Source organism: Dechloromonas denitrificans, assembly GCF_020510685.1.
GTDB classification, from domain to species: domain Bacteria; phylum Pseudomonadota; class Gammaproteobacteria; order Burkholderiales; family Rhodocyclaceae; genus Azonexus; species Azonexus denitrificans_A.
Genome location: NZ_CP075185.1, coordinates 3,575,163 through 3,631,406, shown reverse-complemented (window position 1 = coordinate 3,631,406; position 56,244 = coordinate 3,575,163). Strand labels below are relative to the sequence as shown.

The 56,244-nt window shown below is 60.1% G+C and carries 57 protein-coding genes and 1 tRNA gene (2 of these 58 running past the window's edge); 39 read left to right on the top strand and 19 right to left on the bottom strand.

Features of this window, described 5'->3' with window-relative positions; translation table 11 throughout:
* On the bottom strand, positions 1-107 hold the 5' end (the start) of the coding sequence (gene hrcA / locus KI611_RS17380) for a heat-inducible transcriptional repressor HrcA (RefSeq protein WP_226416908.1). 919 nt of this gene lie to the left of the window's left edge; 107 of the gene's 1,026 nt are visible here — the first part of the coding sequence; it begins with the start codon at positions 105-107; its stop codon lies beyond the left edge, outside the window.
* Between the two features lie 66 nt (positions 108-173).
* On the opposite strand from hrcA, the gene KI611_RS17375 reads away from it, so the two are divergent.
* Together KI611_RS17375 and recN are read left to right on the top strand one after the other, a co-directional pair.
* The gene (locus KI611_RS17375; RefSeq protein ID WP_226416907.1) at positions 174-1,085 is read left to right on the top strand and encodes an NAD kinase; all 912 of its coding nucleotides are present in this window, start codon (positions 174-176) and stop codon (positions 1,083-1,085) included.
* Positions 1,085-2,803, top strand: coding sequence for a DNA repair protein RecN (recN, locus tag KI611_RS17370; protein WP_226416906.1), 1,719 nt, complete (start codon positions 1,085-1,087; stop codon positions 2,801-2,803). Before KI611_RS17375 ends, recN begins: the two co-directional genes overlap by 1 nt.
* 39 nt (positions 2,804-2,842) lie before the next feature.
* Here recN and KI611_RS17365 read toward each other — a convergent pair whose 3' ends face one another.
* Positions 2,843-3,439, bottom strand: a complete 597-nt coding sequence (locus tag KI611_RS17365; protein WP_226416905.1) for a TMEM165/GDT1 family protein — start codon at positions 3,437-3,439, stop codon at positions 2,843-2,845.
* A gap of 14 nt (positions 3,440-3,453) precedes the next feature.
* Positions 3,454-3,897 (bottom strand): ferric iron uptake transcriptional regulator, encoded by a 444-nt coding sequence (gene fur / locus KI611_RS17360; protein ID WP_226416904.1) that lies wholly within the window; start codon positions 3,895-3,897, stop codon positions 3,454-3,456.
* 94 nt (positions 3,898-3,991) lie between these two features.
* Between fur and KI611_RS17355 the strand changes: the two genes are divergently transcribed.
* The 7 genes from KI611_RS17355 to KI611_RS17325 all read left to right on the top strand — a co-directional run bounded on the left by KI611_RS17355 (position 3,992) and on the right by KI611_RS17325 (position 13,338).
* Entirely contained in the window at positions 3,992-4,474 is a 483-nt protein-coding gene (locus KI611_RS17355) for an outer membrane protein assembly factor BamE (RefSeq protein ID WP_226416903.1), read from the top strand.
* A 3-nt stretch (positions 4,475-4,477) separates the two neighbouring features.
* Positions 4,478-5,284 (top strand): 4-hydroxy-tetrahydrodipicolinate reductase, encoded by an 807-nt coding sequence (gene dapB, locus KI611_RS17350; protein ID WP_226416902.1) that lies wholly within the window; start codon positions 4,478-4,480, stop codon positions 5,282-5,284.
* A 5-nt stretch (positions 5,285-5,289) separates the two neighbouring features.
* Positions 5,290-7,836, top strand: coding sequence for a response regulator (locus KI611_RS17345; protein ID WP_226416901.1), 2,547 nt, complete (start codon positions 5,290-5,292; stop codon positions 7,834-7,836).
* Between the two features lie 124 nt (positions 7,837-7,960).
* Entirely contained in the window at positions 7,961-9,109 is a 1,149-nt protein-coding gene (gene carA, locus KI611_RS17340; RefSeq protein WP_226419942.1) for a glutamine-hydrolyzing carbamoyl-phosphate synthase small subunit, read from the top strand.
* 12 nt (positions 9,110-9,121) lie between these two features.
* Entirely contained in the window at positions 9,122-12,328 is a 3,207-nt protein-coding gene (carB, locus tag KI611_RS17335) for a carbamoyl-phosphate synthase large subunit (protein ID WP_226416900.1), read from the top strand.
* Positions 12,329-12,393: 65 nt separating this feature from the next.
* A complete protein-coding gene (greA, locus tag KI611_RS17330) occupies positions 12,394-12,870 on the top strand; it encodes a transcription elongation factor GreA (RefSeq protein WP_226416899.1) in 477 nt (158 codons plus the stop codon).
* Positions 12,871-12,876: 6 nt separating this feature from the next.
* Positions 12,877-13,338 (top strand): DUF4149 domain-containing protein, encoded by a 462-nt coding sequence (locus KI611_RS17325; RefSeq protein ID WP_226416898.1) that lies wholly within the window; start codon positions 12,877-12,879, stop codon positions 13,336-13,338.
* On the opposite strand, the gene yhbY is transcribed toward KI611_RS17325, so the two are convergent.
* Positions 13,339-13,695, bottom strand: coding sequence for a ribosome assembly RNA-binding protein YhbY (gene yhbY, locus KI611_RS17320; RefSeq protein WP_226416897.1), 357 nt, complete (start codon positions 13,693-13,695; stop codon positions 13,339-13,341).
* Positions 13,696-13,726: 31 nt separating this feature from the next.
* Between yhbY and rlmE the strand changes: the two genes are divergently transcribed.
* The 22 genes from rlmE to KI611_RS17210 all read left to right on the top strand — a co-directional run bounded on the left by rlmE (position 13,727) and on the right by KI611_RS17210 (position 34,979).
* Positions 13,727-14,344: a 23S rRNA (uridine(2552)-2'-O)-methyltransferase RlmE gene (gene rlmE, locus KI611_RS17315; RefSeq protein WP_226416896.1), complete on the top strand. Its 618-nt coding sequence runs from the start codon at positions 13,727-13,729 to the stop codon at positions 14,342-14,344.
* 55 nt (positions 14,345-14,399) lie between these two features.
* Positions 14,400-16,280 carry an ATP-dependent zinc metalloprotease FtsH gene (gene ftsH / locus KI611_RS17310; protein WP_319002307.1) on the top strand — a complete coding sequence of 627 codons (1,881 nt, stop codon included), beginning with the start codon at positions 14,400-14,402 and terminating at the stop codon, positions 16,278-16,280.
* Positions 16,281-16,334: 54 nt separating this feature from the next.
* A complete protein-coding gene (folP, locus tag KI611_RS17305; protein WP_226416895.1) occupies positions 16,335-17,171 on the top strand; it encodes a dihydropteroate synthase in 837 nt (278 codons plus the stop codon).
* Positions 17,168-18,520 (top strand): phosphoglucosamine mutase, encoded by a 1,353-nt coding sequence (gene glmM / locus KI611_RS17300; RefSeq protein ID WP_226416894.1) that lies wholly within the window; start codon positions 17,168-17,170, stop codon positions 18,518-18,520. The genes folP and glmM overlap by 4 nt, the downstream gene beginning before the upstream one ends.
* A gap of 85 nt (positions 18,521-18,605) precedes the next feature.
* Positions 18,606-19,355 carry a triose-phosphate isomerase gene (gene tpiA / locus KI611_RS17295; RefSeq protein ID WP_226416893.1) on the top strand — a complete coding sequence of 250 codons (750 nt, stop codon included), beginning with the start codon at positions 18,606-18,608 and terminating at the stop codon, positions 19,353-19,355.
* Positions 19,321-19,740, top strand: coding sequence for a preprotein translocase subunit SecG (gene secG / locus KI611_RS17290; protein ID WP_226416892.1), 420 nt, complete (start codon positions 19,321-19,323; stop codon positions 19,738-19,740). Before tpiA ends, secG begins: the two co-directional genes overlap by 35 nt.
* 52 nt (positions 19,741-19,792) lie before the next feature.
* Positions 19,793-19,877, top strand: a tRNA-Leu gene (locus KI611_RS17285).
* Between the two features lie 62 nt (positions 19,878-19,939).
* Positions 19,940-20,314: an NADH-quinone oxidoreductase subunit A gene (gene ndhC / locus KI611_RS17280; protein WP_226419940.1), complete on the top strand. Its 375-nt coding sequence runs from the start codon at positions 19,940-19,942 to the stop codon at positions 20,312-20,314.
* Positions 20,315-20,317: 3 nt separating this feature from the next.
* On the top strand, positions 20,318-20,794 hold the full coding sequence (locus tag KI611_RS17275) for a NuoB/complex I 20 kDa subunit family protein (protein WP_226416891.1): 477 nt from the start codon (positions 20,318-20,320) through the stop codon (positions 20,792-20,794).
* Between the two features lie 19 nt (positions 20,795-20,813).
* Positions 20,814-21,419, top strand: a complete 606-nt coding sequence (locus tag KI611_RS17270) for an NADH-quinone oxidoreductase subunit C (protein WP_226416890.1) — start codon at positions 20,814-20,816, stop codon at positions 21,417-21,419.
* Positions 21,412-22,665: an NADH-quinone oxidoreductase subunit D gene (locus tag KI611_RS17265; protein ID WP_226416889.1), complete on the top strand. Its 1,254-nt coding sequence runs from the start codon at positions 21,412-21,414 to the stop codon at positions 22,663-22,665. The genes KI611_RS17270 and KI611_RS17265 overlap by 8 nt, the downstream gene beginning before the upstream one ends.
* On the top strand, positions 22,665-23,138 hold the full coding sequence (gene nuoE, locus KI611_RS17260; protein WP_226416888.1) for an NADH-quinone oxidoreductase subunit NuoE: 474 nt from the start codon (positions 22,665-22,667) through the stop codon (positions 23,136-23,138). The genes KI611_RS17265 and nuoE overlap by 1 nt, the downstream gene beginning before the upstream one ends.
* Positions 23,138-24,466, top strand: a complete 1,329-nt coding sequence (nuoF, locus tag KI611_RS17255) for an NADH-quinone oxidoreductase subunit NuoF (RefSeq protein ID WP_226416887.1) — start codon at positions 23,138-23,140, stop codon at positions 24,464-24,466. The genes nuoE and nuoF overlap by 1 nt, the downstream gene beginning before the upstream one ends.
* Before the next feature lie 51 nt (positions 24,467-24,517).
* Complete coding sequence (gene nuoG / locus KI611_RS17250) at positions 24,518-26,848, top strand: NADH-quinone oxidoreductase subunit NuoG (RefSeq protein ID WP_226416886.1); 2,331 nt, start codon at positions 24,518-24,520, stop codon at positions 26,846-26,848.
* The gene (nuoH, locus tag KI611_RS17245; RefSeq protein ID WP_226416885.1) at positions 26,849-27,898 is read left to right on the top strand and encodes an NADH-quinone oxidoreductase subunit NuoH; all 1,050 of its coding nucleotides are present in this window, start codon (positions 26,849-26,851) and stop codon (positions 27,896-27,898) included.
* 10 nt (positions 27,899-27,908) lie between these two features.
* Positions 27,909-28,397 (top strand): NADH-quinone oxidoreductase subunit NuoI, encoded by a 489-nt coding sequence (gene nuoI, locus KI611_RS17240; RefSeq protein ID WP_226416884.1) that lies wholly within the window; start codon positions 27,909-27,911, stop codon positions 28,395-28,397.
* 12 nt (positions 28,398-28,409) lie between these two features.
* Entirely contained in the window at positions 28,410-29,006 is a 597-nt protein-coding gene (locus KI611_RS17235; protein ID WP_226416883.1) for an NADH-quinone oxidoreductase subunit J, read from the top strand.
* 14 nt (positions 29,007-29,020) lie between these two features.
* Entirely contained in the window at positions 29,021-29,332 is a 312-nt protein-coding gene (gene nuoK, locus KI611_RS17230; protein WP_226416882.1) for an NADH-quinone oxidoreductase subunit NuoK, read from the top strand.
* A 2-nt stretch (positions 29,333-29,334) separates the two neighbouring features.
* Positions 29,335-31,362, top strand: a complete 2,028-nt coding sequence (gene nuoL, locus KI611_RS17225; RefSeq protein ID WP_226416881.1) for an NADH-quinone oxidoreductase subunit L — start codon at positions 29,335-29,337, stop codon at positions 31,360-31,362.
* Between the two features lie 32 nt (positions 31,363-31,394).
* Positions 31,395-32,879, top strand: a complete 1,485-nt coding sequence (locus KI611_RS17220; protein WP_226416880.1) for an NADH-quinone oxidoreductase subunit M — start codon at positions 31,395-31,397, stop codon at positions 32,877-32,879.
* Positions 32,880-32,891: 12 nt separating this feature from the next.
* Positions 32,892-34,370 carry an NADH-quinone oxidoreductase subunit NuoN gene (gene nuoN / locus KI611_RS17215; protein ID WP_226416879.1) on the top strand — a complete coding sequence of 493 codons (1,479 nt, stop codon included), beginning with the start codon at positions 32,892-32,894 and terminating at the stop codon, positions 34,368-34,370.
* Between the two features lie 66 nt (positions 34,371-34,436).
* A complete protein-coding gene (locus KI611_RS17210; RefSeq protein WP_226416878.1) occupies positions 34,437-34,979 on the top strand; it encodes an NUDIX domain-containing protein in 543 nt (180 codons plus the stop codon).
* Positions 34,980-35,009: 30 nt separating this feature from the next.
* Here KI611_RS17210 and KI611_RS17205 read toward each other — a convergent pair whose 3' ends face one another.
* The 6 genes from KI611_RS17205 to KI611_RS17180 form a co-directional block, all read right to left on the bottom strand.
* Entirely contained in the window at positions 35,010-36,296 is a 1,287-nt protein-coding gene (locus tag KI611_RS17205) for a hemolysin family protein (protein WP_226416877.1), read from the bottom strand.
* Between the two features lie 92 nt (positions 36,297-36,388).
* Complete coding sequence (locus tag KI611_RS17200) at positions 36,389-37,561, bottom strand: vWA domain-containing protein (protein ID WP_226416876.1); 1,173 nt, start codon at positions 37,559-37,561, stop codon at positions 36,389-36,391.
* Entirely contained in the window at positions 37,562-38,404 is an 843-nt protein-coding gene (locus KI611_RS17195; protein ID WP_226416875.1) for an AAA family ATPase, read from the bottom strand.
* A 93-nt stretch (positions 38,405-38,497) separates the two neighbouring features.
* The gene (locus tag KI611_RS17190) at positions 38,498-38,860 is read right to left on the bottom strand and encodes an SDR family NAD(P)-dependent oxidoreductase (protein WP_226416874.1); all 363 of its coding nucleotides are present in this window, start codon (positions 38,858-38,860) and stop codon (positions 38,498-38,500) included.
* 60 nt (positions 38,861-38,920) lie between these two features.
* Complete coding sequence (locus KI611_RS17185) at positions 38,921-39,499, bottom strand: TMEM175 family protein (protein WP_264180074.1); 579 nt, start codon at positions 39,497-39,499, stop codon at positions 38,921-38,923.
* Positions 39,500-39,603: 104 nt separating this feature from the next.
* Positions 39,604-39,966, bottom strand: a complete 363-nt coding sequence (locus KI611_RS17180) for a winged helix-turn-helix transcriptional regulator (RefSeq protein WP_226416872.1) — start codon at positions 39,964-39,966, stop codon at positions 39,604-39,606.
* A gap of 109 nt (positions 39,967-40,075) precedes the next feature.
* On the opposite strand from KI611_RS17180, the gene KI611_RS17175 reads away from it, so the two are divergent.
* The 6 genes from KI611_RS17175 to KI611_RS17150 all read left to right on the top strand — a co-directional run bounded on the left by KI611_RS17175 (position 40,076) and on the right by KI611_RS17150 (position 45,374).
* Positions 40,076-40,729, top strand: a complete 654-nt coding sequence (locus KI611_RS17175) for a hydrolase (RefSeq protein ID WP_226416871.1) — start codon at positions 40,076-40,078, stop codon at positions 40,727-40,729.
* A gap of 57 nt (positions 40,730-40,786) precedes the next feature.
* Complete coding sequence (locus KI611_RS17170; RefSeq protein WP_226416870.1) at positions 40,787-41,494, top strand: pirin family protein; 708 nt, start codon at positions 40,787-40,789, stop codon at positions 41,492-41,494.
* Between the two features lie 36 nt (positions 41,495-41,530).
* On the top strand, positions 41,531-43,363 hold the full coding sequence (locus tag KI611_RS17165; RefSeq protein ID WP_226416869.1) for an amidohydrolase: 1,833 nt from the start codon (positions 41,531-41,533) through the stop codon (positions 43,361-43,363).
* A gap of 20 nt (positions 43,364-43,383) precedes the next feature.
* Complete coding sequence (locus KI611_RS17160; RefSeq protein WP_226416868.1) at positions 43,384-43,974, top strand: antibiotic biosynthesis monooxygenase; 591 nt, start codon at positions 43,384-43,386, stop codon at positions 43,972-43,974.
* Between the two features lie 192 nt (positions 43,975-44,166).
* Positions 44,167-44,913 (top strand): hypothetical protein, encoded by a 747-nt coding sequence (locus KI611_RS17155; protein ID WP_226416867.1) that lies wholly within the window; start codon positions 44,167-44,169, stop codon positions 44,911-44,913.
* A gap of 146 nt (positions 44,914-45,059) precedes the next feature.
* A complete protein-coding gene (locus KI611_RS17150) occupies positions 45,060-45,374 on the top strand; it encodes an antibiotic biosynthesis monooxygenase family protein (protein WP_226416866.1) in 315 nt (104 codons plus the stop codon).
* 69 nt (positions 45,375-45,443) lie between these two features.
* Here the strand turns inward: KI611_RS17150 and KI611_RS17145 are convergent, their stop codons facing one another.
* The 5 genes from KI611_RS17145 to KI611_RS17125 all read right to left on the bottom strand — a co-directional run bounded on the left by KI611_RS17145 (position 45,444) and on the right by KI611_RS17125 (position 51,509).
* The gene (locus KI611_RS17145; RefSeq protein WP_226416865.1) at positions 45,444-48,509 is read right to left on the bottom strand and encodes an efflux RND transporter permease subunit; all 3,066 of its coding nucleotides are present in this window, start codon (positions 48,507-48,509) and stop codon (positions 45,444-45,446) included.
* The gene (locus KI611_RS17140; RefSeq protein ID WP_226416864.1) at positions 48,506-49,681 is read right to left on the bottom strand and encodes an efflux RND transporter periplasmic adaptor subunit; all 1,176 of its coding nucleotides are present in this window, start codon (positions 49,679-49,681) and stop codon (positions 48,506-48,508) included. The genes KI611_RS17145 and KI611_RS17140 overlap by 4 nt, the downstream gene beginning before the upstream one ends.
* Before the next feature lie 138 nt (positions 49,682-49,819).
* On the bottom strand, positions 49,820-50,395 hold the full coding sequence (locus KI611_RS17135) for a DNA-3-methyladenine glycosylase I (RefSeq protein ID WP_226416863.1): 576 nt from the start codon (positions 50,393-50,395) through the stop codon (positions 49,820-49,822).
* Between the two features lie 118 nt (positions 50,396-50,513).
* On the bottom strand, positions 50,514-51,167 hold the full coding sequence (nfsB, locus tag KI611_RS17130; RefSeq protein WP_226416862.1) for an oxygen-insensitive NAD(P)H nitroreductase: 654 nt from the start codon (positions 51,165-51,167) through the stop codon (positions 50,514-50,516).
* Positions 51,168-51,221: 54 nt separating this feature from the next.
* A complete protein-coding gene (locus KI611_RS17125; protein ID WP_226416861.1) occupies positions 51,222-51,509 on the bottom strand; it encodes a putative quinol monooxygenase in 288 nt (95 codons plus the stop codon).
* A 129-nt stretch (positions 51,510-51,638) separates the two neighbouring features.
* Here KI611_RS17125 and KI611_RS17120 point away from each other — a divergent pair, with 129 nt between their 5' ends.
* A complete protein-coding gene (locus tag KI611_RS17120) occupies positions 51,639-52,550 on the top strand; it encodes a LysR family transcriptional regulator (protein ID WP_226416860.1) in 912 nt (303 codons plus the stop codon).
* Between the two features lie 3 nt (positions 52,551-52,553).
* On the opposite strand, the gene KI611_RS17115 is transcribed toward KI611_RS17120, so the two are convergent.
* The 4 genes from KI611_RS17115 to hpaI all read right to left on the bottom strand — a co-directional run bounded on the left by KI611_RS17115 (position 52,554) and on the right by hpaI (position 55,632).
* Positions 52,554-52,982, bottom strand: coding sequence for a tautomerase family protein (locus KI611_RS17115; protein ID WP_226416859.1), 429 nt, complete (start codon positions 52,980-52,982; stop codon positions 52,554-52,556).
* A 15-nt stretch (positions 52,983-52,997) separates the two neighbouring features.
* Positions 52,998-53,762, bottom strand: coding sequence for an SDR family NAD(P)-dependent oxidoreductase (locus KI611_RS17110; protein ID WP_226416858.1), 765 nt, complete (start codon positions 53,760-53,762; stop codon positions 52,998-53,000).
* Positions 53,763-53,827: 65 nt separating this feature from the next.
* Complete coding sequence (locus tag KI611_RS17105) at positions 53,828-54,763, bottom strand: catechol 2,3-dioxygenase (RefSeq protein ID WP_226416857.1); 936 nt, start codon at positions 54,761-54,763, stop codon at positions 53,828-53,830.
* A gap of 68 nt (positions 54,764-54,831) precedes the next feature.
* Positions 54,832-55,632, bottom strand: a complete 801-nt coding sequence (gene hpaI, locus KI611_RS17100) for a 4-hydroxy-2-oxoheptanedioate aldolase (protein ID WP_226416856.1) — start codon at positions 55,630-55,632, stop codon at positions 54,832-54,834.
* A 322-nt stretch (positions 55,633-55,954) separates the two neighbouring features.
* On the opposite strand from hpaI, the gene KI611_RS17095 reads away from it, so the two are divergent.
* Positions 55,955-56,244, top strand: partial view of a hypothetical protein gene (locus tag KI611_RS17095; protein WP_226416855.1) — the 5' portion only. The gene runs 199 nt beyond the window's last position; the window shows 290 of its 489 coding nt (coding positions 1-290); the start codon lies at positions 55,955-55,957; the stop codon falls past the right edge of the window.

Genomic DNA, 56,244 nt, shown 5'->3' with positions numbered 1-56,244 from the left:
TCGAGGCCGGAAAACTTTGACAGGGCACGCGAACCGACCGGTTGACCATCCGCGATGTAATGTTCAACCAGCGCTTTGAGAAGGGTGCGTGAGCGTTCATCCAGCATGGCAGGGCATTGTACAAAAATCCACGGGCGGCGCGACAACGCATTTTTTATGCAAGAATTCAGGCCATGAAAAGAGGCTTCGCTTCCTACCGCTCGCCGCGGACCATTGCGCTGGTCGGCAAATACCATAGTCCGGAAATCGCCGAGTCGCTGCGCCGACTGGCCGAGTATCTGCATGAGCGCGGTATTTCGGTCTTCATCGAGCGGGAGACGGCGGAACATATCGGTCGTATCGTCGATCTGGCGCGCTGGGTGACCTGCGGCTTCAACGACATCGGCGCCCACGCCGATCTGGCCATCGTGCTCGGCGGCGACGGCACGATGCTCAACGCGGCGCGCCGTCTGGCCCGCTATTGCGTGCCGCTGGTCGGGGTCAATCAGGGGCGTCTGGGGTTCATGACCGATATTGCCCGCGACGACATGCTGACCTGCATGAACGATCTGCTCGACGGTCGCTTCAAGCCGGAAAATCGCATGCTGCTGGCCGCCGAGGTGATTCGCGACGGCAAGGAAATCGCCTCGAACATGGCGCTCAACGACGTGGTTGTCGACAAGGGCGCGATCGGCCGGATGATCGAATTCGAACTGTTCATCGACGGCGAGTTCATCTACAACCTGCGCTCGGACGGCCTGATCGTCTCGACACCGACCGGCTCGACCGCCTATTCGCTGTCCTCGGGCGGGCCGATCCTGCACCCGACGCTGACCGGCATCGCGCTGGTGCCGCTCTGCCCGCATGCCCTGAGCAACCGGCCGATCATCGTCAATGACAGCGCCGACATCGAACTGCGCATCGCCAATGCCGACGACCCACGGGTGCACTTCGACGGCCAGGTAACGCTCGATCTGGCGCGTGACGACTGCGTCCGCCTGCGGCGTTCCGAATACGCCATCTGTTTCCTGCACCCGCCCGGGTACAGTTATTTCACCATGTTGCGCCAGAAACTGCACTGGAGCGAACGGCCCAAAGGTCCCTGATGCTGCGCCACCTGACTATTCGCGATTTCGTCATTGTCGACCGCCTGGAACTCGAGTTTTCGGCGGGTTTTGGTGCCTTGACCGGAGAGACCGGGGCCGGCAAGTCGATCCTGATCGATGCGCTAGCCCTGACCCTCGGCGAGCGAGCCGACGCCGGCGTCGTCCGTTCCGGCTGCGACAAGGCGGAAGTCGCCGCGACCTTCGAAGTGACCGGCCTGCCGGAGGTCAAGGCATGGCTGTCGGCCAACGATATCGATGCTGATGATGAACTGCTGTTGCGCCGGGTCGTCGATGCCGGCGGACGCTCGCGGGCCTATATCAACGGGTCGCCGGCAACGGTTCAGCAATTGCGCGAGGTCGGCGAATGGCTGGTCGATATTCATGGCCAGCACGCCCATCAGTCGCTGCTCCGGGCCGATGCCCAGCGCACCTTGCTCGACGCCCACGCCGGGCTGACCGGGCAGGCCCGCGAGGTGGGCGTGGCTTTTCGCGCCTGGCGCGACGCCGAGCAATTGCTGCGGGCGGCCAGAGAAGGGGCCGATGCGCTGCTCCGCGAGCGCGAACAGCTCGAATGGCAGGTGCGCGAACTCGATAGCCTGGCTTTCTCGAGCGACGAGTGGGCAGGGTTGGAACTTGAGCATCGTCGCCTCGGGCATGCCGCCAGCCTGATCGATGGGGCGCAATTCGCCCTGGCCGTTCTGGCCGATAACGAGGCGGCCTGCGAGCGGCAGATCGATAGCGTTGCCTCACGGCTGGCATCGCTGGCCGAATACGATCCGGCCCTGCAGGAAGTGGCCGGACTGGTCCAGTCGGTGCAGGCCGAGTTGTCGGAGGCGGTATCGACACTGCGCCGCTACGCCGATCGTGCCGATCTCGATCCGTCACGTTTGCTTGAAATCGAGCGCCGGATCGAAGACGTGCTCGGTGCGGCGCGCAAGTTCAGGGTTCAGCCGGAAGCCTTGCCCGGTTTGCTGGAAAGCTGGCAGCAACGGCTCGCCGCACTGGACGCCTCGACCGATCTGGCGGCGCTTGACCTCCGGGTGGGGGCGGCACGTGAGGATTTTCTGGCGAAGGCCGCCGTGTTGTCGGCCGGGCGCCGGCAGACTGCCGCAGCGATGGGCGCTGCGGTCAGTGAGCTGATGCATCAGCTGGCGCTGTCGGCCGGGCGCTTCGAGGTGGCGCTGGTGCCAGTCGACAGCGGCGCCATCTACGGCATGGAGCAGGTCGAGTTCCGCATCGGCGGGCTGGCCGGAAATGAAGCCAAGCCGCTGGCCAAGGTTGCTTCGGGCGGCGAGTTGTCGCGGATCAGCCTGGCGATCCAGGTGCTGACCTCGCGTTCGGCCAGCGTGCCGACGCTGATTTTCGATGAGGTTGATGTCGGCATCGGCGGCGGCGTCGCCGAAATCGTCGGGCGTTTGTTGAACGAGCTGGGGTGCGAGCGCCAGGTGCTGTGCGTCACCCATCTGCCGCAGGTGGCGGCCCAGGCCGACTGGCAGTGGCAGGTCAGCAAGGCGACGCGCGATGGCGTGACGCTGAGTGCCATCCAGCCTCTTGACGACGATGGCCGGGTTCAGGAAATCGCGCGCATGCTGGGTGGCGTCGATATCACCGAGATTACGCTGCAGCACGCCAGCGAGTTGCTGCGCTCGAAGCATGCTTCAGTCGACGGGACGGCGCCGGGCAAAAAAGGCAAAAAGCCGGCGCTGCAGGCACGCTAGGTAAAGTCGACGGTTCAGGAGCGGCTCGGCCGCTCCTCTCTAAAACAGTCGGGAAATGGCGTAGATGGCGAGCGCCAGGAAAAACACGCCGCTGATGCGGTGGATCCAGACCAGCGGCAGCTTGTGCAGGAATTTCCGGCCGGCCAGAACACCGAGGATCGAGGTGCAGGCCAGGGCCAGCGTCGCGCCGGTCCACACCGCGTTGGCTTCGCTGGTGCTGCCCAGGCCGGCGACGGCGATTTGTGTCTTGTCGCCGAACTCGGCCAGGAAAATGAGCAGGAAAGTGGTGGCGAACACGCCGTGCCCGGGCTTTTCCTCGACATCCTCGTCTTCATCCTCGTCCCGGTAGCGCAGCGCGCTGATCCCGAAAACGGTGAACAGTACGGCGACAGCGACCGTTACCACCCATTCGGGCAGCCAGGCGGCAACCGCTGCGCCGAACAGCACGGCGAGCGCATTCAAAAAGGCAAAAGCGGCCACGGCGCCGAGTATCACCGGCAGACCGCGATGGCGGGCGGCCAGTGTCATGCAGACCAGCTGGCTCTTGTCGCCAAATTCGGCGAGCGCGATCAGCAAAAAAGTGGTACCAGCCGAGGATAGCCAAGCCCCCAGCGCGGCAGACGAAAACGTAGTCATCGGGAATCAGCGCTTCAGATTTTGTCGACCGGCTTGCTGCGGTGCGGGCATTCGGTCTTGATGCAATGGGCGTAGAGGTAGAGCGCGTGGTCCTGGATGGCGAAGCCGCGCGTTTCGGCAACGGCGTTCTGGCGCTTCTCGATTTCCGGATCGTAAAACTCCTCGACCCGCCCGCAATCGACACAGACGATGTGATCGTGATGCTTGCCGTGATTGATTTCGAAGACCGCCTTGCCCGATTCGAAGAAGTGACGTTCGAGCAGGCCGGCCTGCTCGAACTGGGTCAGCACCCGATAGACCGTGGCCAAGCCGATATCCATGTTTTCCGCGATGAGCATGCGATAGACGTCTTCAGCCGTCATGTGCCGAAGGGTGCTTTTCTCGAAAAGCTCAAGAATTTTCAGGCGCGGAAAGGTGGCTTTCAGGCCCATATTCTTGAGACTTTGGGGGTCGCTCATCGTGATAATTCCATGGGTGTGTGGCGCAGGCCGATTGGGGATTTCGGGTATGATATACCGCTTCAAAGTCGTTTGAGAAACTCCGGAATCCCGCATGCCCCGTACCCGCCTATTGTTTTGTGCCGCGTTTTGCGCCTTGCTGGCTGCTTGTTCCTACAAGCCGAGCTTCATTAACGAGTACAAGATCGACGTCCAGCAGGGCAACGTTCTGAATCAGGAAATGGTCGCCCAGCTCAAGCCCGGCCAGACGCGCGACCAGGTGCGATTTGTGCTCGGCACGCCGCTGATTACCGATATTTTTCACCAGCAGCGCTGGGACTATGTTTATCGCTATCGGGACGGTCGGACCGGCAACGTCGAATCCCGCAAGTTTGCCGTTTTCTTCGATGCCGACGGGCGTCTGGAACGGGTCGGCGGCGATGTCGCGGTGGCCGATGTGGCCGATTTGACGACCCCCGCAGTGACGAGCCGGCTGGTCGATCTTGGGTCAATGACCGGAGAAGCCGCCGACAAGCCGTTGCCGCCGCGTGAAGAGCCGAGTTATTTCCGCCGTTTGATGGATAGTCTGGGGTTTTAAGCAATGAGTGCAACGCGTATTGGCATTGTCGGAGCCGGTGGCCGGATGGGCCGCATGTTGATCGAAGCAACCCTGAAGGATGAGCAGGTCGTGCTCGGTGCGGTATTCGATCAGCCGGGCAGCCCGATGGTCGGCCGGAGTGCCGGCGAACTGGTCGGGATGGACTGCAATGTCCTGGTTACCGACGATGTGGCGGCCGGCCTGAAGGAAGTCGACTGTCTGATCGACTTTACGCGGCCGCAAGGTACGCTGGTGCATCTCGAACTTTGCCGTCAGGCGGGGGTCGGCATCATTATCGGGACGACCGGCTTCGAGCCTGAAGGCAAGGAAGCGATCGCTGCGGCGGCCCGGGAAATTCCCGTCGTTTTCGCCCCGAATATGGCGGTTGGCGTCAATCTGGTATTCAAGCTGCTCGATACGGCGGCCCGCATCCTCAACCAGGGGTACGACATCGAAATCGTCGAGGCGCACCATCGAATGAAGATCGATGCGCCGTCGGGGACCGCCTTGCGCATGGGCGAAGTGCTGGCCAGTGCGCTGGAGCGCGATCTGAAGGATTGTGCCGTCTACGGTCGTGAAGGGGTGACTGGCGAGCGCGATCCCTCGACCATCGGCTTCGCCACGGTGCGTGGCGGCGATATCGTCGGTGACCATACGGTGATGTTCTGCGGTCTCGGCGAACGTGTCGAAGTAACCCACAAGGCCAGCAGCCGCCTGCCCTATGCCCAAGGCAGCCTGCGGGCCGCCCGTTTCATCGCCGGTCGTCAGAGCGGTCTGTTCGACATGCAGGATGTTCTCGGCTTGCGCTAGAGGCCATGAAATCACGGCTGTTGGCTCGTCAGCTTCAGGAAATCTTCGGTGGTGAGGGCGAGCCGCAGCTAAGGCAGTTGATCGAGGGGGCGCGTGCCGCCCAGCAGCACGGGTTGGCCCAAGGGCTGAGCAAATTGCTCGAGCAGGTCGACTCGGCATATGGCGCTTACGCCGGGCTGAGCAACTGGCAAGGCATGCTTTCCGGCGACGCATTGACCGACTGGAATCTGCGCAGCGGCAATATAGAGTCGGGGCGCCAGTGGAAAGGCATGCTCGGTTATGGTGCCGATGAGCTCGACAACTCGATTGCTCAATGGCAGCGCCTGATCCATCCCGATGACCTGCGTCCGTTGCAGGCCAGAATGACCGCCCAGGCGCAGAGCCAGGAACGCTATTTTCAGGCCGAGTGCCGCTTGAAGGCGCGCGACGGTCAGTGGCGCTGGTTCATGTTGCGCGGGGCGGTCGCGGCCCGTGATGCCGATGGTGAGCCGGCGCGGATGCTGGTCTTGCAGCGCGACATCAGCGATGTCAAAGCGGCCGAAGCGGCGCTCATTGCCGCCAAGGAGTCGGCCGAAGCCGCCAATACGGCGCGCGGTGCTTTTCTGGCCAATATGAGCCATGAAATACGGACGCCGATGAACGGCATCATCGGCATGACCGAGCTGGCCCTGGATACGCAGCTTGACGCCGAGCAGCGGCATTATCTGAAGACCGTCAAGTCCTCGGCCGAAGCGCTGCTGACCATCGTCAATGACATTCTCGACTTTTCCAAGATCGAGGCCGGCAAGGTGCGGTTCGAGTCGCTCGCCTTTTCGATTCACGATACGGTCCTCGAAGCCTTGCGGGTGCTCGCCGTCAGCGCACACAAGAAGGGGCTGGAACTGATCGCCGACGTGCGGCCGGATGTGCCGGGCCGGGTAGTCGGCGATCCGACGCGCCTGCGTCAGGTGATCATCAATCTGGTCGGCAATGCCATCAAGTTTACCGAGCACGGCGAGGTGGCGCTGGTGGTGAGCATCGATCAGGCGACCGAGGGGTCCCTTTTTCTGCGCTTCGCGATCCGCGATACCGGGATCGGCGTGCCGCTGGATAAGCAACAGGCTATTTTCGAGGCTTTTTCCCAGGCCGATGTGTCTACCACGCGCCGTTTCGGCGGCACCGGCCTTGGTTTGGCAATCTGTGCCCGCCTGGTTCAGCTGATGGATGGTCGTATCTGGCTCGAAAGCACGCCTGGCGTCGGCTCGACCTTTTCCTTCACGGTCCGTTTCAGTGCCGATGCCGAGACGCGACCGCCGGCGGTGTTGCCGTCCGCCTATCAGGGCCGGCGCGCCGTGGTCGTCGATGACAACGCGGCGGCCGGACGCTGTCTTGTCGAACAGCTTGAGCGCCTGGGCGTGCAGGTGTCGCTGGTGGCCGACGGTGCTGCGGCGATCGCGGCGATCGAGCGAACCCGTGTCGTCGACTTTCCGTACGACTATATTTTTGCCGACGCCAATATGGATGCGCCGGCCGGTTTCGCGCTGGTCGAGCACTGGCGAAATGCCGGACGGAGCGAGCGCTTGCTGGTCATGCTGACGACGGAAAATCAGCGTCTTGATCTGGCACGTCTGCGCCAGCTCGAAGTCTCGGCGCATCTCGTCAAACCGATCGGGGCGGGCGATCTGGCTGATGCCATGGCCTTGGCCGAGGGCCGCGGCCAGCTCACCCTGGATGAGGTTTCCCTCGATCTGGGCCTGATTTCAGCGGGCTCGGCGCCGATTCTCGAGATCCTGCTGGTCGAGGATAATCCGGTCAATCAGGAGCTTGCCCTGCGTTTGCTAGAGCGCCAGTCGCACAATGTCGTGCTCGCCAACAACGGGGCGGAAGCGCTGGAGCTGTTCGACAGCAAGCATTTCGATGTCATCCTGATGGATATGCAGATGCCGGTGATGGGCGGCATTGAAGCAACCGAAGCAATCCGCTCGCGGGAAATGCGACGCAGTTGGGTCTCTTCCCATGAGTATCGCCCGGCCTACATCGTCGCGATGACGGCCAATGTCATGGCCAGTGACCGGGACCGCTGCCTGGAAGCCGGGATGAATGATTTCGTCGCCAAGCCGTTGCGCGCGGGCGAACTCGTTGCGGCGCTGGCCCGGGCGAGCGGTCAGTCGGTAGCTGGCGAACGTCCGGAATACGTCGCTGCGCCGGCGAGAGCGGCGGTGCATCTTGATCTGAAGGCAGCGCTTCACGATATCGGCGATCTCGATCTGTTCTCGACGATGGCCGGTATGTTGCTCGCCGAGTGGGACGAACACCTGGGGCAGGTGGACACGGCGCTGCAGGCTGGCGATCCGCAAGAGCTGCGGATGCACGCGCATACGCTGAAGAGCCTGCTGGCGATGTTTCATGCCGAGTACGCCAGGCGCCAGGCGATGGAAATCGAACAGGCCGCGATGTCCCTGGAGAGTGTCGACTGGGCGCGTTGTCGGCGAATCTATGGCGAACTTGTCGCGGAGATGAATCAGATTCGCCCGGCGCTCGAACACTTTGTCGAGACTCGTCTAGTCCCTTGAATTTGCCTGAAAAGGCTATTTTCGGCTAAAATAGAAAGGTTAAAAAGCACAAGCGGGGGGGCGCAAGCCTCCCCGCTTGGCACATGAATAATTAGAAATTTTAGGAGAGCCGGTCGTGTCGTTGCTGCCCTCATTTACACCCGCCATTCTCGCCCTCGCCGACGGAACGCTATTCAAGGGTGAATCAATCGGCGCAGATGGTGTTACCAGCGGCGAGGTGGTTTTCAATACTGCCATGTCCGGTTATCAGGAAATTCTCACCGATCCTTCCTATTGCCGCCAGATCGTCACGCTGACTTACCCGCATATCGGCAACACCGGTTGCAATGCGGAAGACTTTGAATCCACTGCCAATCACGCTGCCGGACTGGTGATTCGCGACCTGCCGCCGCGGGCTTCCAACTGGCGCATGCAGGACGATCTGTCGTCCTATCTCAAAAAGCACGGCATCGTGGCCATTGCCGGCATCGATACGCGCAAATTGACCCGTATCCTGCGGGAAAAAGGCGCCCAGGCGGGCTGTGTGCTGGCCGGCGAAGTCGATGAGGCCAAGGCGCTGGCTGCGGCCAGGGCTTTTCCTGGGTTGGCCGGTATGGATCTGGCCAAGGTGGTTTCCGCCAAGGATGGCTACCCGTGGCGCGAAGGCGAGTGGACGCTGAACGGCTACCAGGCCGGACCGGAAGCCCGCTTCCACGTCGTCGCCTACGATTTTGGCGTCAAGACCAACATCCTGCGCATGCTCGCCCAGCGCGGCTGCAAGCTGACCGTCGTCCCGGCGCAAACGCCGGCGGCCGACGTGCTCGCGCTGAAGCCGGATGGCGTCTTCCTGTCCAACGGCCCCGGCGATCCGGAACCATGCGACTACGCTATCGCGGCGATTCGCGAATTCCTTGAGCGGGGCGTGCCGACCTTCGGTATCTGCCTCGGTCACCAGTTGCTGGCACTGGCCTCCGGCGCCAAGACGCTGAAAATGAAATTCGGTCACCACGGGGCCAATCATCCGGTCAAGGATCTGGATAGCGGGCAGGTTTTGATTACCAGCCAGAACCACGGTTTTGCCGTCGATAAGGATACGCTGCCGAACAATCTGCGGGTCACTCATGTCTCGTTGTTCGATGGCTCGCTGCAGGGCATTGCCCGCACCGACGTCCCGGCCTTCTCCTTCCAGGGGCACCCGGAAGGCAGTCCCGGTCCGCACGATGTGGCCTACCTGTTCGACCGCTTCCTTGATCTCATGACGCGTGGCGTGGCTGCGCTGCAACCGGCGAAATAAGCGAGAAACAATATGCCGAAACGTACAGATATAAAGAGTGTTTTGATTATTGGCGCCGGCCCGATCATCATCGGTCAGGCCTGCGAATTCGACTACTCCGGCGCCCAGGCCTGCAAGGCCCTGCGCGAAGAGGGTTACAAGGTCATCCTGGTTAACTCCAACCCGGCGACCATCATGACCGACCCGGAAATGGCCGATGTCACCTACATCGAGCCGATCACCTGGCAGGTCGTCGCCAAGATCATCGAAAAGGAACGTCCGGACGCGCTGCTGCCGACCATGGGTGGGCAGACGGCACTGAACTGCGCGCTCGATCTTGACCGCGAAGGCGTACTCGAAAAATTCGGCGTCGAACTGATTGGCGCTTCCAAGGACGCGATTGACAAGGCCGAGGATCGCCAGAAGTTCAAGGATGCGATGACCAAGATTGGTCTTGGTTCCGCGCGTTCGGCGACGGCGCACAGCATGGAAGAGGCTTATCAGGTGCAGGCGGCCATCGGCTTCCCGACCATCATTCGTCCGTCCTTCACGCTGGGTGGGACCGGGGGCGGCATCGCCTATAACACCGAAGAGTTCGAGACCATCTGCAAGCGCGGCCTCGAAGCCTCGCCGACGCACGAGCTGCTGATCGAAGAGTCGCTGCTTGGCTGGAAGGAATACGAGATGGAAGTGGTCCGCGACAAGGCGGACAACTGCATCATCATCTGTTCCATCGAAAACCTCGATCCGATGGGTGTGCACACCGGCGACTCGATCACCGTCGCGCCGGCCCAGACGCTGACCGACAAGGAATACCAGATCCTGCGCAATGCCTCGATCGCTGTGCTGCGCGAGATTGGCGTCGATACCGGCGGTTCCAACGTGCAGTTCTCGATCAACCCGGTTGATGGCCGGATGATCGTCATCGAGATGAACCCGCGCGTCTCGCGCTCTTCGGCGCTGGCCTCCAAGGCGACCGGCTTCCCGATCGCCAAGATCGCCGCCAAGCTGGCCATCGGCTACACGCTCGACGAACTGGCCAACGAGATTACCGGCGGCAAGACGCCGGCCTCGTTCGAGCCGTCGATCGATTACGTCGTCACCAAGGTGCCGCGTTTCGCCTTCGAGAAATTCCCGCAGGCTGATTCGACGCTGACCACGCAGATGAAGTCGGTCGGCGAAGTGATGGCCATCGGCCGCACTTTCCAGGAATCGCTGCAAAAAGCCTTGCGTGGCCTGGAAGTCGGGGTGGACGGTTTCAATCTGAAATCGGTCGATCCGGAAACCATCGACGAGCAGTTGGCCCGGCCGACGCCGGATCGCCTGTGGTACGTCGCCGATGCTTTCGGTGTCGGGATGTCGGTCGAGAAGGTTTTCGACCTGACCAAGATCGACCCGTGGTTCCTGGTGCAGATCAAGGAACTCGTTGATCTCGAGCTGGAAATCGAAAAACGCGAATTTTCGTCCCTGACCGCCGAAGAGCTGCGCTACCTGAAGCGCAAGGGCTTTGCCGACCGCCGTCTGGCGCATTTGACCAAGACCAGCGAAACGGCCGTGCGTGAGCGCCGTCATGCGCTGGGTGTCCGTCCGGTGTACAAGCGGGTCGATACCTGCGCCGCCGAATTCGCCACCGGTACCGCCTACATGTATTCGACCTACGAGGACGAGTGCGAGGCCTATCCGACCGACAAGAAGAAGATTATGGTGCTGGGCGGCGGTCCGAACCGCATCGGCCAAGGCATCGAGTTCGACTATTGCTGCGTGCATGCCGCGATGGCGATGCGCGAAGACGGTTACGAGACCATCATGGTCAACTGCAATCCGGAAACCGTTTCGACCGATTACGATACCTCCGACCGCCTCTACTTCGAGCCACTGACACTGGAAGACGTGCTGGAAATCGTCGCCATCGAAAAACCGGTCGGCGTCATCGTCCAGTACGGCGGTCAGACGCCGCTCAAGCTCGCGCTGGCGCTCGAAGCCAATGGCGTGCCGATCATCGGTACTTCGCCCGAATCGATTGACGTTGCCGAAGATCGCGAACGTTTCCAGAAGCTGCTGCACGAACTCGGTCTGAAGCAGCCGCCCAATCGCACCGCGCGTACCGAAGAAGATGCGCTGCGTCTGGCGGTCGAGATCGGTTACCCGCTGGTCGTCCGCCCCTCTTACGTGCTGGGCGGCCGGGCCATGGAAATCGTTCATGAGCAGAAGGATCTTGAGCGCTACATGCGTGAAGCGGTCAAGGTTTCTCACGATTCGCCGGTGCTGCTCGACCGCTTCCTGAATGATGCTGTCGAATGTGACGTCGATGCCTTGTCGGACGGTGACGAAGTCATCATCGGCGGCGTCATGGAGCACATCGAACAGGCCGGTGTGCATTCCGGCGACTCGGCTTGCTCGCTGCCGCCGTATTCGCTGGGCGCCGACGTCCAGGCTGAATTGCGCCGGCAGACCAAGTTGATGGCCAAGGCGCTGAATGTCTGTGGCCTGATGAACGTCCAGTTCGCCATCAAGGATGAAACGGTCTATGTGCTGGAAGTCAATCCGCGGGCTTCGCGGACGGTGCCGTTCGTCTCCAAGGCAACCGGCCTGCAGCTGGCCAAGATTGCCGCGCGCTGTATGGCCGGGCGCAGTCTGAAGGACCAGGGCATCACCAAGGAAGTCATTCCGCCGTATTTCTCGGTCAAGGAAGCGGTCTTCCCCTTCGTCAAGTTCCCGGGCGTCGATACCATTCTCGGGCCGGAAATGAAGTCGACCGGGGAAGTCATGGGGGTCGGCACCACTTTCGCCGAAGCTTTCGTCAAGTCGCAACTGGCGGCCAGCGTCAAGCTGCCGTCATCCGGCCGGGCTTTCCTGTCGGTCAAGGACAGCGACAAGGTCAAGGCGGTCGAGGTTGCGCGGCATCTGCACGAAGCCGGATTCCATCTGGTGGCGACGCGCGGTACGGCGCAGGCCATCGCCGCTGCCGGCCTGCCGGTGCAGCCGGTAAACAAGGTGACCGAAGGTCGTCCGCATATCGTCGACATGATCAAGAACAATGAAATTTCCCTGATCATCAACACGGTGGAAGAAAAGCGTCTGGCCATCAACGATTCGCGCTCCATCCGCACCTCCGGCCTGCAGGCCAGGGTGACGATGTATACGACGATTTGGGGAGCCGAAGCCGCTGCTGAAGGTATCCGTAATCGGGGCGAGTTGCTGGTATATTCGATTCAGTCGCTGCACGAGCAACTTCACTAAATACAACCTGAGCCGCCGGGCTGCCCTGCATGGGCGCCGGCGGTTTGCTTTTGCTGGAAGAAAAGATGAGTAAAGTTCCGCTGACCGTAGCCGGTGCCGAGAAACTTCGGGAAGAACTGCATCGCCTGAAAACGGTAGAACGTCCGAGCGTCATTGCCGCGATTGCCGAGGCGCGCTCCCATGGTGACCTTTCGGAAAATGCCGAGTATGACGCGGCCAAGGAGCGTCAGGGCTTCGTCGAAGGACGCATTCAGGAGGTCGAAGGCAAGTTGTCGAATGCCCAGATCATTGATCCCAAGCTCCTTGATGCCGACGGTCGTTGTGTCTTCGCGGCCACTGTCGACATCGAAGACCAGGATACTGGTGATGCCGTGACCTATCAGATCGTCGGTGAAGACGAGGCCAATATCAAGAACGGCAAGCTGTCGATCGCCTCGCCGATGGCCCGGGCGTTGATTGGCAAGTACGTCGGCGATATCGCCCAGGTGCAGGCGCCAGGCGGCATCCGCGAATTTGAAATCATCGATATTCGCTACGAATAAAGGTCAATGCGCCAACTATCCGATGCTCTCTACCTGACTGCCATAACCCTTTGGGTTGGCGGCCTGTGGGCGATCGGTTACATGGCTGCGCCGGTCCTCTTCGTCAGCCTCGGTGATCGTCAACTGGCCGGGATGGTTGCCGGCAAGTTGTTTGCGCTGATCGCCTGGGGCGGGCTTGGCAGTGCTGCCTATTTGCTGGTTTTTCTGCTGCTCCGTTGGGGCAGCGGGTTCTTCAGGCGCTCGGTGTTTTGGTTGGTGTTACTTATGGCTCTGCTTGCTGCCGCCAGCCTGTTTGGCATTCAACCGTTGATGGCGCAATTGAAGGCCGATGCGCTGCCTCGGGAGGTGATGGAAAGCGTCCTGCGCGATCGTTTTGCAACGTGGCATGGCGTTTCCAGCATTCTCTATATGGTGCAGAGTCTGCTGGGCTTGTGGCTGGTCATTTGGGCCAATAGAGGGCTGAAGTAATCAGCCCTGGTAGCTGCGCTTCGATTTGCGCGGTTCGCTAGCCGGCCGGCGACGTGGTTGTGGCGCTTTGGCCGGAGCAGCTGCGGTTGCTGTCGGGCGGTAAACGACGAGAAGTTTGCCGATCTGTTGCACGGGGGCCGCACCGGTTTCAGCACAGATTTTTTCAAGATAGGTCGCGCGATTTTCACGGCTGTCGCCATAAACGCGGATCTTGATCAGGCCGTGAGCGGTAAGGTTGACTTCGATTTCCTTCAGAACGCCTTCGGTGAGGCCGTTCTCGGCAATTGAGACAACAGGATTCAAATTGTGGGCGCGGGCGCGTAGTTCGCGGCGCTCGTCGGACGATAATTGCAGCATAGTAAACCTTTCAAAAACGGCATTTTACCGAATGAAGAGAACCAGAACCAGTAAAGCTTGGATGCGGGAACATGTAAATGATCCGTATGTGCAGCTCGCCAAGAAAGATGGCTGGCGTTCGCGCGCCGCTTTCAAACTGATGGAGATCGACGACAAGGACAAACTGCTCCGCCGTGGCGAGGTTGTCGTCGACCTTGGTGCAACGCCCGGTGGCTGGTCGCAGATCGCGGCCAAGCGGGTCGGCGACGGTGGCATGGTGATTGCGCTCGATCTGCTTGAGATGGATCCGATCCATAACGTCGACTTTATTCAGGGCGATTTTCGCGAAGACGATGTTCTGAAAAAGCTGGAAGAAAAACTCAACGGGCGGCATGTCGGTCTTGTAATGTCGGACATGGCCCCCAATATGTCAGGGGTGCCACTTGTTGATCAGGCCCGCATCATGTATCTGGCGGAACTGGGGCTGGAATTTTCCAAGGCGCATCTGAAACCGGAAGGTGCTTTTCTGGTCAAAGTATTTCAGGGAGCGGATTACGAGACTTTTCTCCGCTCGATGCGCGAGGTGTTCAAGACAGTCGTCGTGCGCAAGCCGGATGCCTCCCGGGATCGCAGCGCCGAGCTTTATTTGCTCGGTCGCGTGTTACGTTGATAGTTGTGTATAAAATGGCGTTTTTATCGCTCGACGCCGTAGAAGGAGAGCAAGCTTGAACAACATGTTCAAAAACCTCGCAATCTGGCTGGTCATTGGTCTTGTGCTGATGACGGTTTTCAATCAATTCAATACCCGTCAGGTCGCGCAAGGCTCGGTCGAGTACTCCCAGTTCCTCGAAGAGGTGACCCAGGGGCGTATCACCAAAGTAGTGATGGAAGGTCGCACGCTGAAAGCGACGACCACCGATGGCAAGCGCATCACCTCCTATGCTCCGCCCGATCTCTGGCTGGTCTCCGACTTGTTGAAGTATGGCGTGAAGGTCGAGGCGAAGCCGGAAGAGGAGCAATCCTTCCTGATGAGCATCTTTGTCAGCTGGTTCCCGATGTTGTTGTTGATCGGGGTCTGGGTTTTCTTCATGCGCCAGATGCAGGGTGGCGGCAAGGGCGGGGCGTTCTCCTTCGGCAAATCGCGCGCCCGGATGACCGATGAGGCGCAAAATGTTGTGACCTTCGCCGATGTCGCCGGTTGCGACGAAGCCAAGGAAGAAGTTCAGGAAATCGTCGATTTCCTGCGCGATCCCTCCAAGTTTCAGAAGCTCGGCGGCCGCATCCCGAAGGGCGTGCTGATGGTTGGCAACCCGGGAACCGGCAAGACCTTGCTCGCCAAGGCCATTGCCGGCGAAGCCAAGGTGCCGTTCTTCAGCATTTCCGGTTCCGACTTCGTCGAAATGTTTGTTGGCGTCGGCGCTGCCCGTGTTCGCGACATGTTCGAGAACGCCAAGAAGCACGCTCCGTGCATCATCTTCATCGACGAAATCGATGCCGTCGGTCGCCATCGTGGTGCCGGTTTGGGGGGGGGCAACGACGAGCGTGAACAGACGCTGAACCAGTTGTTGGTCGAAATGGATGGCTTCGAAGGTCATACCGGCATCATCGTGATTGCCGCGACCAATCGTCCGGATATCCTCGATCCGGCGCTGCTCCGTCCGGGCCGCTTCGACCGTCAGGTGGTCGTGCCGCTGCCTGATATCCGTGGCCGCGAAGAAATCCTCAAGGTGCATATGCGCAAGGTGCCGATCTCCGGTGACGTCAAGGCGGACATCATTGCGCGCGGAACTCCCGGGTTTTCCGGTGCCGATCTGGCCAATCTGGTCAACGAGGCGGCTTTGTTCGCGGCCCGTGGCAACAAGCGTCTGGTTGATATGGACGACTTCGAGAAGGCCAAGGACAAAATCATGATGGGGGCCGAACGCCGCAGCATGGTGATGACCGAAGAAGAGAAGATGAATACGGCCTATCACGAGTCGGGCCATGCCGTCGTCGCCAAGCTGATGCCCAAATCCGACCCGGTGCACAAGGTCACGATCATTCCGCGCGGCCGCGCTTTGGGTTTGACCATGCAACTGCCGGAGCAGGATCGTTATGCCTATGACCGGCAGTACCTGATGAGCCGCATTGCCGTATTGTTTGGTGGCCGGATCGCCGAAGAACTATTCATGAACCAGATGACGACCGGTGCGTCGAACGACTTCGAGCGGGCCACCCAGATGGCGCGTGAGATGGTGACGCGTTATGGCATGTCCGATCTTGGCGTCATGGTTTATGGCGAGAACGATGGCGAGGTTTTCCTAGGCCGTTCGGTGACGCAGCACAAGAATGTTTCCGAAGCGACGATGCAGAAGGTTGATGCCGAGATTCGCCGCATCATTGACGAGCAATATGGGCTCGCCCGCAAGTTGCTGGAAGAGAATCGCGACAAGGTCGAAGCGATGACCAAAGCCTTGCTCGAATGGGAAACCATCGACGCCGAGCAGATCGACGACATCATGGACGGCAAGCCACCGCGTCCGCCCAAACCGTCGCAAAGCAAGCCGCGCGCTGCGGCACCGAGCGACACGCCGGGCGCCGAGCCAACCGCGGCCGCGACGGCCTGACTTTTGTAATCAATATCCAAGCCGGGAGTTTTCTCCCGGCTTTTTCTTTTAGCCATGACAAACCTTCGCTGCGGCCAGTTTTTATTATCTCTTGATCGTCCATTGCTGATGGGCATCGTCAATCTGACACCCGATTCCTTTTCCGGTGACGGCCTTGTCGGCGATGTTGAGCGGGCCGTTCGGCATGCCCGGGAACAGTTGGAGGCTGGGTCGGACATTCTCGATATTGGTGCCGAGTCATCGCGCCCGGGGGCTATCCCGACGCCGGAGGATGAGGAGCTTCGGCGCCTGGTCCCGGTGCTCAGGGAAGTGACGACCTGGGGCGTACCGGTTTCAGTCGATACCTACAAGCCGGCGGTCATGCGCGCGGCCTTGGCGGCGGGGGCGACGATGATCAACGATATTTCCGGAATGATCCATCCGGAAGCCATCTCGGCCGTGGCGGCGAGCGATTGCGCCGTTTGCGTCATGCACATGCAGGGTGAGCCGGGAACGATGCAGAGCGCGCCGGAATATCAGGACGTCGTTGCCGAAGTGCGCGGCTTTCTCCTGGCGGCAGTCGATCGCTGTCGGCAGGCCGGTGTTGCGGATCAGCGAATCGTGCTGGATCCCGGTTTTGGCTTCGGCAAGGCGCTTGAGCACAATTTGGCGCTTTTCCGAGAGCTGGCGGCGACAGGTTTTGATGATCTGCCCTTGCTGGTTGGGGTGTCGCGGAAAACGATGCTCGGGGCGATTACCGGGCGGCCGGTCGAGCAGCGCACAGCGGCTAGTGTCGCGGCAGCGCTGATCGCGGCGCAGAGAGGTGCGAAAATACTACGTGTGCATGATGTCGCGGCAACCAGGGATGCCTTGGCTGTCTGGGCGGCAATCGAACAGGGAGATAAAAGATGAGCAGAAAATATTTTGGAACCGATGGTGTGCGCGGTCGTGTCGGTCAATCGCCGATCACGCCGGATTTCGTGATGCGGCTCGGCTACGCCGCTGGCAAAGTGTTGACGAGCCAGAGTCACATGCCTGCGGGAGAGCGTCCTGAGGTGCTGATCGGTAAGGATACCCGGCTCTCCGGTTATATGCTGGAATCGGCGCTGGAAGCAGGCTTCTCGGCGGCTGGCGTCGATGTCTGCCTGGTCGGCCCCTTGCCGACGCCGGCGGTCGCCTATCTCACCCGGGCCTTGCGCCTGCAGTCGGGTATCGTTATTTCTGCTTCCCATAATCCCTACTACGATAACGGCATAAAGTTCTTTTCGGCGCAGGGCACGAAGTTGCCGGACGATGTCGAGCGTGCCATCGAGGCAGCTATCGATCAGCCGATGGTTTGCGTTCCGGCGGCCGACCTGGGGCGGGTCAAGCGGATCGAAGATGCGCGCGGTCGCTACATCGAATTCTGTAAAAGTACATTTCCCAACGATCTTGACCTGCGCGGTCTGAAAATCGTCGTCGATTGCGCGCATGGTGCGGCTTATCACACAGCCCCCAGCGTGTTTCACGAGCTCGGCGCAGATGTCGTTACCATTGGCGTCCAGCCAAACGGTTTGAACATCAATGACGGTTTTGGCGCTACGGCACCCAAAGCGCTTTGTGAAGCCGTTCTTGCGCACCGTGCGGACCTTGGCGTGGCGCTGGATGGCGATGCAGACCGGATCCAGATGGTCGATGCCGAGGGTAATCTTTACGATGGCGACCAGTTGCTTTACGCCATTGTCCGTAGTCGAGCGCGTGCCGGTGCGGTAAAGGGGGTCGTCGGTACCCTGATGACCAATCTGGCGCTTGAGCATGCCCTCGGAAAAATTGGCGTCGATTTTGCTCGTGCCGCGGTCGGAGATCGTTACGTTGTCGAGATGCTGAACGAAAAAGGGTGGCTCTACGGCGGCGAAAACTCCGGTCACATTCTCGCTCTCGATCGACATACGACGGGCGACGGCACGGTTGCCGCGCTGCAGGTTCTTGCCGCCTTGAAAGAGAATGGTGGTGATCTCAAGGGGTTGCTGGGCAGCCTGTCGTTGTACCCGCAGAAGCTGATCAATGTGCCGATCGCCAAAGGCTTTCCGTGGAAAGATGATCCGGCTATTACCAAGGCCCTTGCTGCCGTTGAGACGCGCATGGCAGGTCGGGGGCGGGTGCTGCTGCGTGCTTCGGGTACCGAGCCGTTGCTGCGGGTCATGGTCGAGGGTGAGGAGGCGACTCTCGTTGTCGAAGCGGCTGAACAATTGGCCCAGGTGGTGCGCGAAGCGGCTCAGTAGATTGCGAGCCGTGCGCGATTATTGACCAAGGAAGGCCTCGGTCGCTATAATCAGCAAGTTTTTCGCCATCGGAAACGGTATGCCCATGCGTAAAAAGTTCGTCGCAGGAAACTGGAAGATGCACGGCAATCTCCAGCAGAATGCCGCCCTACTTGAGCGCATCAAGGCTGGTGTCTCCGGGTTGAAGTGCGATGTTGCCGTTTTTGCGCCCTTTCCTTATCTTGGTCAGTTGCAGTCCGTGCTTTCCGGGGCGGCGGTTGCCTGGGGGGCGCAGTCGGTAAGTGAGCACGCAATCGGCGCCTTTACCGGCGAAGTCTCGGCCTCGATGTTGGTTGAGTTCGGTTGCCGGTATGTTCTGATTGGTCACTCCGAGCGGCGTAGCCTGTTTGGGGAAACGGATCAGGTTGTGGCGGCCAAGTTCGAGGCGGCACAAAAGGCGGGCTTGATTCCGGTTTTGTGCATCGGCGAAACGCTTGCTGAACGCAATGACGGAGCTACGTTTTTGGTGGTTTCCCGGCAGTTGGCAGCGGTGCTGGATCGTGTCGGGGTGGCCGCAATGGCGTCTTCTTTGCTGGCCTATGAGCCGGTCTGGGCCATTGGTACGGGCGTGACGGCGTCGCCGGCACAGGCGCAAGAGGTGCATGCCGCGATCCGGTGCCAAGTGGCAGCGCTCGATGCAGGAGTGGCAAGTGCTTTGCGGGTTCTGTATGGCGGTAGTGTCAAGGCTCAGAACGCGGTGGAATTGTTTGCGCAGGCTGATATCGATGGTGGTTTGATCGGTGGGGCTGCGCTGGTTGCAGATGATTTTCTGGCAATTTGCCAAGCGGCAAGTTGATAGGCGAATAAATATGAATTGGCTTTTTTCTGTTGTTTTGACGGTGCATATCCTGGTTGCGCTGGCGATTATCGGTTTGGTTTTGATGCAGCACGGCAAGGGTGCCGACATGGGGGCTGCTTTTGGTAGTGGCGCCTCCGGTAGCTTGTTTGGCGCCACCGGTTCGGCCAATTTCCTGAGTCGGACAACCGGCGTTCTTGCAGCGGTGTTTTTTGCAACAAGCCTTACTCTGGCCTACGTTGCTTCAAATCAGCCAAAAACGACTGGCAGTGTGATGCAGGAAACGGTACAATTGCCGCCGGTTTCGCAGCCTGCAGTGGCTGGCGGAGATGCGCCGACGAGCCCTGCTGGTGCGGGTTCCAAGGCCAAAGATATTCCGAAGTGACGTAAGTGGCTCGTTTGGCAAAGTCCCTCGCCAAGTGAGTCAAAAAGGTAGTGCCGACGTGGTGAAATTGGTAGACACGCTATCTTGAGGGGGTAGTGGCGCAAGCTGTGCGAGTTCGAGTCTCGCCGTCGGCACCAATAACTGTGGCAGTGGCCGTAAGGTCTGCTGTTTCGTACAAGAAACTGAATATTGGCGGCGGATCATGGAAAACTACTTTCCTATCCTGATGTTCGTCCTGGTGGGGGTCGCGGTTGGCGTTCTGCCTGTTGCGATGGGCTTTCTGCTTGCTCCCAATCGGCCGGATGCAGAAAAGCTATCTCCTTACGAGTGCGGCTTTGAGGCTTTCGAAGATGCGCGCATGAAATTCGATGTGCGCTATTACCTGATTGCCATTCTTTTTATTCTGTTTGACCTCGAAATCGCCTTCCTCTTTCCGTGGGCGACAATTTTCAAAGACATCGTCGCGACCGAGTCAATTAAGATGTTTGGTTTTGTCGAGATGCTGGTCTTTGTCGCCATCCTGGTTGTCGGGTATGTCTATGCCTGGGCCAAGGGTGCGCTTGAGTGGGAGTGAAGCATGGCTATTGAAGGCGTCCTCCAGGAAGGTTTTGTCACCACTACTGCTGACAAACTGATCAATTACATGCGTACCGGCTCAATGTGGCCGATGACTTTTGGTCTCGCCTGTTGTGCGGTTGAGATGATCCATGCGGGTTGTGCTCGTTACGATCTTGATCGTTTTGGGGTTGTTTTCCGCGGCAGTCCCCGGCAGTCCGATGTGATGATTGTCGCTGGTACGCTGACCAACAAAATGGCGCCCGCCTTACGCAAGGTTTATGACCAGATGGCTGAGCCGCGTTGGGTGATTTCGATGGGCTCGTGTGCCAACGGCGGCGGTTATTACCATTACTCCTATTCGGTGGTGCGTGGTTGTGACCGTATCGTGCCAGTCGATATCTATGTTCCGGGTTGTCCGCCGACGGCTGAAGCCTTGCTCTACGGCATCATCCAGCTGCAAAACAAAATTCGTCGCACCAATACCATTGCTCGTTAATTGCCGAGGCTGATTAGATATGTCTGCCAAGCTGGAAACGCTTAGCCAAAACCTGCAGAAGCATTTTGGCGACAAGCTCAAGTCGCTCAAGCTTGCTCTGGGTGAAATTACGATTGAGGTCGGTGCTGCTGACTATCTCGCGGTGATGACCGCATTGCGCGATGAGGCTGATCTCCAGTTTGAAGAGTTGATCGACCTGTGCGGCGTTGATTATTCAACTTACGGCGATGGTCTCTGGCAAGGGCGTCGTTTTGCCGCTGTCTCCCATCTGCTGTCGATTGCTCATAACTGGCGCCTGCGGGTCCGGGTCTTTGCCGAAGATGACGACTTCCCCTCGGTCGATTCAATCACCGGTGTCTGGAAGAGCGTCAACTGGTTTGAGCGTGAGGCTTTTGATCTTTATGGAATCGCCTTTGTCGGCCATGACGATCTTCGTCGAATCCTGACCGATTACGGTTTCATCGGACACCCATTCCGCAAGGACTTCCCGATTTCCGGGCACGTCGAAATGCGGTATGACCCTGATCAGGCTCGCGTCATTTACCAGCCGGTAACCATCGAGCCTCGAGAGAATACCCCGCGCATCGTGCGCGAAGACACCTACGGGGATCCGGCACATGGCTGATATCCGCAATTTCACACTCAACTTCGGTCCGCAGCATCCGGCAGCGCACGGCGTCCTGCGACTGGTGCTCGAACTGGATGGCGAAGTCGTTCAGCGCGCCGATCCGCATATTGGTCTGCTGCATCGGGCAACGGAAAAGCTCGCCGAAACAAGGACATGGGTTCAGTCTGTTCCATACATGGATCGACTGGACTATGTGTCCATGATGTGTAACGAACATGCCTATTGCTTGGCTACGGAAAAGTTGCTGGGAATCGAAGTTCCTGAGCGCGGCAAGTACATCCGTACGATGTTCGACGAGATTACGCGTCTGCTCAATCACCTGTTGTGGATTGGCTGTCACGCGCTCGACGTCGGGGCGATGACGATGGCGCTCTACACATTTCGCGAGCGCGAAGACTTGATGGATGCTTACGAGGCGGTTTCCGGCGCCCGTATGCACGCGGCCTATTACCGTCCGGGTGGCGTATATCGTGATCTGCCGGATCGTATGCCGCAGTATCAGGAGTCGACCTGGACTAGCGCCAAGAAGGCCAAGGAGATTAACGGTAATCGTGGTGGATCCTTGCTGGATTTCCTTGAGGATTTCACCAATCGTTTTCCGACCTATCACGCTGAATATCACACGCTACTGACCGATAACCGTATCTGGAAGCAGCGCTTGGTTAACGTCGGCGTCGTTACGCCGGAGCGGGCGCTCCAAATGGGCTTTACCGGTGCCATGTTGCGCGGTTCGGGCATTGCCTGGGACCTGCGCAAGAAGCAGCCCTACGCAGCTTACGACAAGGTCGATTTCGATGTGCCGGTTGGGGTAAATGGCGACAGTTACGATCGTTATCTGGTTCGCATGGAAGAGATGCTCCAATCGAACCGGATCATCAAGCAGTGTATTGCCTGGCTGCGCAAGAATCCTGGTCCGGTAATCACCGAAAACAACAAGGTGGCACCGCCGTCGCGCGAAAACATGAAGACCAACATGGAAGAGCTAATTCATCATTTCAAGCTCTTTACCGAGGGGATTCACGTGCCGCCGGGCGAGGCGTATTCCGCCATCGAACACCCGAAGGGCGAATTCGGTATCTATTTCATATCCGACGGGGCAAACAAGCCTTATCGCATGAAGATTCGCGCTCCTGGCTATGTGCACCTGGCTGGCATGGACGAAATGTCCAGAGGCCATATGATCGCCGACGTCGTTACGATTATCGGTTCCCAAGATATTGTTTTTGGCGAGATCGACCGCTGATGTTTTCCGCTGAAACCCTACAGAAATTCGCCCGCGAAGTGGCCAAGTATCCTGCCGAGCAGAAACAATCGGCGGTAATGGCCTGTCTGGCCCATGCTCAGGAAGAAAAGGGCTGGTTGCCTCCTGAGGCGATCGAAGCCGTTGCCAACTATCTCGACATGGCGCCTATCGCAGCCTACGAGGTGGCTTCCTTTTACAACATGTACGACCTGAAGCCGGTCGGCAAATTCAAGATTACGGTTTGCACCAATCTTCCCTGTGCGCTCTCGGGTGGCTATCACGCCGGTGAGTACGTACAGAAAAAGTTGGGCATCGGTTATGGCGAAACGACGGCCGATGGCAAGTTCACCTTGAAAGAGGGGGAGTGCATGGGAGCTTGTGGCGACGCACCAGTGTTCATCGTCAATAATCGGGCGATGTGCAGTCATATGCACCCGGAACAGATCGACAAGCTCCTTGAGGAGTGCAAATAATGGCCATGCTTGGTTCGATCAACGGCGTCCTGATGGAAGGCCTTGACGGCGACAATACCTGGGGCCTGAAGGATTATGTCGCCCGCGGCGGTTACGCCCAGCTGAAGCGCATCCTGGAAAGCAAGATGTCCCAGGAAGAAGTGATCAGCGAAGTCAAGAAATCGGTTCTCCGTGGCCGTGGCGGCGCAGGCTTTCCAACCGGTTTGAAGTGGTCTTTCATGCCGCGCTCTTTTCCCGGTGACAAATATGTTGTTTGCAACACCGACGAGGGTGAGCCGGGGACCTTCAAAGATCGCGACATCATGCGTTACAACCCGCATGCGGTGATCGAAGGGATGGCGATCGCCGCCTATGCCATGGGTGCTAACCGTGGTTATAACTACGTGCATGGTGAAATCTGGGAAATCTACAAGCGCTTCGAAGAGGCACTGGATGAGGCGCGCGCCGCCGGTTTCATCGGCCAGAATATCCTCGGTTCCGGGTTCAACTTTGAGCTCTTCGCCCATCACGGATACGGTGCCTATATCTGTGGCGAAGAAACGTCCCTGCTTGAATCAATCGAAGGCAAGAAAGGGCAGCCGCGCTTCAAGCCGCCGTTCCCGGCATCCTTCGGTCTGTACGGCAAACCGACGACAATCAACAATACCGAGACCTTTGCGGCCATTCCATTCATTCTGAAAATGGGTGGCGAAGAGTTCCTGAATCTGGGCAAGGCGAACAATGGCGGCACCAAGTTGTTCTCGGTGTCCGGTCATGTCAATCGTCCGGGTAATTATGAAATTCCGCTCGGCACACCGTTTTCGACCTTGCTCGAAATGTGCGGTGGCATGCGGGGCGGACGCAAGCTCAAAGCGGTAATTCCTGGTGGATCTTCGGCGCCGGTTATGCCGGCAAACGTCATCATGGACTGTACGATGGACTACGACTCGATCAGCAAGGGCGGTTCGATGCTGGGTTCCGGCGCAGTCATCGTCATGGATGAAACGGTCTGTATGGTCAAGGCGCTGGAGCGTCTGTCCTTCTTCTACCATGAAGAATCCTGCGGCCAATGTACCCCTTGTCGTGAAGGCACAGCCTGGATGTACAAGGTTGTGCACCGCATTGAAAACGGCCAGGGCAAGCCTGAAGACATCGATCTGCTGAACAGTGTTCTGGGCAATATCGCCGGACGAACCATCTGTGCGCTTGGCGACGCAGCAGCGTTTCCGGTTCAGAGCTTCCTGAAGCATTTCGGCAGTGAATTTGAATACCACATTGAGCACAAGACCTGTCTGGTTCCCAAGGATGTTCAGTGGGCGGGCAGTGGTTTCCACAAGGTTCAGGCCTGAACGAAACCTTCCAAGTGATAGATACGCAAGAACTGGCTACAAGGTAGCGACATGCTAGAAATCGAAATCGACGGCAAAAAGGCGCAAGTGCCCGACGGCAGCACGGTGATGGATGCCGCGCAGCAGGTGGGTGTGTACATACCGCATTTTTGTTACCACAAGAAACTCTCGATTGCCGCCAACTGCCGGATGTGTCTGGTCCAGGTGGAAAAGGCGCCGAAGCCGTTGCCAGCTTGCGCAACGCCGGTGACTAACGGTATGAAGGTGTTTACGCACTCCGAGTTGGCCGTCAAGGCCCAGAAGGGCGTGATGGAATTCCTGCTGATCAATCACCCGCTGGATTGCCCGATCTGTGACCAGGGCGGCGAGTGTCAGCTGCAGGACATGTCGGTCGGTTATGGTCCGATGAAGAGCCGGTACACCGAAGAAAAACATGTGGTGTTCCACAAGAATGTCGGTCCGCTCATTTCAATGGAAGAAATGAGCCGTTGCATCCACTGTACCCGTTGCGTTCGCTTCGGCCAGGAAATCGGCGGCATCATGGAGCTGGGGATGGCGAACCGGAACATGCATTCCGAGATCACCACCTTCCTCGGGCGTACGGTAGACTCCGAACTGTCCGGGAACATGATCGATCTCTGTCCGGTCGGTGCATTGACTTCCAAGCCTTTCCGCTACACCGCCCGCTCCTGGGAATTGCAGCGTCGCAAATCGATCAGCCCGCATGATTCAGTGGGGGCCAATCTGACCGTTCAAGTCAAGCATGACAACGTGATGCGCGTTTTGCCGCGGGAAAACGAAGCGGTCAACGAATGCTGGATTTCCGATAAAGAGCGTTTTTCCTATCAGGCGCTGAATTCAGATGAGCGGCTTACCAAACCCATGGTCAAACAGGGCGGAGAGTGGCGCGAAGTCGACTGGAATGTTGCCCTGGATTACGTTGCACATGGACTGAAAGACGTTGCCCGCGAGCATGGCGGCGATGCGCTCGCCGCTCTTGCTGCGCAAATCTCGACCGTCGAAGAATTGTTCCTGCTCGGCAAGGTCATGAAAGGCCTTGGTAGCAGCAATATCGATTTCCGTTCGCGGCAGTACGACTTTGGCACCGATGGCAAGCGTGCCGGCCTGCCTTGGCTGGGTCTGCGTCTGTCTGAAATCAAGGATCTCGATTCTGCGTTGGTCGTTGGTTCTTTCTTGCGCAAGGATCATCCGCTGATTGCTCAGCGCCTGCGTCAGGCCGCCAAAAAATACACCAAGCTAAGTCTTCTTTCGGTGACCGGTGATGATCAGTTGATGAACCTGCATGCTCAGGTCACTGTCGCCCCGGCCCAGCTGACGAATACGCTGGCCGCAATCGTCAAGGCGGCAGCGCAATTGAAAGGTTTAGCTGTGCCTGCCGGCCTGCAGTCGATCGAAGCCGACGATGTTGCCAGGAAGGTTGCCCAGAGCTTGCTGGAAGGCGAACGCCACGCCATCTTCCTCGGCAATGTGGCGACACAATCTTCCGATGCTACGCAGATCCATGCACTGGCTCTCGAACTAGGCGGAATAACCGGCGCTACTGTCGGTTTCCTCGGCGAAGGCGCCAATACGGTTGGCGCCCATGCTGCCGGATTCCTGCCTTCCGGCGCCAACGCACGACAAATGTTCGAGCAGCCGCGTAAGGCCTATGTTTTGATGGGCATCGAGCCCGAATTTGACTGTGCCAATCCGCAATTGGCGGTCAGCGCGCTGAAGCAGGCAAGCCTGGTGGTCTACATGTCGGCATTCAAGCACGCTCCGGCCCTCGAATACGCCGACGTGATGCTGCCGCTTGCCCCCTATACCGAAACAGCAGGTACCTTCGTCAATATCGAGGGGCGCGTCCAGGGATTCAACGGCGTCGTCAAGGCTCGCGGAGAATCCCGCCCGGCCTGGAAACTGCTCCGAGTGCTCGGCAATGTTTTGAATCTGGACGGTTTTTCTTACGAAACCAGCGAGGCCGTTCGCGATGACGTGTTGGGCAAAGGGGCCGAATTTGTTGCCGGCTTGGGTAACGATCTGAATGGCGTGGCTATTCAGTTGCCGGTTGCCGCTCAAGGTCTGCAACGAATAGCCGATGTGCCGATCAACTTTGCCGACCCGATGGTGCGGCGTTCTCCGGTTCTTCAGCAAACTGCCGATGCGGTAGCACCGACTGCCCGTATCAACGAGCAGACGCTGGCCGAGCTTGGTCTGACCGCTGGCTCTCAGGTCAAGGTCAGGCAAGGGCAGGGCAGCGCCCTGCTGGTGGCCAAGGCCGACAATACCGTGCCGGCCGGTTGCGTTCGTGTTTCGGCCGCTCATGCGAGTACCGCGCAGTTGGGTGAGATGTTTGGCCAGATTTCCGTGGAGCGTGCATAAATGGACGCACTAATGAATTTCGGACAAGGTATTTTCGGCGGCGCGTGGCTGGCCGTCTGGACCTTGATCAAAATCGTTCTGATTGTTGCGCCACTGATGCTGGCCGTGGCCTACCTGACACTGGCCGAACGCAAGGTGATCGGTTTCATGCAGGTGCGTATCGGTCCTAACCGGGTTGGCCCATGGGGGCTGATTCAGCCTATCGCTGACGGCCTGAAGCTGTTGTTCAAGGAAATCATTGTTCCGAGCAGTGCCAACAAGGGCATCTTCATCATCGCGCCGATGCTGGCGATTGCCCCGGCGCTCGCTGCCTGGGCTGTCGTGCCCTTTACCGATACGATGGTGCTGGCGAATATCGATGCCAGCCTGCTTTACATCATGGCGATTACCTCGATGGGGGTGTACGGCGTCATCCTGTCGGGTTGGGCGTCAAACTCCAAATACGCTTTCCTTGGTGCGATGCGGTCTGCTGCTCAGATGGTTTCCTATGAAATCGCCATGGGTTTTTCGCTCATCGTTGTGCTGATGGTGTCCAATAGTCTCAATCTGGTTGATATCGTCGCTGCCCAGCAGCAAGGGAAGTTTGCTGGCTGGGGTTTGGGGTTCCTGTCCTGGAACTGGCTGCCGCTTCTCCCCATGTTCATCGTTTACCTGATATCCGGCACCGCTGAACTGAACCGCGCCCCGTTTGACGTGGCCGAAGGCGAATCGGAAATCGTTGCCGGTTTCCACGTCGAGTATTCCGGTATGGCTTTCGCACTGTTCTTCCTTGCCGAATATGCCAACATGATTCTGGTCAGCGCGCTTACCTCGATCATGTTCCTCGGTGGCTGGCTCTCTCCGGTAGGTTTTCTGCCGGACGGCATCGTCTGGCTGTTTGCCAAGATGTCGGCCATCCTCTTCCTGTACCTCTGGTTCCGTGCGACTTTCCCGCGCTATCGTTACGATCAGCTGATGCGCCTGGGCTGGAAAGTCTTTGTACCGATCTGTCTGGTATGGCTTGTTGTTGTCGGCGTCTGGATGATGTCGCCGCTGAATATCTGGAAGTGAGGAGAGATTCATGGGTTCGATGAAGGAAATCTTCAACAGCCTCCTCCTCAAGGAGTTGTTGAAAGGCATGGCGGTCACGGGTAAATATTTCTTTGCCCGCAAAATCACCGTTCAGTATCCTGAAGAGAAGACACCGCAGAGTTTCCGTTTCCGCGGTCTGCATGCGCTGCGTCGCTATCCGAATGGTGAAGAGCGGTGCATCGCCTGCAAGTTGTGCGAAGCAATTTGCCCGGCTCTGGCGATTACGATCGAAGCAGAACCGCGCGACGACGGCTCGCGCCGCACCACCCGCTATGACATCGATCTGACGAAATGCATTTTCTGCGGCTTCTGCGAAGAGGCTTGTCCGGTCGATGCGGTGGTCGAGACCCGGGTATTCGAATATCACGGCGAAAAGCGTGGTGATCTCTATTACACCAAGCAAATGCTGCTGGCCAACGGTGACCGTTACGAGGCGCAGATTGCCGAAGATCGCCAACTTGACGCACCTTACCGATAACAGGCACTAGCGATGGATTTTCAAACCCTGGTTTTCTTCTTCCTGTCAGCGATTCTGATTGTTGCCAGCCTGCGCGTGATCACCGCGCGGAACCCGGTGCACGCTGCATTGCACCTGATTCTCGCTTTCTTTACCTGCGGCGGCATCTGGGCATTGCTGCAAGCCGAGTTTCTGGCCATTGCTCTGATTCTGGTTTATGTCGGCGCGGTGATGGTGTTGTTCCTCTTCGTCGTGATGATGCTCGACATCAACATGGATCGAATTCGCCAAGGCTTCTGGAACTATCTTCCTTTAGGGGCCGTGCTGGGTGTACTGATGGTTCTGGAAATGGGTCTGGTGCTGGGCAGCAAATATTTTCAGGTGCCCGCAGCAGAGGCCATGACACCGGCCGGTATTTCCAATACCAAGGAAATCGGTCGCTTGATGTTCAGCGAATATGTCTATCCCTTCGAACTGGCATCGATCATCCTGCTGGTCGGCATGATCGCGGCAATTGTTCTGACCTACCGCGGTCCGAAGAAATCAAAGTACACCAATCCGAATGAGCAGGTCTTCGTCAAGGCGAAGGATCGTATCCGCGTCCTGCAAATGCCGGTTGAAAAAGACTGAACCCCGGGGCACCAATGCTTACTCTTTCACTTTCGCACTTCCTGGTTTTGGGCGCGATCCTCTTCGCGATCAGCGTGGTCGGTATATTCCTGAACCGGAAAAACCTGCTCGTGCTACTGATGGCTATCGAGTTGATGCTGCTTGCGGTCAATATGAACTTCGTGGCGTTCTCCCATTACCTGCAGGACTTGTCCGGCCAGATCTTCGTCTTCTTCATCCTGACGGTTGCCGCTGCTGAATCGGCAATCGGTCTGGCCATTCTGATCGTGCTGTTCCGCAACCTCAAGAGCATCCATGTGGATGACCTGGGCAGCCTGAAGGGTTAAACATGGAAATGCAAAAACTCTACCTGCTCGTGCCCCTTGCGCCGTTGATCGGCGCAATGATCGCCGGCCTCTTCTGCCGCGTCATTCCGCGCTGGGTTGCCCATACGGCTACCATCGCCGGCGTGGCCATTGCCTTCGTCACCTCCCTGGTCATCTTCCAGGACGTCCAGGCCGGTCATACCTTCAACGGTACCGTCTATACCTGGCTGACCAGTGGCGACTATAAGTTCGAAGTCGGCTTTCTGATCGACACGCTGACCACCACGATGATGCTGGTCGTCACCTTCGTGTCGTTGATGGTGCACATCTACACCATCGGTTACATGCAGGAAGACCCGGGCTACAACCGTTTCTTCAGCTACATCTCGTTGTTCACCTTCTCCATGCTGATGCTGGTGATGGCCAACAACTTCATGCAGCTCTTCTTCGGCTGGGAGGCAGTCGGTCTTGTCTCCTACCTGCTGATCGGTTTCTGGTACACCCGCCCGACGGCGATTTTCGCCAACATGAAGGCTTTCCTGGTCAACCGCGTCGGTGACTTCGGCTTCATTCTCGGTATCGGTCTGGTCTTGGCTTATTTCGGCTCGCTCGATTATGCGACGGTATTCGCCAAGGCTCCCGAGTTGGCGAATGCGAGCATCGCGCTGTTTGGCCAAGGCTCCAGCGTGTCGCTCATGACTGCCACCTGCATCTGCCTGTTCATCGGCGCCATGGGCAAGTCGGCCCAGGTGCCGTTGCACGTCTGGCTGCCCGATTCGATGGAAGGCCCGACCCCGATCTCCGCTCTGATTCACGCGGCGACGATGGTGACCGCCGGCATCTTCATGGTAGCCCGGATGTCGCCGCTGTTCGAACTGTCAACCACGGCGCTCTCCTTCGTCATCGTGATTGGCGCGATTACCGCATTGTTCATGGGTTTCCTCGGCATCATCCAGAATGATATCAAGCGGGTCGTCGCCTATTCGACGCTCTCCCAGCTGGGTTACATGACGGTCGCGCTCGGCGCATCGGCATATTCGGTGGCGATATTCCATCTGATGACCCATGCCTTCTTCAAGGCACTGCTCTTCCTCGCTGCCGGCTCGGTAATCATCGGGATGCATCACGATCAGGACATCCGCAACATGGGCGGCCTGCGCAAGTACATGCCGATTACCTGGATCACCTCGCTGATCGGTTCGCTGGCTTTGATCGGTACGCCTTTCATGGCCGGGTTCTATTCCAAGGACTCGATCATTGATGTGGTGAAGCTCTCCAATATTCCCGGCTCCGGTTTCGCTTACTTTGCGGTGTTGGCTGGCGTTTTTGTCACAGCCTTCTATTCCTTCCGGATGTACTTCCTGGTTTTTCACGGCGAAGAACGGTTCGGCAAGGCGGCGCATGATCACCACGGCGATCATGACGACGAAGAAACTTCGCAGGATCATCATCACGGTCTGGCCCCCGGCCAGCAGCCGCATGAGACCCCATGGGTCATTACCTTGCCGCTTGTTTTGCTGGCCATTCCGTCTGTGGTTATTGGTTACCTGGCAATCGGTCCGATGCTGGCCGGCGATTACTTCAAGGGCGTTATTCATGTCGATAACGTGGCCCATCCGGCTCTCAGCACCTTCCTTGAGGAATTCCACAGCGCCGCGGCGATGGGCGTCCATGCTCTCACCGGGCTGCCCCTCTACCTTGCTCTGGCCGGCGTGGTGTTGTCCTGGTTCTTCTACATGAAGCGTCCGGATATTCCGGCAGCTATCCAGCGCCGGTTCTCGGCTATCAACACGCTGCTTGAGAATAAATACTACTTCGACAAGATCAATGAGTTCGTCCTGGCCGGTGGTTCGCGCGTCCTCGGGAAAGCGTTGTGGCGGGGTGGCGATGTCGCCGTAATTGACGGATTCGTTGTCAATGGATCCGCCAAGCTTGTCAGCTGGATTGCCTCAATAACCCGTCTGTTCCAGACCGGTTATGTCTATCACTACGCTTTCACCATGATCATCGGCGTCTTTGTGCTGATGACCCTGTGGATCAACCGCGCCTAGCGTGAATAGTTCGCAGAAAAGCAAGGAATAACATGTCGACTTACCCGCTGCTATCTTTCGCCATCTGGATTCCGATCGTCGCCGGTCTGGCGGTGCTCGCCACCGGATCTGACCGGAATGCACCATTGGCAAGGATGCTTGCCCTGTTTGGTGCGATTGTCAGTTTTCTCGTCACCATCCCGTTGTGGACCAGCTTCGACGTCGCCAATGGCGGCATGCAGTTCGTCGAATTGAAGAGCTGGATTCCCCGCTTCAACATCAATTACCACCTCGGCGTCGATGGCATCTCGATGCTCTTCGTCCTGCTCAACGCCTTCATCACCATCATCGTCGTTGCGGCCGGCTGGGAAGTCATCAAGCAGAAGGTTGCCCAGTACAACGCGGCATTCCTGATCATGTCCGGCCTGATGAACGGTATTTTTGCCTCGGTTGATGGTGTCCTGTTCTATGTTTTCTTCGAAGCCTCGCTGATTCCGCTCTATCTGATCATCGGTGTATGGGGCGGCCCGAACCGGGTTTATGCCGCATTCAAGTTCTTCCTCTACACGCTGTTCGGTTCGCTGCTGCTGCTGCTGTCGCTGATGTATCTGTTCATCCATTCCGGCGGCAGCTTCTCGATTCTTGAATGGCACAAGCTGCCGATCGAACTGGGACCGCAGATCTGGCTTTTCCTTGCCTTCCTGATTGCTTTCGCGGTCAAGGTGCCGATGTGGCCGGTCCATACCTGGTTGCCGGATGCCCACGTCGAAGCGCCGACCGGCGGCTCGATCGTGCTGGCAGCCATCGCTCTGAAGCTCGGTGCCTACGGTTTCCTGCGGTTTTCGCTGCCGATCGCTCCGGATGCCTCGCATGAATTGTCCGGTCTGGTCGTTGCGCTGTCGCTGATTGCCGTTGTCTATATCGGCTTCGTCGCGCTGGTTCAGGAAGACATGAAAAAGCTGGTGGCCTATTCCTCGATCGCTCACATGGGCTTCGTGACCCTGGGCTTCTTCATGTTCAGCTCGATGGGCATCGAAGGCGCCCTGGTTCAGATGGTCTCCCACGGCTTCGTCTCCGGCGCGATGTTCTTCTGTATCGGCGTCATGTACGACCGTCTCCACAGCCGGCAGATCGCCGATTACGGCGGCGTGGTCAATACCATGCCGAAGTTCGCCGCGCTGTTCATGCTGTTTTCCATGGCCAACGCCGGTTTGCCGGCCACCTCCGGCTTCGTCGGCGAGTTCATGATTATTCTCGGTGCCGTCAAGTTCAACTTCTGGGTGGCCTTCGCCGCCGCGACGTCGCTGATCATCGGTGCGGCTTATACGCTCTGGATGTACAAGCGCGTGATTTTCGGCGATGTGGCCAACGACCACGTGGCGGAACTGACCGACATCAACAAGCGCGAGTTCGCCATTCTTGGCGTGCTGGCCATCTGTACCCTGTGGATGGGTCTGTACCCGCAACCATTCACTGAAGTTATGCACGCCTCGGTCAACGACCTGCTGCGTCACGTTGCCATCAGCAAGATTCAATAAACGGTAGCCGACATGTTCGAGAATTTCGTTGTCCCTGATCTCCTGCCCGCCGCTCCGGAAATGTTTCTGGCAGCGATGGCCCTGGCCATTCTGATGATTGATCTCCTGGTCAAGGACAGTCGGCGCACCGTTACGTTTGCGCTGACTCAACTGACCCTGATTGGCTGTGCCGCCATTCAGTTCGGGACCAGTACCGGCGAAATCGTCTATACGTTCAGCAACATGTTCGTGGACGATTTGATGGCGGATCTGTTGAAGCTGTTCCTCTACATGACCGTGGTGATCGTGCTGTTCTACTCCCGGACCTACGTCATTGACCGCGAGTCGATGAACAAGGGCGAGTACTACGTGCTGACGCTGCTTGCCACGCTCGGCATGATGGTCATGATTTCGGCCAACCACTTCCTGACGATCTACATCGGTCTCGAACTTCTTTCGCTGTCGCTCTATGCGATGGTGGCAATGAACCGTGACTCGGTGGCCTCGACCGAGGCGGCCATGAAGTATTTTGTTCTTGGCGCCTTGGCCTCCGGCCTGCTGCTGTACGGCATGTCGATGATCTACGGGGCGACCGGCACGCTGGAAATTACCGCCATCGCCGAACGTCTGTATGGCGGCGGGGTTAACAAGACCGTGCTGGTTTTCGGTCTGGTCTTCCTGGTTTCCGGTCTGGCCTTCAAGCTCGGCGTGGTGCCGTTCCACATGTGGATTCCCGACGTCTACCACGGTGCGCCGACTTCTGTGACGCTGCTGATCGGCTCGGCCCCGAAGCTGGCGGCTTTCGCCATCGTCATGCGTTTGCTGGTCAATGGCCTGATCACCATGGCGGCCGACTGGCAGGCCATGCTGATCATCCTGTCGGTGTTGTCGATGGCCATCGGTAATCTGGCGGCCATCGCCCAGACCAACCTGAAGCGGATGCTCGCGTATTCGGCGATTTCCCACATGGGCTTCATGCTGCTCGGCATCACCACCGGCGTGGTCAGTGGCGACGCGCGCTATGCCCTCAATGCCTACAGTTCGGCGATGTTCTACGTGATCGCCTATGTGCTGATGAGCATGGGTACCTTCGGCATGATCCTGCTGATGGCCAAGGCCGGTTTCGAAGCCGACAACCTCGATGATTTCCGTGGTCTGAACAAGCGCAGCCCGTGGTTTGCCGGCATCATGCTGATGCTGATGTTCTCGATGGCCGGGGTGCCGTTCTTCATCGGTTTCTTCGCCAAGTTCTCGGTGCTGCAGGCCGTGGTCGCCGCCGGTTACATGTGGCTGGCCATCGTCGCCGTCTTCTTCTCGCTGATCGGCGCCTTCTACTACCTGCGCGTCGTCAAGCTGATGTACTTCGACGCGCCGGTCGACGAAACGCCGCTGACCGCTGGTTTGGACATGCGCATCCTGATTTCGGTCAACGGCCTGGCGGTCGCCTTCCTCGGCATCTTCCCGCAGGTCATCATGTCGCTGTGTGCCTACGCGCTGCTGCGTTCGCTCTGATGCAAGGCTGAACCATCGTTTGTAAACGCCCCGCTGGCCGGGGCGTTTTGCTTTTCGGAGATTGATATGTCGCACGACGCCCACCTGATTGAATCGGAGATTTCCAGCACCACGGTTTTCAAGGGTGCCCTGCTCGAGGTGCGCAAGGATCAGGTTCTGTTGCCCAATGGCAAGGAGTCGATCCGCGAATACATCGTGCATCCCGGCGCTGTGGTGGTGTTGGCCTTCCTGGAAAATGGCAACCTGCTTTTCGAACGGCAGTTTCGCTACCCGCTACGTCGGGTTTTCCTTGAGTTGCCGGCCGGGAAAATCGATCCAGGCGAGGCGATCATCGATACGGCGCGCCGCGAATTGCTTGAAGAGACGGGCTACACGGCCAGCGAATGGGAGTATCTCGGGGTAATGCACCCGTGCATCGGTTATTCCGACGAACGGATCGAGATATTCAGTGCCCGCGGCCTGCATCTGGCTGGCGAAAAGCAACTCGATCACAATGAATTTCTCGAAGTGGTCGAACTGTCGCCGGAAGCAGCCAGACAGGCGGTGTGGAGCGGCCAGATTACCGATGCGAAGACGGTCACCGCCTTGTTCTGGCTCGCCCGGCCTTGATTCTGGGCGAACGCGCCGGGGCGGTGCTGATCAAGCAATACTGCGGGTGGCGAGCACCTCGTCCACCCGGTTCTTCTCCATATCCATGATCTCGAAATGCCAGCCGGCCCAATCGAACGATTCGGTTTTCTTGGGAATCCGCCCGAGGTGAACGATGATGAAGCCGCCGACCGTGTGGTAGTTGCCGAGATCCTCTTCCGGCAACTCCTTGATGCCGAGCAGCACCTTCATCTCGTCGATGGCCAGCAAGCCGTCGAGTAACCAGCTGCCATCGGTTCGCTGAAGCGCCAGAGGCGTCTCGACCGCGCCGGAAAGAACATCGCCGACCACCGTGCCCATCAGGTCGGAGAGGGTCACCAGCCCTTCGGTAACGCCGAATTCGTTGGCGACCAGCGCCGATCGGGTCTGCTTTTCCTTGAAGAACTCGAGCAGGCCGATCAGCGACAGCGTCCCGGGAACATAGTGCGGCGGCATCGGCGACAGCTTGCCAAAATCGAGATTGTTGCCGTTCAGCAGTTCCTGCAGCAATTCCCGGCTTTTGACAAAACCCAGGGCGTTCGATATCCCGCCCTTGCACAGCAGAAAACGCGACACCGGGCGTTGTTGCAGTACTTTCAGGTTCTCTTCGCGCGGCAAGCTGAGGTCGAGGCAGGCGATGTCAGCCGCCGGGGTCATGATGCCGGCGACGCAGCGGTTATCCAGGCGAAAGACGTTGCCGAGAATTTCGCTCTCGGTCCGGTCGAGATTGCCTTCCTTGCGCCCGGCTTCGATCAGGAAACGGATTTCGTCGGAGGCGGTGGCCTCGGCGCTGCCTTTGAAGGGAAACAGCTGGAGTACCCCGTCGGCCGTTTTGGAAACCACGATGACCAGCGGGTGGGCGAGCTTGAGCAACAAGGTGATCAGGCCGGCCAGCGACTCGGCAAGGGCTTCCGGATGGGCCAGGGCCAGGCGCTTCGGGATTACTTCGCCGAAGACGATGGAAAAGAAAGTGATCACGGTGACGACCAAACCCAGCGCAATCGCGTAGGCCAAGCTATCGGCGACCGGCAGGATCTCGCCAATCGAGGCCTGCAGGCGGGGCACCCAGAGCGCTTCGCCATAGACCCCGGAGAGCATGGCAAGAGCGGTGATGCCGAGCTGCGTGGTGGCCAGCAGACGGCTGGCATGCTGGCGAAACCCGAGTACCGCCGCGGCTGCCGTCGAACCCTGTTCGGCGCGCATGGCGAGATGGGAAATGCGGCTGGCGCCGACGGCCATTTCAGCCATGGCCAGCACACCGCAACTGAGGATCAGTGCGACCAGAATCCAGATTTCCATACGGGCTTTCCTTCCGTCGATCGGGGCGGGGCGGAGCCATTGCCGGGCTGCGCCTCGCTCATCTCATTCTACCGGCAACGGAGGCGCCCGTTCTACCTCGACAGGCTGCGCATGGCCTGTTCCAGGCCGTCGATGGTCAGTGGAAACATCCGTTTGCCGATCAATTGCTGAATCATCTGTATCGACGGCGTGTAGCTCCAGTCGGCTTCCGGCAGGGGATTGAGCCAGGCGGCGTGGGCCCAGGTGGCGAGCAGGCGTTCCAGCCAGAGCGCGCCGGCCTCCTCGTTCCAGTGCTCGACGCTGCCGCCGGGGTAGGAAATTTCGTAAGGGCTCATGCTGGCATCGCCGACGAAAATCAGTTTGTAGTCGGGGCCGTAGGTGTGAATGACATCCCAGGTCGACAGTCTTTCATCATGGCGCCGCCGGTTGTCTTTCCATACGCCTTCATAGACGCAGTTGTGGAAATAGAAATGTTCCAGGTGCTTGAACTCGCTGCGGGCGGCCGAGAACAGCTCCTCGCAGGCGGCGATGTGGTCATCCATCGAGCCGCCGATGTCGAGGAAGAGCAGGACCTTGATGGCGTTGTGGCGCTCGGGGCGCAACTGCAGGTCGAGCCAGCCGCCGTTGCGGGCGGTGCCGGCGATGGTGCCGTCGAGATCGAGTTCGGTGGCGGCGCCTTTGCGCGCGAAGCGGCGCAGCCGGCGCAAGGCGACCTTGATGTTGCGGACGCCGAGATCGACGGTATCGTCGAGATTGCGGAATTCGCGCTGCTCCCAGACCTTGATCGCCGTCCGGTTGCCGACCGACTCGCCGCCGATGCGCACGCCTTCCGGGTGGTAGCCGCCATGACCAAACGGCGAGGTGCCGCCGGTGCCGATCCACTTGCTGCCGCCGGCATGGCGTTCCTTCTGCTCGGCCAGCCGCTGCTGCAGTTGCTCGAACAGTTTCTCGTAGCCGAGCTTCTCCAGCCGGGCCCGGTCCTCTTCCGACAGGTGGCGGCGGGCCGCCAGTTCCAGCCATTCTTCCGGGATCATCGTATCGAAGCCGGGCAGGGCCTCGATGCCCTGAAAGTATTCGCCGAAGGCCCGGTCGAAGCGGTCGTACAAGGCTTCGTCCTTGACCAGGATGGCCCGCGACAACAGGTAGAAATCATCCAGGCTGCCGCTGACCAGCCGTGCTTGCAGCGCTTCGAGCAGGGCCAGCAGCTCGCTGGTCGACACCGGCAACTGCCGGTTCTTCAGGTGCAAGAAGAAATCGACCAGCATTCAGCTCTTGCGGCGCGCCATGAAGGCCAGGCGTTCGAACAGATGCACGTCCTGTTCGTTCTTGAGCAGCGCGCCGTGCAGCGGCGGAATGGCATCCTTCGCTTCCTTGGCACGCAGCGCCTCGGGCGGGATGTCCTCGGCCAGCAGCAGTTTCAGCCAGTCGATCAATTCGCTGGTCGACGGTTTCTTCTTCAGGCCGGGCACTTCACGCAGCTCGAAGAAGACCTCCAGCGCTTCCTTCAGCAACTCGTGCTTGAGGGTCGGGAAATGCACGCCGACGATGCGCTGCATCGTCGTCCGGTCCGGGAACTTGATGTAATGGAAGAAGCAGCGGCGCAGAAAGGCATCGGGCAGCTCCTTCTCATTGTTCGAGGTGATGATGATCAACGGCCGATGCCTGGCCTTGATCGTCCGGTGCAGCTCGTAGCAATGGAACTCCATGCGGTCGAGCTCGCGCAGCAGGTCGTTGGGAAACTCGATGTCGGCTTTGTCGATTTCGTCGATCAGCACCACCGACGGCTGATCGCACTCGAAGGCCTGCCACAGCACGCCATGCACGATGTAATGGCCGATGTCCTCGACGCGCGGATCGCCGAGCTGCGAGTCGCGCAGCCGCGATACCGCGTCGTATTCGTAGAGCCCCTGCTGCGCCTTGGTGGTCGATTTGATGTGCCACTGGAAGAGCGGCATGCCGAGCGCGCTGGCCACTTCTTCGGCGAGCAGCGTCTTGCCGGTGCCCGGCTCGCCCTTGATCAGCAGCGGCCGCTGCAGCACCATCGCGGCATTGACCGCCATCGTCAGGTCGCCGGTGGCGACGTAAGTGTCCGTACCTTCAAATTTCATCGCTGCGCATCCCGGAGAAAGTCCACCGGCCACCGGTGGGAGCCTGCATCTTATCAGCAGTGAATCTCTGATTCCCGTGCCCCGCTTTGGTTTCTACGAAACGTCGGGAAGGTCACGCAGATCGGCCAAGGGAGTGACCCCGTAAGCATCGCAGAGCAGATGCGCCACCAGTTTGCCGGCAGCCTGCTGTGCCGTCGCCAGGTGGCCATCGCGCTTGAGTGCTTGGAAGCGTTCCAGCATCGGGAAACGCTCGGCCGAGGTGGCGCGGATTTCCGCCTGCATGTCGGTATCGACGACGCCCGGCGCCACGCTGCAGAACTTGAGGTTCGCCCGGCCGTCCAGCGCTACCGCGCGGGCATGCTGGTCGAGGACGGCCTTGGTTGCGTAATAGACGCTCCAGCCAGGGTAGGCGGTATGGGCTGCACCACTCTTAGACGGTGGAAAGGCGCACGGCAAGGACCATGACGGATGCCGGGGTCCTGTCGATCAGGTGCGCTTCGTCTTTGTCATGTACATCTAACCGGCCTGGACTTCCTTGTCGGCCAGTGCTTTCTCGATCCGCTGGTCGGGAATTAGCCAGATCAGTGCCACCAGTACGTACAGGCCTTGCGCCAACGATGGCGACCAGAAGGCCAGGAGTACGGCGAGGGCGTAGGCGGTCGGGGAAGATTTCCCTTTCCAGTCGCTGCCCAAGGCCATCTTCAGTAAAGAACTGTCGCCCTGAGAAGCGATGATGGTGCGCTGGAGCATTCGATAGGCCAGTGCCGCCATGAACAGCACCACGCCGTAGACAGCCGAGGGCATTGCGGCGAAGTGGTTCTCCCCCATCCAGCCGGTGACGAAGGGGAACAGCGATAGCCAGAACAACAGGTGCAGGTTGGCCCAGAGGATAGGCCCGGTAACACCACGCGCCGTATGCAGCATGTGGTGATGGTTATTCCAGTAGATGCCGACGTAGACGAAGCTCAGGACATAACTTAAAAACACCGGAATCAACGGAGCCAGAGCCTCGATCTCCTCGCCATGCGGTACTTTCAACTCAAGCACCATGATGGTGATGATGATGGCCAGTACGCCATCGCTGAATGCTTCCAAACGCCCCTTGCCCATCATCCACTCCCTTTATTCGCCGGCCGCGTTGTCGCAGAGACCGCGCCGGCGATGATTGGTGCCCGCCAAGAATGTCGAATGCTATCTGCTCAGGCGGCCGGTTCCTGCAGGCTGTGCCGTTTCAGTCGCCGGCCCACCTGTTCCATGCTGTTGAGCACGGCCTCCAGCTCCCGACTCATCGGGGTCAACGAGTATTCGACCTGGGGCGGATTGCTGGGCAGGACTTGCCGCTCAAGCAGGCCGTGTTGCTGCATGACGCGCAGGCGATTGGTCAGCACCTTGGTGGATACCCGCGTCAGATCGCGGCGCAAATCGCCAAAGCGGCGTGGGCCGGCGCGAAGGAACCACAGAATCTGGACGGTCCACGCCCCGGCCAGCAGGATGAGTACATCCTCTAGTGGGCAGTCGTGGGGTAGCGGGGGTTGGGTTGCGGGTTTGGGTCGTAAGGGCATGATCGATGGCTAATAGTTACCGGGAGGAACCTACTTTTAAAAAAAATTCATGCAACTAGACTTCCGACTCGCACTCACAACGAGTGTTCCATTCGCAAAGGAAAAAATTATGCCTCGCGCCACCCCGACCCCCGGAGCAAGCCTGCTGAACCCGACCAATCATCTGCTGATCATGATCGATCATCAGTCGCAGATGGCCTTTGCCACCAAGTCGATCGACCCGATCACGCTGCGCAACAACGCCGCGCTGGTCGCCAAGGCAGCACACGAATTCAAGGTTCCCACCATTCTCACTACAGTCGCGGAAAAATCCTTTTCCGGCCCGATGTTCGATGAAATCAAATCGGTCTTCCCCGACGCCAAGGTCATCGACCGGACGACGATGAACACCTGGGAAGACGCGCGGATTGCCGAGCGCGTCAATCAGATCGACAAGGCCAAGGTGGTGATTGCCGGCCTATGGACATCGGTCTGTATCGTCGGCCCGACGCTGTCGGCGCTCGATCAGGATTTCGAGGTCTATGTCATCGCCGATGCCTGTGGCGATGTCTCGGACGAAGCCCATCAACGTGCGATGGAACGCATGATCCAGGCCGGCGTCCGGCCGATGACGGCGCTGCAGTACTTGCTCGAGCTGCAACGCGACTGGGCGCGCGGCGAGACCTACGACCAGACGGTTGCCACCTCGATTGCCCATGGCGGCGGCTATGGCCTCGGCCTGATCTACGCCAAGTCGATGTTTGGCGGCGGCGAAGGCCATTGACCGCCGCGCGTCATCGTATCGCCACGTCCTGACCACAAATCACCTGTCGAGGTTGCCATGATTACCCTGCGCAAGAGTTCCGACCGCGGCCAAGCCGACCACGGCTGGCTGCACAGCCAGCACAGCTTTTCCTTTGCCGATTATTACGATCCGCAGCAGATGGGCTGGGGGCCGCTTCGCGTCATCAACGAGGATCGTGTCGAGCCCGGCCAGGGGTTCGGCACGCATGGCCACCGCGACATGGAGATCATCAGCTATGTGCTGGATGGCGAGTTGTCGCACAAGGACAGCATGGGCAACGGGACGGTGATCCGCCCCGGCGATGTGCAGCGGATGAGCGCCGGCGCCGGCGTCCAGCACAGCGAATTCAACCCTTCATCGGGCTCGCCGGTGCACTTTCTCCAGATCTGGATCGAGCCGGCGACCCGTGGCATCGCACCGAGCTACGAGCAGAAATTTTTCGCGCCGGATGACAAGCGTGGCCAGCTACGTCTGGTCGCCTCGCGGGACGGGCGGGCCGGCAGCGTCACCGTGCATCGCGATGCCGATCTCTATGCCAGTCTGCTGGCTCCCGACGAACAGGTAGGTCACCAGCTTGCTGCCGGTCGCATCGCCTACCTGCATGTGGTGCGTGGCGCGGTCCGCGTCAATGGCGTGCGACTCGAAACCGGCGATGCCGCCAAGATCGAGGCCGAGCAGGTGCTGGTGATCGCTTCCGAAGCAGCCTCGGAAGTGCTGTTGTTCGATCTGGATCAAGCCGTTTGAGGTCCGACGGCCGTCAAACCCGACATTGGAGGCAGCATGACGAGCATCAGCAACGATGCGGCGCAAGCCGATCTCATTCTCCACAATGGCCGGATCGCCACCAACGATCGGCAGCAGCCTTTCGTTGCCGCGTTGGCCATCCGCGATGGCCTGATCCAGGCGATAGGCGATGATGGCGAAATCATCGGTCATCGCGGCCCGCTGACCCAGGTCGTCGATCTCGGTCGGCGCACGGTAATCCCCGGACTCAACGACTCGCATTTGCACCTGATCCGCGGTGGCCTCAACTACAACCTGGAGCTGCGCTGGGACGGCGTCCCTTCACTCTCCCTGGCCTTGCAGATGCTTCGCGAGCAGGCCCGGCGTACGCCGCCGGGACAATGGGTCCGCGTCGTCGGCGGGTGGAGCGAATTCCAGTTTGCCGAACGCCGCCTGCCCACCCTCGACGAACTCAACGCCGCGGCGCCGGACACCCCCGTCTTCATCCTGCATCTCTATTGCCAGGCCATGCTCAACCAGGCAGCGCTGCGCGCCATCGGCTACACCAGCGATACCCACGATCCACCGGGTGGCATGATCGCCCGCGACAAGGCCGGTCATCCGACCGGGCTGTTGCTCGCCAAGCCGAATGCGATGATCCTCTATGCGACGCTGGCCAAGGGGCCGAAACTGCCGCTCGAGCACCAGATCAACTCGACCCGGCACTTCCTGCGCGAACTGAACCGGCTCGGCGTCACCAGTTGCATCGATGCCGGCGGCGGCTTCCAGAACTATCCGGACGATTATCAGGTAGTCGACGAACTGGATCGGCAAGGCGCATTGACGGTGCGTATCGCCTACAACCTGTTCACCCAGAAACCCAAGGAAGAGAAACAGGATTTCGCACGCTGGATGAAGATGACCGCGCCCGGCGCCGGCAGCGATTTCTATCGGAACAACGGCGCTGGCGAGATGCTGGTTTTTTCCGCTGCCGACTTCGAGGATTTTCTCGAGCCGCGTCCCGACCTGCCGGCCACCATGGAAGGCGAGCTCGCCGAGGTTGTCGGCCTGCTCGCCGCGAACAACTGGCCGTTCCGACTGCACGCCACCTATGACGAATCGATCAGCCGTTTTCTCGATGTGCTGGAGACAGTGCACCGCAACGTGCCGATCGACCGCCTTGGCTGGTTCTTCGATCACGCCGAGACGATCAGCGATCGCAATATCGAGCGCGTCAGCGCCCTCGGTGGCGGCATCGCTGTGCAGCACCGGATGGCCTTTCAGGGCGAGTATTTTGTCCAACGCTATGGCGCCAAGGCGGCTCAACGCACGCCGCCCATCCGCCGCATGCTCGAAATGGGCATCCCCGTCGGCGCCGGCACCGATGCCACCCGCGTCGCCAGCTACAACCCCTTCGCTGCGCTCTACTGGCTGGTCAGCGGTCGGACCTGCGGCGGCCTCGCGCTGTATCCGGCCAGCAATCGCTTGAGTCGGGAAGAAGCGCTTCGCCTGTATACCGTTGGCAGCGCCGGCTTCTCCGGCGAGGCGGACAAGAAAGGGCGCCTGACGGTCGGCCAGTTTGCCGATCTTTGCGTGCTTACGGCCGACTACTTCAGCGTCCCGGAAAGCGAAATCAAGGCGCTGGAATCGGTTTTGACCATCGTCGGTGGCAAGCCGGTTTACGCCACGCAGGAATTCCAGCGACTCGATCCGCCGGCTTTGCCGGTTTTGCCGGAGTGGTCGCCAGTCGCCCGTTTCGGTGGCTACGGCGCCCCGCTCATGCCGCATCACGCCAACGCCTTGGCGTCAGCGCCGCCATGCCAGGCCCATCGGCACGGGCCTCTGCATCAGCATGACGGGCTCGGCGGCTGCATGTGCTGGGCATTTTGAACGGGCTCGGAAGGCAAACCATGAGCAACGAACAAACCGCAATGCCCGGGCGCGGCGCAGCACCGGACACCAGCGTTACCCTGCTGATCCAGCAACGCGTTCGGCCCGACGCCATCGCCCGTTACGAGCAATGGTTGCGCACTATCGCCGCCAAGGCCGCCGAATATCCCGGGCACCAGGGCGTGCATATCATCCGCCCGCCAGCCGGCAACAACGAATATTCGATCCTGATTCGCTTTGCCAGCGGCGTCGATGCCGAGCGCTGGACTAGTTCGGCCGACCGCCGCAACCTGCTGGCCGAGATAGCCGATGCCTTCGAGCGTGACGACCAGTTTCGCATCCAGCCCGGCATCGAGTTCTGGTTCACGCCACCATTCCCGGCGCAGAAAAAGCCGGCGCCGTGGAAGCAGTGGCTGATTACCACCTCGGTAATCTGGCCACTGACCATGCTGATTCCCCCGCTTTTCACACCAGTGTTCGCAGCCGTGCCGGTCTTGGGGGCATGGGGGATAAGCCATGGCATCGTCGCCGCAACCATCGTCGCGTTGGTTGTCTTTCTGATCATGCCGCGTTACGTGCGCCTTGTTTCTCGCTGGCTATTCGAGTCGTGAAGCTTGTTGCACAGCCGGCGGGAACGGCGATTGACCGATTGTGCCAGCTCCCTGTAGCGCGTCCTTGGTGCCCAATGTTTCGTAGCACCTCGTGAATTCACCTTCCGCTTGGAGCCTTGTTATTCCATATGGTTCACGGCACGATGCGGGCATGAATACTCCTTCATAGCGTTGGGCCTCTCAGGTAACCACGTGACTACGCCGAGTTCTATCAGCCAATTTCTTGCACTTCAGCAGTCTGGAGTGCTCGGAGATTTTCGCGATGAAGCAACAACCTGTTTGATTGCGACAACATCCGCCCGCCTTGCGCAGCATTCCAAGATCTACGGTTGGTCAATTTCGCATCTGGGCGGTGTGCAACCCAAGTCGGCCTTGGTCGTACAAAAGCCTGGCTCGGTGCCTGAGTTATGGGTTCGTGCCAACTACCGAGGGTATCGCCGAGCATTTATTCGATTCCTTGAACAACAATATGGTCTTCGTGAAATCAGTATTCCAAAGTCGCTACAAGTGGATCATCTACAGCCATCTTCTCGCTTCAATGAAGGTAGCAACCACTACTTCGTGCGTCTCGCACTGGTAGAACGAAATATTAACGCGTCGTATGGCGCAGGCTTCGAGCGGCTGTTAAATGACCGAGAACGCGAGCGCAAGTTGGCTGGTGGCATTCATATGGACTGGATGGCCTATCTAAAGATCAGAGCTATTCGCCTTCCCGCCAAAGCTGGCGGCCAGGACTCCTGGAAAATATGGGCGTGGCGGTACGCAACATCTTTGGCGTCGGATGGGTTTGACACCATCCTTACATACGTAGGCCTTACCACTATGCTTAATCTGGCGTTCCGAGATACATGGCAACCACTTCCACCACATTCCTCATTCAGGGCTGAAGCTGAGGCTCACCCGTCCTATGTCTGCGTCCCACAACTGGCCGAGGCCTAGCACTGCCGCGCCGTATTCCCCGACCAGGAGTATTGGGTATCCAGATGACTTTCTCGTCGTGACGCCCAGCCTCTTATTCCACGGACCCTGTGCGAAAAGCCGTGCAGGCCGGTTGTTTTGAACCTCGGGCCGTAAAAGGAGCGCAGATGGTTTCCCCCGTACAAACCCCACAACCACCATATTTTGCCGTTATCTTTACATCCATCCGTGCTGACGGTGACAACGGCTACGGTGAAACGGCAAAACAAATGTTGGAGCTTGCCTCCGGGCAGCCTGGCTTCCTTGGCTTCGAAAGCGCGAGGCAAGAAATCGGAATTTCAGTTTCATATTGGGCGAGCCAGGAGGCGATAACTGCCTGGAAGGAAAACATCAGTCATCGCCACGCCCAAGGCCGAGCAAAGGACTGGTATCGCGCATTTCGTGTCCGGGTCTGTCGGGTCGAGCGCGACTATGGTTTCTGATTTGTTGGCCAATATTCCAATCTACCGAGTTCGCACCTGCGCGTATCCCAGCATGCTTCCTAAAAATATTTAGTCCTCAAGCTTGAGCGGCCCCTGGCCGGAATAGCGATCGAGTGCCAGATAGATGACCGGCGTGATGATCAGCGTGATCAGCTGCGAGAACAGCAGCCCGCCGACGACCGACAGCCCGAGCGGCTGGCGCAGTTCGGCGCCGGCCCCCAGGCCGAGGGCGATCGGCATGGCGCCCATCAGGGCGGCCGAGGTGGTCATCATGATCGGCCGGAAGCGCAACAGGCAGGCGGTGCGAATGGCCTCACGCGCCGCCATGCCGTGATTGCGCTGGGCGTCGAGGGCGAAGTCGATCATCATGATGGCGTTCTTCTTGACGATACCGATCAGCATCAGGATGCCGATCATCGCGATGATCGACATCTCCATGTTGAACAGCCAGAGCATCACCAGGGCGCCGACGGCGGCCGAGGGCAGGCCGGCGAGGATGGTCAGCGGGTGGATGTAACTCTCGTAGAGTACGCCGAGCAGTACGTAGATGACCAGCAGTGCGGCGACGATCAGCACGATCTGGCTGGCTTGCGAGGACTGGAAGGCGGCCGCGTCGCCGCCATAGCTGGTGAGGATGCTGGCCGGGAAGTTGAGCTCCTGCTTGTAGCGCTCGATCTGCTTGCTGGCATCGCCGAGCGCCGCGCCCGGCGCCAGATTGAAGCTTAGCGTCAGGGCTTCGAGCTGGCCGGAGTGATTGATCGAAATCGGGCCGACCTCGCGTTCGACCGTGGCCACGCTGGAGAGCGGCACCAGGGCGCCGCCTTTGGCCCGGATGAAGATCTTGCCGAAGGCGCTTTCGTCGGCACGATCGGGCGCGCTCAACTGCATGATCACCTGGTAGCTGTCGCTGGAGGTGTAGATTGTCGACACCTGACGCTCGCCGAAGGCGCTGTAGAGGGCGGTGCGGATGTCGGCAATCTGCAGGCCGAGCAGATTGGCCTTGTCGCGGTCGATGTTGAGCCGGGCCTGCAAGCCCTTGAGCTGGGCGTCGGTGGTCACGTCGCGAAACAGCGGATCGTCGCGCAACCTGGCCGACAGGCCGTCGGCGGCGAGCCGCAGGTCCTCGGCGCGCACGCTGCGCATGACGTACTGGTAGCGGCTCTTGCTCGGTCGCCCGCCCAGGCGCAGATTCTGGATCGGGTTGATGAACACGGTGGCGCCCGGGATCGCCTTCATTTCCTTGCGCAGGCTCTCGACCACCTTGTCGATATGCGGCCGCTCGCTGCGCGGCTTCAGGCTCATGAACAGGCGGCCGCTGTTGCTGTCGCTGGCATTGACGATCAAGGTGTCGACCGCCGGATTGGCGCGGATCACTTCGCCGGTCCGCTGCAGCAGTTCGGTCATCGCCGGGAAGGAAATGTCCTCGACGGCTTCGACGGTAATCAGCGCCTGGCCGATGTCCTCGTTCGGGAAAAAGCCCTTGGGTAGCAGGGCGAACAGCGCCCAGGTGGCAACCAGGGTGGCGAGGGCCAGGGCCAGCACCGTGCGGTTGTGGCGCAGCGACCAGTCGAGGGCGCCTTCGTAAAAGGCCAGTAGCCGCTCGAAGCCCCGCTCGAACCACGCCGTCCAGCGCATGCCGCGGCCTTCGGCCGCTTCGTGCTTGACGTAGCGGCTGGCCAGCATCGGGATCAAGGTCAGTGAGACGACCGCCGAGACCATCACCGCGATGCCGACGACGGCGGCAAATTCGTGGAAGAGCAGGCCGATGACGCCGGGCATGAAGAAGATCGGAATGAACACGGCAACCAGCGACAGCGAAATCGAGATGATGGTGAAGCTCATCTCGCGCGAGCCGGCCAGCGCCGCCTGCAAAGGCGGTTCGCCCTTCTCGATATGGCGGACGATGTTCTCCAGCATGACGATGGCGTCATCGACCACCAGGCCGACGGCCAGCGTGATGGCGAGCAGCGAGATGTTGTCGAGGCTGAAGCCGAATGCCCGCATCAAGGCCACCGTGCCGAGCAGCGAAATCGGCAGCGACAGCGCCGGAATCAGCGTCGCACTGGCCTTGCGCAGAAACAGGAAGATCACCAGCACGACCAGCGCAACGGTAACCGCCAAGGTGATCTGGACATCGTGGATCGAATCGCGAATCGACTGCGAGCGGTCGTTACGCAACTTGAGTTCGATCGATCCAGGCATCTGGGCGAGCAAGCCGGGCATCGCTGCGCGAATGGCATCGACCGTGCTCACCGTGTTGGCGCCCGGCTGGCGCATCACCGACAGCGTGATGGCGCGTTCGCCATTGGCCCAACTGGCGGTCTTCACCGATTCGACGCTGTCTTCGACTTCGGCGATGTCGGCCAGGCGGACCGGACGGCCGTCCGGCGAGGTGCTGACGATCAGCTTGGCAAAAGCCGCTGCGTTGTTGAGCTGGCGATTGGCCTGGATGGTCAGCGTCTGGCGGGGCCCGTCGAGCGTGCCGACCGGGGAATTGGCATTGGCGTTGCGCAGCGCGCCGGCGATGTCGTCGAGCGTCAGATTGCGGGCGGCCAGGGCGTCGGCATTGAGCGCCACGCGCACGGCGAATTTCTTCTGGCCGTTGATATTCACCTGGGCCACACCGGGCAGCGTGGACAAGGTCGGGGCAATCAGCAGGTCGGCAAAGCTGTTCAGCTCGGAAAGCGCCATCGACGGCGAGGTCAATGACAGGAAGATGATCGGCGAGTCGGCCGGGTTGACCTTGCGATAAGCCGGCGGCGTGGTCATTTCGACCGGCAGCGAGCGCTGCGCCCGGAGCAGTGCGGCCTGGACGTCGATCGAGGCGCTGTCGATGCTGCGGTCCTGGTCGAATTCCAGCGTGATCGCGGTATTGCCGAGGGTCGACGTCGAGTTGATCACCGCCAGGCCGGAAATCGTCGAGAACTGCCGTTCGAGCGGCGTTGCCACCGAAGAGGCCATGGTTTCCGGGCTGGCGCCGGGCAGCACGGCGGTGACCGAAATGGTCGGCGAGTCGTAGCTCGGCAGCGCGGCAATCGGGATGCTGCCATAGGCGATGATGCCGCCGACGACGGCCGATGCCGACAGCAGCACCGTCATGATCGGCCGCCGGATGCAGAGTTCGGAGAGATTCACGGCTTGCTCCGCGCACCTGGCGCCGGCGTCGTGCCCGCCTCGCGGACCAGGCTGCCGGCACGCAGGTTCTGGGCGCCTTCGAGCACGACCCGGGTGCCCGCCGCGACGCCTTCGACGACCGCCTGACCATCCTGGATCAGCAAGACGCGGATCGGCGTCGAGACGACCTTGCCGCCCTCGCCGATGACATAAAGAAACTTCTTCTCCGGGCCGGTCTGCACCGCCTGGGCCGGAACCGTCAGGGCTGCCTTGAGGATGCGCGGCGACAGGGCGACGGTAACGAACATGCCCGGCCACAGGCGGCCGTCGGCATTGGCGAAACCGGCCTTGAGGCGGATCGTGCCGCTGGCGGTATCGACGCTGTTATCAACGAAGACCAGTCGCCCCTCGCGCTGCTCTTCGCCGCCTTCCTCGAGTTGCGCGCTGACCGTCAGGCCGCCGCTCGCCAGCGCCTTTTGCAGCGCCGGCAATTCGCGCTCGGGCAAGGTGAAAGCGACATTGATCGGGTCGATCTGGGTGATGCTGACCAGGCCGGTGCCGGTCGATTGAACCAGACTGCCCGGATAGACTGTGATGGCGCCGGTGCGCCCGGCGATGGGGGCGACGATTTCGCCGTAGCCGCGCCCGACGCGGCTGGCATCGATGGCCGCCCGATCGGCCACGACCTGGGCGCGCAAACTGGCGACCTGGTTCTGCACGACATCGAAGGCGGATGGCGAGATGTAATTGCGCTCGAGCAGTTCGCGTTGCCGGCGCAGGTTGTTCTCGGCATTGGTCAGATCGGCCCGACTCTTGGCAAGCTGCGCTTCGGTTTGCCGGAGATTGGCGTCCTCGGTCCGCACATCGAGCGAAAACAGCCGCTCGCCCTGGCGGACGTACTGCCCTTCCTTGATATGCACGGTCTTGATCGTGGCGTTGATGCGCGGGCGCACGTCGACCGACTGCAGCGCGGTCACCGTGCCCTTGGCGCTCAGGCGAACCGGGATATCGGCTACCGCGACCAGCGTGCTCGTTACCGACACGACGCCGGGCCCAGCGGGCTTCGGCGCTTCGCCGCGCAGACGCCAGAACCAGAAGGCTGCGCCGACGACCAGCAAGATCACGACAACTACGGCAATCCGGCCACGCTTGCCGCCATCTTTTGCCACTTGCTGCTGGGGAACCAACGCCATTACCGATCCTCGATTGAGCCAGCCCCGAATTATCGAGCATTTGGGCCGGGAAACGCCCGGCTCAGGTGTTACGAAATGTGGTGGTGTGGCCCGAATGCCAGCCGGCGAAATCAATCACCGCCGGCGACTCGCCGCGTTTCAGGGACGGACGAGCTGTTGTACCGCGGCGTGCCGTGGGCAGGCCAGCAGATGGTCATTGACCATTCCCGAGGCTTGCATGAAGGCATAGCAGATGGTCGGCCCGACAAATTTGAAGCCGGCGCCCAGCAGGGCCTTGCTCATTGCAGCCGCCTGCACCGATTTGGCCGGCACCTCGGCCAGCGATTGCCAGTGGTTCTGGAGCGGCTTGCCGCCGACGAAGGCCCAGAGAAAGTCGCTGAACGACTGCCCGGCAGATTCAAGCGCCAGGTAGGCCTGGGCGTTCTGTATCGTCGCGGCCACTTTGGCGCGATTGCGGATGATGCCGGGGTCGGCCAATAGTTCGGCAACTTTCGCTGCCGTGTAGCCGGCAATCAACTCAGGTTCGAAGCCATCGAAGACCTGCCGGTAGTGTTCGCGCTTGTTCAGCACGGTCGACCAGGAAAGGCCGGCCTGCGCGCCTTCCAGAATCAGCAGTTCAAACAATGCGCGGTCGTCGTAGAGCGGAACGCCCCATTCCAGATCATGGTAGGCGCGGTAGAGGTCAGATCCCTCGGACCAGGGGCAGCGTTCCATTGCGGTAGCTCTCCGATAAGTTGATGAAGGCAGCGTATCGCCGCAGCAGGGAGCCTACAGGTTCTGGCCGGTAAGTGTCACTCCCGCGCCGGCGGGAATGACACTTGATTGACGCCAATCAGAGGTGGGTGATGACCGCTTCGGCCGGCAGCCGGGATTTCGGCAGCTTGGCGTTGAAATCCTCGTCGCTGTGGTAGCCGAGGCTGGCGATGACGACGCTGGTCAAGTCCTTGGCGGGCAGGCCGAGTTCTTCGTCGAGAATCCTGGCGTCGAAGCCTTCCATCGGGCAGGCGTCGATCTCCAGCGCGGCCGCACCGAGCAGCAGGGTGCCGAAGGCCAGGTAGAGCTGCTTTTGCATCCAGATCTGCGCATCCTTGTATTCATTGACATGCAGGTCGGCGTAGAAGCTGCGCGATTTGTGTTGGCCGGCCTTGGCTTCCGGCGTGGCGAAGCGGCCGTCCTGATCTTCCTGCTCGAGAACGGCCAGGAGATGCTTCTCGTCCAGCGTCTGGCGGGCGCAGAAGACGATGACGTGCGAGGCGTTCCGGATTTTCGGCTCGTTGTAGGCGTAGCTGCCCTGAGCCGCCTTGGCGATACGGGCCTTGCCGGCCTCGCTGCTGGCGATCACGAAATGCCAGGGTTGCGAATTGACCGAGGAGGGGGCGTAGCGCAACAGGGTTTCCAGCTGCGCGAAGAGCTCGGCCGGAATCTTGCGGGCCGGGTCGAACGCCTTGGTGGTCTTGCGGGTCGTGGCGAAATGGGAGAGGTTCATGGTGTTGTTTCCTGGCATGGTGAAATCGGAATTTTTCGAGGATGGGTCTGCCGCTCAGGCCACCGGGTTGAGCCGGACGATATCGACGCCCGTAACCTTGCCGTCGATGGCCGCCCCCAGCGCGGCGAAGTGCGCCGTCGCCATGTGGCGGACGAGCGTTGCATCGTCCTGCCAGCGTTCGATCATCACCAGGCGGTCGGGGTTGTCCTGGGCGACGTGCAGGTCGTATTGCAGGCAGCCGGTTTCGGCGCGGCTCGGGGCAAGGATAGCGAGCAGGGCCTGGCGGACTTCGGCCCGGTATTCGGATTTGGCGGTGATGGTGGCGACGACGCTGAGTGGCATGCGGAAATTCCGGTGGATGGACGATGGGCCAATGATGGCCGAATTCAACCTATTAAAAAACCCGTGTTTTGCTAATTTATTTTCAATTTAAATTTGAAAATAGCTGCCGCTGCTGCTTAGAATCCGATCATGAACCCCTTGCGCGATTTCGAGCTTTTCCTTCTGGTGGCCGACTACGGCAGCCTGTCGGCCGCGGCGCGCCGGCTCGACATTACGCCGGCCGCGGCGAGCGTGGCCTTGAAACGCCTGGAGGCCGAGGTCGGCGTGCAGCTTTTCCTGCGCTCGACACGCAGCTTGCGCCTGACCGATGAAGGGCAGATCTTCCTTGAACATTGTCGTCAGGCCATGCAACTGCTGGCCGACGGCCGGCAAGCGGCGCTGACCGGTTCGGCCGCCCTGCGTGGCGTGCTGCAACTGTCGATACCCTCCGATTTCGGGCGCAACGTCATGCTTGTCTGGCTCGACGAGTTCCAGGCCCGGCACCCGGAACTGACGCTCCGCCTGCTGCTCACCGACCGCAAGGCCGACATCTACCGGCAGCCGGTGGACCTGGCGTTTCGCTACGGCAACCTGCCGGATTCGGCGCTCGTCGCGCTGCCCATCGCTCCGCACAATCGCCGCATCCTGTGCGCCGCTCCGGCCTACATCGAGCGCCACGGCAGGCCGGAAAGCCCGTCCGACCTGGTGCGCCACAACTGCCTGTGCTTCCTGCTCGACGACTATGTCCATGACCGCTGGCGCTTCTTTCGCGGCGACCAGGAGTTGTCGGTGCAGGTCAAGGGCAACCGGATTTCAGATGATGGCGATGTGGCCCGGCGCTGGGCCATTGCCGGCCAGGGCATTGCCTACAAGTCGGCGCTCGATGTCGCGGCCGACCTGGCGGCCGGTCGCCTGATCCGGCTTTGCCCCGGGTTCGCCGGCGAGCTGGCGCCGCTGCATCTGCTGTGCGCCGACCGCCGGCAGATCAGCCCGGTGGTCAGGGCCTTGAGCGAGTTCGTCGCCGAACGTTGCCAGCAGTTGCTGGCCGACGTGGGGCTTTGATCGTCAGGTCTTTCGCGCGGCAATTTCGGCCGCCCGCAGAATGCTGGCCGGCACGCCGCCGATTCCCCAGCGGTCGGGATGAACCTGATCGATCTGCATCCTGATCCGCTGCTTGTCGACATCGAGAACCCGGGCGGTGATCTCGGTCAGCGCGGCGATCAGGCGATGGTGCTGGTCGGCGCTGCGCCCCTCGAGCAAGACCATCTTGATGAACGGCATTTCGCTGCTCCGGCGGGGTTGTTGCTGCAGCACTTCGCTGGCCGGCACGCCGCAAATGCCCCATAGGTCGGGATCGACCTCGGTCACCCAGACTTCCAGGCGATCCGTCGGGGCATTGAGAATCTCGGCGATGGCGGCGGAAGCCTCGCGTACCCAGTTTTTCAGGCTGGGGCGCGGGTGACCGGCGAGGACGTGGATATTGGCAACGGGCATGGGTTTCTCCTTGGTTCAGGGCAGGCCGCGCCGACGGCCGGCATCGAGCATCAGGCAGGAGCCGGTCATCGCATCGGCTTCCCGGTCGAGCAGCAGGGCAACGGCCCAGGCCACCTGTTCCGGGGTGGTCAGCGCGCCGAGCGAGGATTCGGCGCGCAATTCGTCGAGCACATCGTCCACCGCGCAGCCGCGCTGCTCGGCGCGACTGGCGGCGACGCGGTGCAGGCGTTCGGTGTCGGCCGGGCCGGGCGCGATGGTGTGGGCGGTGATGCCGCGGGCGCCGTAGGCCAGGCTGAGCTGGCGCACCGCGTTGAGAATGGCGGCGTTGGCGACGCCGGCTGCGGCGGCATAGGCTGTCGGTTCCAGGCCGTAATGGCCGCCGATGGCGACAATGCGCGAGCCGGCGCCGAGTTGCTCATCCACCGCGCGGACCAGACGCAACAGGCCGCCGACCTTGATATTGACGGCATCGACCAGCGATTCGGTCGGCGCCGTCAGGATGCCGCCGGCAACGGCCACGCCGGGGCCATGGACGACCATGCGGACCGGCTTGTCGATTGCCGCCTTGATCGCCGCAATCGCCGTATCGGCGGCGATGTTGGCAACGCAGGCGCGGACGCCGGGCTGTTCGGCGGCGAGCGCCAGCAGGCTGTCGGCCGAGCGAGCGACAGCGACGACGCCGAGCCCGGCCGCCAACAGGCGGCGACCGATGGCGTTGCCGAAGGCACCCGTGGCGCCGACCAGCACGGCGATTTCCGGGCATTCTGCAAAGGGTTTCATCTGTTTCTTGCTCCGATGCTCAGCCGCGCTTGCCGGGCAGGCGCGGGTTGCGGGAAGGCTGTCGCTCAGGTCACGACGGTGAGGAAGGTTTCGTGCAGCTTGCGCTGCGGGTAGTCCAGCCCGCCGCCGCTGCCCAGACCGTCGAAACTCCAGGTGGTCGGCTCGTAATCGGGGTAGGGCTGGTAGCCGCCCATAAACGTCTCGAAACGGTTGCCGGACGGGTCCCAGGCGTAGATCGTGCAGCCCCGGGTTATGCCGTGCCGGGTCGGGCCGATGTCGATGGGCACCTGGTTCATCGACAGGATGTCGCTGGCCCGCAGCACCTCTTCCCAGCTGTCGAGCAGGAAGGAGAGGTGATGCAGCTTGCCGGGTTCCGGGTGTTCGACGAAGGCGATGTCATGCACCTTGTGCGAGCAGGATAGCCAGATGGCGGCGTTGTTCTCGTTGTCCGGCGTCAGCACGCGTTCGACCAGATAGAAGTCGAGTACTTCGGTGAAAATCTTCTGCACTGCGGCGATGTTCGGGCCGTAGAGCAGGCAGTGGTCGAGGCGAACCGGGGCGATGCCGTTTTCCGAAGCCTTGGTCCACGGCGCCGGATTAAGCATCTGCAGGCCGTTGCCGACCGCCTGCTTTTCGGCGTAGAGCTCGATCAGGTGGCCGGAGGGAATCTCGAAGCGGACGCGTTCGCCGGTCGCCAGCATTTCGCCGGCCGGGATGCGTTCGGTGGCCAGGCCGTAGGCGCGCAGGTCGGCCTCCATTTTGTCCAGCGTCGCCTTGTCGCGCACCTTGAAGCCGAAGAAATCGAGGCCGGCCCGCTCGGCCTGGCGCAGCACGACGCTGTTGTGGTCGCGCTCGTCCCAGCATTTCAGATAAACGCGACCCTGCGCATCGCGCCCGGTTTCCACCAGACCCATGATGTCGCGGTAGTGGTGCACCGCCGCCTCGAGATCGAGCACCCGGATGGCACCGTGTCCGGGCCGCAAAACTCCTGTCATTGCCATTGTCTACTCCTTTGGTTATTGAAATTGGCCATTCGTCGATGGCTTGTCGGTGATTTGAAACGCTTGGCTCAATAAGAACCGGGAACGCCGGTCGCTGTCGCGTCCGGCTTGTAAATGCGGCACAGCGCCGTAGTGGCCGCCGTCAGCAGCAGCGCATCGACGCCGACCGCGACAAAACGGGCGCCGGCCTGCATGTAGCGGTCGTTCAGTGTCTTGTCGCTGCACAGCACGCCACCGGCCAGGCCGGCAGCCCGGACGCGCTGCAGGCCGTGCTCGATGGCGGCGACGATTTCCGGATGCGTCGACTGGCCGAGATAGCCGTAGGAAGCGGCCAGGTCGGCCGAGCCGAAAAACACGCCGTCGACGCCATCGACCGCGAGGATTGCGTCCAGCTGTTCGTAGCCGGCCCGCGTCTCGACCTGGACCAGCAGGCACATCTGTTCATTGGCCAGCTGGGCGTAATTTTCGATGCGCCCCCAGCGCGAGGCGCGGGCCAGCGCGCTGCCGACGCCGCGAATGCCGGCCGGCGGATAGCGCATGGCCTCGACCAGCCCGCGCGCCTGGGCGGCGGATTCGACCATCGGGATGAGCAGCGTCTGGACGCCGGTTTCGAGCAACTGCTTGATCAGCACATGGTCGCCCTGCGGTGGCCGGACCACCGCCTGCGAGGCATAGGGGGCAATGGCCTGCAACTGCGCGAGGATGCTGCGCAGATCGTTCGGGCCATGTTCGGCATCGATCAACAACCAGTCGAAACCGGCGCCGGCACATATCTCGGCACTGAACGTCTCGCCCAGCCCGAGCCACAACCCGAACTGATTGCGCCCGGCCCGCAAGGCGGCCTTGAACTGGTTGAACGGTATTTGCATCGCAATTCACCTGAAGAAAGATCGGCCCACCAAGCGGCAGCACCGGGGTTCAGGTCAATTAAACGTGAGGCGGGGGATACCGTCCAATACCATTGAAATGGGTGGGTGATACGGGAAAGGTATTGCCGGGAATCGGCTAGTGGCAATCCTTCTGGAAACCGCTTCGTACCCGCCACGGTCTCTGTCCGTATGATTGTTGATTGATAAGGAGACGCGCATCGGATAATCTCCATGTCATTCAAAAGCTTAAGAGCGATTCAATGGTGTCCGTATTGTTGGCAATGACCCGGACGTTTTTGTGCGTGAATAACTGTTAGCAACTATGCAAATCACCATCGATCTCACCGGTTTCCTTGCGATTTGGGGCGCAGTCCTGTCAACCATTGCCATCGGATGGGATGTTTATAAATGGCGAACATCAGGGCCGCAACTTTCAATGAGGCTCATGACAGGAATGGAGGCGTATAACTTTCCAGAATACGAGGGAAAGACGCTTATTGTGGTTGTAGTCACAAATCGAGGTGATCGACCAACAACAATTACGCACCTTGCCTTGGCTTACTACGATTCTTGGTGGAAAGCGATGCTGCGCAAGAAAGCCTCCGCTAGTGG

Excerpts from the sequence above, each read along its gene's own strand:
- KI611_RS17265 (WP_226416889.1), top strand. The coding sequence starts at position 21,412 with ATGGCTGATATCCGCAATTTCACACTCAACTTCGGTCCGCAGCATCCG.
- KI611_RS17180 (WP_226416872.1), bottom strand. The coding sequence starts at position 39,966 with ATGCCCTTACGACCCAAACCCGCAACCCAACCCCCGCTACCCCACGAC.
- KI611_RS17135 (WP_226416863.1), bottom strand. The coding sequence starts at position 50,395 with ATGGAACGCTGCCCCTGGTCCGAGGGATCTGACCTCTACCGCGCCTAC.
- nuoH (WP_226416885.1), top strand. The coding sequence starts at position 26,849 with ATGGACGCACTAATGAATTTCGGACAAGGTATTTTCGGCGGCGCGTGG.
- KI611_RS17375 (WP_226416907.1), top strand. The coding sequence starts at position 174 with ATGAAAAGAGGCTTCGCTTCCTACCGCTCGCCGCGGACCATTGCGCTG.
- secG (WP_226416892.1), top strand. The coding sequence starts at position 19,321 with ATGATTTTCTGGCAATTTGCCAAGCGGCAAGTTGATAGGCGAATAAAT.
- KI611_RS17125 (WP_226416861.1), bottom strand. The coding sequence starts at position 51,509 with ATGCCACTCAGCGTCGTCGCCACCATCACCGCCAAATCCGAATACCGG.
- KI611_RS17205 (WP_226416877.1), bottom strand. The coding sequence starts at position 36,296 with ATGGAAATCTGGATTCTGGTCGCACTGATCCTCAGTTGCGGTGTGCTG.
- KI611_RS17150 (WP_226416866.1), top strand. The coding sequence starts at position 45,060 with ATGGTTTCCCCCGTACAAACCCCACAACCACCATATTTTGCCGTTATC.
- rlmE (WP_226416896.1), top strand. The coding sequence starts at position 13,727 with ATGAAGAGAACCAGAACCAGTAAAGCTTGGATGCGGGAACATGTAAAT.
- KI611_RS17325 (WP_226416898.1), top strand. The coding sequence starts at position 12,877 with ATGCGCCAACTATCCGATGCTCTCTACCTGACTGCCATAACCCTTTGG.
- KI611_RS17110 (WP_226416858.1), bottom strand. The coding sequence starts at position 53,762 with ATGAAACCCTTTGCAGAATGCCCGGAAATCGCCGTGCTGGTCGGCGCC.
- KI611_RS17355 (WP_226416903.1), top strand. The coding sequence starts at position 3,992 with ATGCCCCGTACCCGCCTATTGTTTTGTGCCGCGTTTTGCGCCTTGCTG.
- glmM (WP_226416894.1), top strand. The coding sequence starts at position 17,168 with ATGAGCAGAAAATATTTTGGAACCGATGGTGTGCGCGGTCGTGTCGGT.
- KI611_RS17120 (WP_226416860.1), top strand. The coding sequence starts at position 51,639 with ATGAACCCCTTGCGCGATTTCGAGCTTTTCCTTCTGGTGGCCGACTAC.
- nuoN (WP_226416879.1), top strand. The coding sequence starts at position 32,892 with ATGTTCGAGAATTTCGTTGTCCCTGATCTCCTGCCCGCCGCTCCGGAA.
- nuoK (WP_226416882.1), top strand. The coding sequence starts at position 29,021 with ATGCTTACTCTTTCACTTTCGCACTTCCTGGTTTTGGGCGCGATCCTC.
- tpiA (WP_226416893.1), top strand. The coding sequence starts at position 18,606 with ATGCGTAAAAAGTTCGTCGCAGGAAACTGGAAGATGCACGGCAATCTC.
- nfsB (WP_226416862.1), bottom strand. The coding sequence starts at position 51,167 with ATGAACCTCTCCCATTTCGCCACGACCCGCAAGACCACCAAGGCGTTC.
- KI611_RS17345 (WP_226416901.1), top strand. The coding sequence starts at position 5,290 with ATGAAATCACGGCTGTTGGCTCGTCAGCTTCAGGAAATCTTCGGTGGT.
- yhbY (WP_226416897.1), bottom strand. The coding sequence starts at position 13,695 with ATGCTGCAATTATCGTCCGACGAGCGCCGCGAACTACGCGCCCGCGCC.
- KI611_RS17115 (WP_226416859.1), bottom strand. The coding sequence starts at position 52,982 with ATGCCCGTTGCCAATATCCACGTCCTCGCCGGTCACCCGCGCCCCAGC.
- fur (WP_226416904.1), bottom strand. The coding sequence starts at position 3,897 with ATGAGCGACCCCCAAAGTCTCAAGAATATGGGCCTGAAAGCCACCTTT.
- hpaI (WP_226416856.1), bottom strand. The coding sequence starts at position 55,632 with ATGCAAATACCGTTCAACCAGTTCAAGGCCGCCTTGCGGGCCGGGCGC.
- KI611_RS17140 (WP_226416864.1), bottom strand. The coding sequence starts at position 49,681 with ATGGCGTTGGTTCCCCAGCAGCAAGTGGCAAAAGATGGCGGCAAGCGT.
- KI611_RS17275 (WP_226416891.1), top strand. The coding sequence starts at position 20,318 with ATGGCTATTGAAGGCGTCCTCCAGGAAGGTTTTGTCACCACTACTGCT.
- nuoL (WP_226416881.1), top strand. The coding sequence starts at position 29,335 with ATGGAAATGCAAAAACTCTACCTGCTCGTGCCCCTTGCGCCGTTGATC.
- KI611_RS17175 (WP_226416871.1), top strand. The coding sequence starts at position 40,076 with ATGCCTCGCGCCACCCCGACCCCCGGAGCAAGCCTGCTGAACCCGACC.
- recN (WP_226416906.1), top strand. The coding sequence starts at position 1,085 with ATGCTGCGCCACCTGACTATTCGCGATTTCGTCATTGTCGACCGCCTG.
- KI611_RS17220 (WP_226416880.1), top strand. The coding sequence starts at position 31,395 with ATGTCGACTTACCCGCTGCTATCTTTCGCCATCTGGATTCCGATCGTC.
- folP (WP_226416895.1), top strand. The coding sequence starts at position 16,335 with ATGACAAACCTTCGCTGCGGCCAGTTTTTATTATCTCTTGATCGTCCA.
- KI611_RS17200 (WP_226416876.1), bottom strand. The coding sequence starts at position 37,561 with ATGCTGGTCGATTTCTTCTTGCACCTGAAGAACCGGCAGTTGCCGGTG.
- dapB (WP_226416902.1), top strand. The coding sequence starts at position 4,478 with ATGAGTGCAACGCGTATTGGCATTGTCGGAGCCGGTGGCCGGATGGGC.
- KI611_RS17165 (WP_226416869.1), top strand. The coding sequence starts at position 41,531 with ATGACGAGCATCAGCAACGATGCGGCGCAAGCCGATCTCATTCTCCAC.
- nuoI (WP_226416884.1), top strand. The coding sequence starts at position 27,909 with ATGGGTTCGATGAAGGAAATCTTCAACAGCCTCCTCCTCAAGGAGTTG.
- KI611_RS17270 (WP_226416890.1), top strand. The coding sequence starts at position 20,814 with ATGTCTGCCAAGCTGGAAACGCTTAGCCAAAACCTGCAGAAGCATTTT.
- KI611_RS17160 (WP_226416868.1), top strand. The coding sequence starts at position 43,384 with ATGAGCAACGAACAAACCGCAATGCCCGGGCGCGGCGCAGCACCGGAC.
- KI611_RS17105 (WP_226416857.1), bottom strand. The coding sequence starts at position 54,763 with ATGGCAATGACAGGAGTTTTGCGGCCCGGACACGGTGCCATCCGGGTG.
- KI611_RS17210 (WP_226416878.1), top strand. The coding sequence starts at position 34,437 with ATGTCGCACGACGCCCACCTGATTGAATCGGAGATTTCCAGCACCACG.
- KI611_RS17195 (WP_226416875.1), bottom strand. The coding sequence starts at position 38,404 with ATGAAATTTGAAGGTACGGACACTTACGTCGCCACCGGCGACCTGACG.
- KI611_RS17170 (WP_226416870.1), top strand. The coding sequence starts at position 40,787 with ATGATTACCCTGCGCAAGAGTTCCGACCGCGGCCAAGCCGACCACGGC.
- KI611_RS17365 (WP_226416905.1), bottom strand. The coding sequence starts at position 3,439 with ATGACTACGTTTTCGTCTGCCGCGCTGGGGGCTTGGCTATCCTCGGCT.
- nuoE (WP_226416888.1), top strand. The coding sequence starts at position 22,665 with ATGTTTTCCGCTGAAACCCTACAGAAATTCGCCCGCGAAGTGGCCAAG.
- nuoF (WP_226416887.1), top strand. The coding sequence starts at position 23,138 with ATGGCCATGCTTGGTTCGATCAACGGCGTCCTGATGGAAGGCCTTGAC.
- KI611_RS17235 (WP_226416883.1), top strand. The coding sequence starts at position 28,410 with ATGGATTTTCAAACCCTGGTTTTCTTCTTCCTGTCAGCGATTCTGATT.
- nuoG (WP_226416886.1), top strand. The coding sequence starts at position 24,518 with ATGCTAGAAATCGAAATCGACGGCAAAAAGGCGCAAGTGCCCGACGGC.
- greA (WP_226416899.1), top strand. The coding sequence starts at position 12,394 with ATGAGTAAAGTTCCGCTGACCGTAGCCGGTGCCGAGAAACTTCGGGAA.
- carB (WP_226416900.1), top strand. The coding sequence starts at position 9,122 with ATGCCGAAACGTACAGATATAAAGAGTGTTTTGATTATTGGCGCCGGC.